The organism is Acinetobacter sp. AM (assembly GCF_003105055.1).
Taxonomy (GTDB): domain Bacteria; phylum Pseudomonadota; class Gammaproteobacteria; order Pseudomonadales; family Moraxellaceae; genus Acinetobacter; species Acinetobacter tibetensis.
On record NZ_QETG01000029.1, the window covers coordinates 1 to 44,302 of the forward strand.

General features: G+C 41.2%; 41 protein-coding genes. 22 read left to right on the plus strand and 19 right to left on the minus strand.

All coding sequences use genetic code 11. The annotated features are described in order from the left end of the window. Positions 1 to 326 precede the first annotated feature (326 nt). Positions 327 to 2,258: an ATP-binding cassette domain-containing protein gene (locus tag DCO44_RS13920; RefSeq protein ID WP_116762900.1), complete on the minus strand. Its 1,932-nt coding sequence runs from the start codon at positions 2,256 to 2,258 to the stop codon at positions 327 to 329. Between the two features lie 184 nt (positions 2,259 to 2,442). Here DCO44_RS13920 and DCO44_RS13925 point away from each other — a divergent pair, with 184 nt between their 5' ends. From DCO44_RS13925 to erpA, 4 genes are all read left to right on the plus strand, one after another. Next, complete coding sequence (locus DCO44_RS13925; protein ID WP_116762902.1) at positions 2,443 to 3,450, plus strand: putative solute-binding protein; 1,008 nt, start codon at positions 2,443 to 2,445, stop codon at positions 3,448 to 3,450. Positions 3,451 to 3,668: 218 nt separating this feature from the next. Beyond that, on the plus strand, positions 3,669 to 4,679 hold the full coding sequence (locus DCO44_RS13930; RefSeq protein WP_116762904.1) for a putative solute-binding protein: 1,011 nt from the start codon (positions 3,669 to 3,671) through the stop codon (positions 4,677 to 4,679). A 190-nt stretch (positions 4,680 to 4,869) separates the two neighbouring features. After that, positions 4,870 to 5,877, plus strand: a complete 1,008-nt coding sequence (locus DCO44_RS13935) for a putative solute-binding protein (RefSeq protein ID WP_116762970.1) — start codon at positions 4,870 to 4,872, stop codon at positions 5,875 to 5,877. 126 nt (positions 5,878 to 6,003) lie between these two features. Beyond that, positions 6,004 to 6,339, plus strand: a complete 336-nt coding sequence (erpA, locus tag DCO44_RS13940) for an iron-sulfur cluster insertion protein ErpA (RefSeq protein ID WP_116762906.1) — start codon at positions 6,004 to 6,006, stop codon at positions 6,337 to 6,339. A gap of 62 nt (positions 6,340 to 6,401) precedes the next feature. Here erpA and DCO44_RS13945 read toward each other — a convergent pair whose 3' ends face one another. Beyond that, positions 6,402 to 7,532 carry an anhydro-N-acetylmuramic acid kinase gene (locus DCO44_RS13945; RefSeq protein WP_116762908.1) on the minus strand — a complete coding sequence of 377 codons (1,131 nt, stop codon included), beginning with the start codon at positions 7,530 to 7,532 and terminating at the stop codon, positions 6,402 to 6,404. 63 nt (positions 7,533 to 7,595) lie between these two features. Between DCO44_RS13945 and tyrS the strand changes: the two genes are divergently transcribed. Continuing rightward, positions 7,596 to 8,828, plus strand: coding sequence for a tyrosine--tRNA ligase (gene tyrS / locus DCO44_RS13950; RefSeq protein ID WP_116762910.1), 1,233 nt, complete (start codon positions 7,596 to 7,598; stop codon positions 8,826 to 8,828). Positions 8,829 to 8,908: 80 nt separating this feature from the next. On the opposite strand, the gene DCO44_RS13955 is transcribed toward tyrS, so the two are convergent. The 5 genes from DCO44_RS13955 to dnaA all read right to left on the minus strand — a co-directional run bounded on the left by DCO44_RS13955 (position 8,909) and on the right by dnaA (position 15,626). Beyond that, a complete protein-coding gene (locus DCO44_RS13955; protein WP_116762912.1) occupies positions 8,909 to 9,262 on the minus strand; it encodes a hypothetical protein in 354 nt (117 codons plus the stop codon). A 122-nt stretch (positions 9,263 to 9,384) separates the two neighbouring features. Continuing rightward, entirely contained in the window at positions 9,385 to 11,853 is a 2,469-nt protein-coding gene (gene gyrB, locus DCO44_RS13960; protein WP_116762914.1) for a DNA topoisomerase (ATP-hydrolyzing) subunit B, read from the minus strand. Between the two features lie 43 nt (positions 11,854 to 11,896). Next, entirely contained in the window at positions 11,897 to 12,979 is a 1,083-nt protein-coding gene (gene recF, locus DCO44_RS13965; RefSeq protein WP_116762916.1) for a DNA replication/repair protein RecF, read from the minus strand. A gap of 14 nt (positions 12,980 to 12,993) precedes the next feature. Next, positions 12,994 to 14,142 (minus strand): DNA polymerase III subunit beta, encoded by a 1,149-nt coding sequence (dnaN, locus tag DCO44_RS13970; RefSeq protein WP_116762919.1) that lies wholly within the window; start codon positions 14,140 to 14,142, stop codon positions 12,994 to 12,996. A 110-nt stretch (positions 14,143 to 14,252) separates the two neighbouring features. Continuing rightward, the gene (gene dnaA, locus DCO44_RS13975) at positions 14,253 to 15,626 is read right to left on the minus strand and encodes a chromosomal replication initiator protein DnaA (protein ID WP_116762921.1); all 1,374 of its coding nucleotides are present in this window, start codon (positions 15,624 to 15,626) and stop codon (positions 14,253 to 14,255) included. A 649-nt stretch (positions 15,627 to 16,275) separates the two neighbouring features. Between dnaA and rpmH the strand changes: the two genes are divergently transcribed. The 5 genes from rpmH (at position 16,276) to mnmE (ending at position 20,377) form a co-directional block, all read left to right on the plus strand. Beyond that, positions 16,276 to 16,410: a 50S ribosomal protein L34 gene (rpmH, locus tag DCO44_RS13980; protein ID WP_000831329.1), complete on the plus strand. Its 135-nt coding sequence runs from the start codon at positions 16,276 to 16,278 to the stop codon at positions 16,408 to 16,410. A gap of 30 nt (positions 16,411 to 16,440) precedes the next feature. Beyond that, the gene (gene rnpA, locus DCO44_RS13985) at positions 16,441 to 16,830 is read left to right on the plus strand and encodes a ribonuclease P protein component (protein ID WP_116762923.1); all 390 of its coding nucleotides are present in this window, start codon (positions 16,441 to 16,443) and stop codon (positions 16,828 to 16,830) included. A gap of 9 nt (positions 16,831 to 16,839) precedes the next feature. Then, positions 16,840 to 17,160 carry a membrane protein insertion efficiency factor YidD gene (gene yidD, locus DCO44_RS13990; protein ID WP_116762925.1) on the plus strand — a complete coding sequence of 107 codons (321 nt, stop codon included), beginning with the start codon at positions 16,840 to 16,842 and terminating at the stop codon, positions 17,158 to 17,160. Positions 17,161 to 17,165: 5 nt separating this feature from the next. Beyond that, entirely contained in the window at positions 17,166 to 18,920 is a 1,755-nt protein-coding gene (gene yidC / locus DCO44_RS13995; protein WP_116762927.1) for a membrane protein insertase YidC, read from the plus strand. 101 nt (positions 18,921 to 19,021) lie between these two features. Next, entirely contained in the window at positions 19,022 to 20,377 is a 1,356-nt protein-coding gene (mnmE, locus tag DCO44_RS14000) for a tRNA uridine-5-carboxymethylaminomethyl(34) synthesis GTPase MnmE (RefSeq protein WP_116762929.1), read from the plus strand. A gap of 52 nt (positions 20,378 to 20,429) precedes the next feature. Here mnmE and DCO44_RS14005 read toward each other — a convergent pair whose 3' ends face one another. Both DCO44_RS14005 and DCO44_RS14010 read right to left on the minus strand, forming a co-directional pair. Further along, complete coding sequence (locus DCO44_RS14005; protein WP_416224531.1) at positions 20,430 to 21,614, minus strand: MFS transporter; 1,185 nt, start codon at positions 21,612 to 21,614, stop codon at positions 20,430 to 20,432. An 86-nt stretch (positions 21,615 to 21,700) separates the two neighbouring features. After that, positions 21,701 to 21,967 (minus strand): metal/formaldehyde-sensitive transcriptional repressor, encoded by a 267-nt coding sequence (locus tag DCO44_RS14010; RefSeq protein ID WP_116762931.1) that lies wholly within the window; start codon positions 21,965 to 21,967, stop codon positions 21,701 to 21,703. A 37-nt stretch (positions 21,968 to 22,004) separates the two neighbouring features. Between DCO44_RS14010 and dmeF the strand changes: the two genes are divergently transcribed. Together dmeF and DCO44_RS14020 are read left to right on the plus strand one after the other, a co-directional pair. Continuing rightward, the gene (dmeF, locus tag DCO44_RS14015; RefSeq protein ID WP_116762933.1) at positions 22,005 to 22,961 is read left to right on the plus strand and encodes a CDF family Co(II)/Ni(II) efflux transporter DmeF; all 957 of its coding nucleotides are present in this window, start codon (positions 22,005 to 22,007) and stop codon (positions 22,959 to 22,961) included. A gap of 125 nt (positions 22,962 to 23,086) precedes the next feature. Next, positions 23,087 to 23,788 carry a DsbC family protein gene (locus DCO44_RS14020; protein ID WP_116762935.1) on the plus strand — a complete coding sequence of 234 codons (702 nt, stop codon included), beginning with the start codon at positions 23,087 to 23,089 and terminating at the stop codon, positions 23,786 to 23,788. 70 nt (positions 23,789 to 23,858) lie between these two features. Here DCO44_RS14020 and DCO44_RS14025 read toward each other — a convergent pair whose 3' ends face one another. The 4 genes from DCO44_RS14025 to DCO44_RS14040 form a co-directional block, all read right to left on the minus strand. Continuing rightward, on the minus strand, positions 23,859 to 24,116 hold the full coding sequence (locus tag DCO44_RS14025; RefSeq protein ID WP_116762937.1) for a GlsB/YeaQ/YmgE family stress response membrane protein: 258 nt from the start codon (positions 24,114 to 24,116) through the stop codon (positions 23,859 to 23,861). Positions 24,117 to 24,326: 210 nt separating this feature from the next. Then, on the minus strand, positions 24,327 to 24,854 hold the full coding sequence (hpt, locus tag DCO44_RS14030; RefSeq protein ID WP_116762939.1) for a hypoxanthine phosphoribosyltransferase: 528 nt from the start codon (positions 24,852 to 24,854) through the stop codon (positions 24,327 to 24,329). A gap of 204 nt (positions 24,855 to 25,058) precedes the next feature. Continuing rightward, positions 25,059 to 26,378, minus strand: a complete 1,320-nt coding sequence (gene guaD, locus DCO44_RS14035; RefSeq protein ID WP_116762941.1) for a guanine deaminase — start codon at positions 26,376 to 26,378, stop codon at positions 25,059 to 25,061. Positions 26,379 to 26,603: 225 nt separating this feature from the next. Then, positions 26,604 to 27,566, minus strand: coding sequence for a TerC family protein (locus tag DCO44_RS14040; RefSeq protein ID WP_116762943.1), 963 nt, complete (start codon positions 27,564 to 27,566; stop codon positions 26,604 to 26,606). A gap of 645 nt (positions 27,567 to 28,211) precedes the next feature. Between DCO44_RS14040 and DCO44_RS14045 the strand changes: the two genes are divergently transcribed. Together DCO44_RS14045 and DCO44_RS16880 are read left to right on the plus strand one after the other, a co-directional pair. Continuing rightward, on the plus strand, positions 28,212 to 28,496 hold the full coding sequence (locus tag DCO44_RS14045) for a GNAT family N-acetyltransferase (RefSeq protein WP_116762945.1): 285 nt from the start codon (positions 28,212 to 28,214) through the stop codon (positions 28,494 to 28,496). 102 nt (positions 28,497 to 28,598) lie between these two features. Beyond that, entirely contained in the window at positions 28,599 to 28,742 is a 144-nt protein-coding gene (locus DCO44_RS16880; protein ID WP_228157560.1) for a hypothetical protein, read from the plus strand. A gap of 241 nt (positions 28,743 to 28,983) precedes the next feature. On the opposite strand, the gene mpl is transcribed toward DCO44_RS16880, so the two are convergent. Beyond that, on the minus strand, positions 28,984 to 30,348 hold the full coding sequence (gene mpl, locus DCO44_RS14055; protein WP_116762947.1) for a UDP-N-acetylmuramate:L-alanyl-gamma-D-glutamyl-meso-diaminopimelate ligase: 1,365 nt from the start codon (positions 30,346 to 30,348) through the stop codon (positions 28,984 to 28,986). A 254-nt stretch (positions 30,349 to 30,602) separates the two neighbouring features. On the opposite strand from mpl, the gene DCO44_RS14060 reads away from it, so the two are divergent. The 4 genes from DCO44_RS14060 (at position 30,603) to DCO44_RS14080 (ending at position 34,930) form a co-directional block, all read left to right on the plus strand. Continuing rightward, positions 30,603 to 30,941, plus strand: a complete 339-nt coding sequence (locus tag DCO44_RS14060; RefSeq protein WP_116762974.1) for a DMT family protein — start codon at positions 30,603 to 30,605, stop codon at positions 30,939 to 30,941. Between the two features lie 291 nt (positions 30,942 to 31,232). Then, positions 31,233 to 31,748 (plus strand): 5-(carboxyamino)imidazole ribonucleotide mutase, encoded by a 516-nt coding sequence (purE, locus tag DCO44_RS14065; RefSeq protein ID WP_026441188.1) that lies wholly within the window; start codon positions 31,233 to 31,235, stop codon positions 31,746 to 31,748. A 15-nt stretch (positions 31,749 to 31,763) separates the two neighbouring features. Continuing rightward, positions 31,764 to 32,885, plus strand: coding sequence for a 5-(carboxyamino)imidazole ribonucleotide synthase (locus tag DCO44_RS14070; protein ID WP_116762948.1), 1,122 nt, complete (start codon positions 31,764 to 31,766; stop codon positions 32,883 to 32,885). Positions 32,886 to 33,634: 749 nt separating this feature from the next. Continuing rightward, on the plus strand, positions 33,635 to 34,930 hold the full coding sequence (locus DCO44_RS14080) for a lytic murein transglycosylase (RefSeq protein WP_116762976.1): 1,296 nt from the start codon (positions 33,635 to 33,637) through the stop codon (positions 34,928 to 34,930). A 49-nt stretch (positions 34,931 to 34,979) separates the two neighbouring features. Here the strand turns inward: DCO44_RS14080 and DCO44_RS14085 are convergent, their stop codons facing one another. From DCO44_RS14085 to DCO44_RS14105, 5 genes are all read right to left on the minus strand, one after another. Next, positions 34,980 to 35,357: a hypothetical protein gene (locus tag DCO44_RS14085; RefSeq protein WP_116762952.1), complete on the minus strand. Its 378-nt coding sequence runs from the start codon at positions 35,355 to 35,357 to the stop codon at positions 34,980 to 34,982. 116 nt (positions 35,358 to 35,473) lie between these two features. Then, the gene (locus tag DCO44_RS14090; RefSeq protein WP_116762954.1) at positions 35,474 to 36,373 is read right to left on the minus strand and encodes a matrixin family metalloprotease; all 900 of its coding nucleotides are present in this window, start codon (positions 36,371 to 36,373) and stop codon (positions 35,474 to 35,476) included. Between the two features lie 111 nt (positions 36,374 to 36,484). Beyond that, complete coding sequence (gene dnaK, locus DCO44_RS14095; protein ID WP_116762956.1) at positions 36,485 to 38,425, minus strand: molecular chaperone DnaK; 1,941 nt, start codon at positions 38,423 to 38,425, stop codon at positions 36,485 to 36,487. Between the two features lie 121 nt (positions 38,426 to 38,546). After that, positions 38,547 to 39,095 carry a nucleotide exchange factor GrpE gene (grpE, locus tag DCO44_RS14100; protein ID WP_116762958.1) on the minus strand — a complete coding sequence of 183 codons (549 nt, stop codon included), beginning with the start codon at positions 39,093 to 39,095 and terminating at the stop codon, positions 38,547 to 38,549. Between the two features lie 174 nt (positions 39,096 to 39,269). Then, positions 39,270 to 40,148, minus strand: coding sequence for a LysR family transcriptional regulator (locus tag DCO44_RS14105; RefSeq protein WP_116762960.1), 879 nt, complete (start codon positions 40,146 to 40,148; stop codon positions 39,270 to 39,272). A gap of 108 nt (positions 40,149 to 40,256) precedes the next feature. On the opposite strand from DCO44_RS14105, the gene DCO44_RS14110 reads away from it, so the two are divergent. The 4 genes from DCO44_RS14110 (at position 40,257) to DCO44_RS14125 (ending at position 43,923) form a co-directional block, all read left to right on the plus strand. Then, on the plus strand, positions 40,257 to 41,111 hold the full coding sequence (locus DCO44_RS14110) for an MBL fold metallo-hydrolase (protein ID WP_116762962.1): 855 nt from the start codon (positions 40,257 to 40,259) through the stop codon (positions 41,109 to 41,111). A gap of 534 nt (positions 41,112 to 41,645) precedes the next feature. Then, positions 41,646 to 41,882, plus strand: a complete 237-nt coding sequence (locus DCO44_RS14115; protein WP_116762964.1) for a hypothetical protein — start codon at positions 41,646 to 41,648, stop codon at positions 41,880 to 41,882. Positions 41,883 to 42,151: 269 nt separating this feature from the next. Beyond that, a complete protein-coding gene (locus DCO44_RS14120; RefSeq protein WP_116762966.1) occupies positions 42,152 to 43,213 on the plus strand; it encodes an alpha/beta hydrolase in 1,062 nt (353 codons plus the stop codon). A 158-nt stretch (positions 43,214 to 43,371) separates the two neighbouring features. Next, positions 43,372 to 43,923: a peptidylprolyl isomerase gene (locus tag DCO44_RS14125; RefSeq protein ID WP_116762968.1), complete on the plus strand. Its 552-nt coding sequence runs from the start codon at positions 43,372 to 43,374 to the stop codon at positions 43,921 to 43,923. Positions 43,924 to 44,302 lie beyond the last annotated feature (379 nt).

Here is a 44,302-nt window from a genome sequence, read left to right on the forward strand (position 1 = left end):
AAACTCATTCAAGACTTTCAGATTCTACCCCTTGGGCTAAATCCTTGTTTCTCAACAAGTTTTAATCAACATCACCGCCGATGGATGTGCATTCTACAGCATTTCACATCCCTTGCAATACCCTTTTTAAATTATTTTGCACGTGTGTTGGTTTTTTCAACAAAACAATGCAAAAAACTAGTTTTTCATTCATTTTTTAATCATTTTCAAACGTAAATCGCATATTTATTTTCATTTAATGTGTTTTTTGCTTTTGCTGTTAGTACTTATATATAGAAAAAGCACAACATTAACGTTGTGCTTTTTCTATTTTGTCATTTAAAAAATTAAAATGCGCTTTCCAATGCTTCTAATTCCATCATCAAAGTCAGCATCTCTTCTTCAATTTGCTCTAATTTTGCTTTTAACTGATTTTGTTCATCCATCAATTTCAGCAAATCGTCCTTTCGGTTTGCTTCATATAGCGTAGGATCACCCAATAAAACTTCAATTTCCGCTAAGCGCGGCTGAACTTTGGCAATCTGAACTTCATTTTTTTCAATATTTTTACGAATTGGACGACTGAGTTCACGTTGACGAGCTGCTTCTTTACGTTGAGCTTCTTTGTCCAGTTTAGAAATAGTGGGTTTCACTTCAACTTGGGATTGAACTGGAGCAGACGGTTGTTGGCCATTCTTCATCATGTCGATACGTGCTTGACGTAACCATTCTGCATAAGCCGTCAAGTCACCATCAAATTCACGACTTTGACCTGCGTGAACCAAGATCAACTCATCACAAACGGAAGCAATGAGTTGGCGTTCATGCGAAACCAGAACCACCGCACCTTCAAAGTCTTGTAATGCCATTGTTAGTGCATGGCGCATATCTAAGTCTAAATGGTTGGTGGGTTCGTCTAGAATTAATACGTTTGGACGTTGCCATACAATGAGTGCTAAAGCCAAACGCGCCCGTTCACCGCCAGAGAAACTTTCACTTGGCGTATCCATACGTTCGCCACTAAAACCAAAGCTGCCTAAGAAAGAACGTAAACTGGCTTCACTAATTTTTTTGTCGGCAATACGCGCCAATTGCAACATTGGGCTGGCGTTACCATCCAAAGCATCCATTTGATGCTGAGCAAAATAACCAATATTCAGCAGTTCAGAATCTTTACGCGTTCCTTGTAATAGTTTTAGATCGCCAACCAGTGATTTAATCAAGGTTGATTTACCTGCGCCATTCATTCCCAATAAACCAATTCGACTGGTCGGGGTAATTTGCAAATTCACATTGGTCACAATCAGTTTTTCACCGTAACCAATATCGGCAGTTTCAAGTTCCAGTAAAGGTGAACTCATTTTACTTGGTTCACGGAAACTAAAGGTAAACGGCGTATCGACATGCGCAGCAGAAAGTTCCTGCATACGTTCCAATTGTTTAATTCGACTTTGCGCTTGTTTGGCTTTGGTGGCTTGCGCTTTAAAGCGGTCGATATATTTTTGCAAATGTGCACGTGTTTCTAATTGCTTTTCGTAGGCTTGTTGTTGTTGTGCCAAACGCTCACTACGAGTACGTTCGAAGGTCGAGTAGTTACCGGTATATAAAATCAGTTCTTGATTTTCGATATGTAAAATATGGTCGGTAATCGCATCCAAGAAATCACGGTCATGCGAAATGAGAACCAAAGTTCCTTCGTAGGCTTTCAACCAATCTTCTAACCAAAGAATAGCATCTAAGTCTAAATGATTGGTCGGTTCATCCAGTAATAGTAAATCTGAACGACTCATGAGGGTACGCGCAAGGTTCAGACGCATGCGCCAACCGCCCGAGAAACTTGAAACATCGAGTTGTGATTGATGTTCAAAGAAACCTAAACCAGCCATGAGTTGTGATGCTTTAGCCGCGGCTGAATAACCATGAATTTCATCAAAGCGACCATATAAATGAGCAAGTTCATCATCACTTAAGTTTTCAGGATGGTCGAGTTTGTTCTGAATTTCCCAATATTCTTCGTCGCCTGATAAAACAAAATCAATTGCTTTCATGTCTAAAGCTTTGATTTCTTGTGCCATATGGGCAACGGTCCACACCGCAGGACGGGTTAAAGATCCCCCATCGGACTCCATCCCCCCCAAGAGCGCAGAAAATAAGGTTGATTTACCAGCGCCATTTACGCCAGTTAAACCAATTTTCCAACCTGGATGTAATTGCATCGAGGCTTTTTGGAAGAGTACGCGTCCACCACGACGAATCGAAAGTTGGTCTAATTGGATCATCACAAACACTGGCAGATAAAAAGTTAGCGCTATTCTAAAGGAAGTCGCTTAGAAAAGAAAAAATACCAACCGCATATACACTAAAATGTTATCGGTCGGAAATAGAGTAAAAACTCTATTTTATTCAAAAAAAACATGGTTATATAAATTTGTTCCTGAAAAATCAAAAAAATGAGGTGAAATAATGAGAAAAGCCTTTTTTGTCTTGTCTACAGCAACACTATTCAATTTGTCCAATTTAGCGCATGCAAATATTAATGTTTGCGTTTTCGATTTGCTTGGCAAATCTGGAGACTCTTATAAGTTTCTTGAAGAATGGGCATTGGTCAGTAAAAACTGGGGCGCCAATATAGACCTAACGGCTTACAAAGATGAAGCCAAATTAGACCAAGACTTCAAAGCTGGAAAATGTGACGGTTTTTATATGACCTCCATGCGTGCCCGTAATTATAATAAATTTGCGGGTTCAATTGATGCCTTGGGTGGAGTACCCAATAACGCGATTGCGCAGAAAGCCATTATTTATGTTTTAGACAAACGAAATCAGAAACGCCTCATCACCAAATCAGGTAAAGAGACCTATGAAGTTGCAGGGATTGGTCAGATTGGCCCAGCCTACTTATTTGTAAGGGATAAATCAGTCAATACCATTGAAAAACTCAACGGTAAAAAAATTGCAGTGATGGAGTTTGATCAGGCACAAAAAATTATGGTGAAACGCATTAATGCTGTTCCTGTCATGTCTGAAATTTCCAATTTTGTGAAAAAATTTAATCAGAATGAAGTCGATGTCGTGCCCGCGCCTGCTTATGCCTTTAAACCCCTTGAGATTTATAAAGGTTTGGGCAATAACGGCGCAATGATCAATTTTCCGGTATTAAATGTCACGGCAGACCTGATTATTCGACCAGAACAATTTCCAGAGGGTTTTGCTGCCCAATCTCGGCAATGGTTTGTCCGCCAACTACCTAGAAATTTTGCTATGGTGCAGCGTGTAGAAACCACTATTCCGAGCAAATATCGTATGCAACTGAACAAAGATGACAAAGAAAAATATCAAAAATTGTTGCGTGATGCGCGGATGGATTTGACCCAACAAGGCATCTATGACCCCACCATGATGACTGTACTGAAAAAAGCCAGATGTACCGTTGAGCGCACCAATTTTGAATGCTCACTAGGCGGGGAATAATTTAATCATGATTTTTTTAAGCCCAAAATCCTTTTAATTCACTGATTTTAATTAAAACACAGCTTTGGATTGGACAATTTGACAGCAATTTTGCAGCGCGTGTCATTTTTTTATTTAAAAATGGAGTAAATACTCTATTTATAAATACAAAACTTGCTTAATATTGTTTGCGTGTAAGGACACTTAAAACAATAACCAATCTGAAAAGGATGAACACAATGAAAAAAGTCATGTTCGGTTTAGCTGCTTTGACTGCTGTGGGTCTTTCTACGACTGCGCAAGCCGCCAAAGTAGATATCTGTGTATTTGATTTGCTGGGTAAGTCAGGCGAATCTTATCGAATGGCGCAAGAATGGGCACTAGCAGCAAAAAGCTGGGGTGCAGAAGTCAACCTGATTCCACGACAAGATGAAGCCGTCGCGGACAACGATTTTAAAGCAGGTAAATGTGACGGCGTTTTTATGACCGCAATGCGCGCACGTCAATACAATAAATTTGCAGGTTCAATTGATGCCTTAGGTGGCGTACCCAGCAACGCCATTGCGCAAAAAGCCATTAGCTTTGCCCTAGACCAACGTAATGCCAGCAAAATGGTGACCACGTTGAGTGGCAAAAAATATGAAGTGGCTGGTATTGCACCCCTTGGCTCTGCTTTTATATTCGTCCGTGATAAAAACATCAATTCCATAGAAAAAGCGGCTGGGAAAAAATTCGCAGTCTTGGGCTATGACCAAGCACAAAAAATTATGGTGCAACGTGTTGGTGCTCAAGCGGTCATTTCGGATGTTTCAAATTTCGTAGCTAAATTTAATAATGGTCAAGTGGACATGGTGGGTGCCCCTGCCTATGCATACAAACCTCTCGAAATTTATAAGGGTTTAGGCAATAACGGCGCAATGTTTAACTTTCCTGTTCTACAAGTGACTGCCGACTTTGTGATTCGCCCTGAGCAATTCCCTGCTGGTTTTGGACAAAAATCTCGTGACTGGTTTGTCAAGAATTTACCAAAAAGCTTCTCGATGATTAATCGCCTTGAAGCGGGTATTCCTGCCAAATACCGCATGAATTTAAGTGCTGAAGATAAAATTAAATATCAAAAAATGCTACGTGATGGTCGTATCGATCTCACCAAACAAGGTATTTATGATACAGGCATGATGAGTGTCTTGAAAAAGGCACGTTGCTCTGTCGATAAAGCCAATTTTGAGTGTTCAATGGCAGGTGAATAAACCATAAATCAATAACTAAGGCCTAGATTATTCTAGGCTTTTTTATTTAAGTTTTGCTCTAAAGTGCCAATGTTCAAGGATAAAAACACGCTAATCTTGAACATAGATAAACGCTTTGCTTTAGCACTTAAAACGATGAAAAACATCATCCCAACAATACAAAAAGAATGGAATAAGGAAAATTCACATGATGAAACGATCATCAATACAACTTTTAATCGGACTCGGGCTATGCGCTGCAACCAGTCTTGTACAAGCTAAACAAGTGGTTTGCGTATTTGACTTGGTCGGTAAAAGTGGCGATGTTTACGCCCTAATGAAAGACTATCAATTGGCTGCCAAAAACTGGGGCGCAGATATTGAATTGCGAGTTGCTCAAAATGAAGCGGTCATTGCCGAAGATTTTAAGGCCGGGAAATGCGATGGCATTAGTGTGACTGGCATGCGAGGGCGTCAATTTAATGATTTTACTGGCTCACTCGATGCCATTGGGGCCATTCCCAACCTAAAATTAGCAGTTAAAGTCATGCAAGGTTTAGCCAATCCTACATTTAGCAAATATATGGTGAAAGGCAAATATGAAGTTGCAGGCGTCATTCCAGTGGGTGATGCCTATCTGTTGGTCAATGATCGTCGCATCAATACTGTCGCCAAAGCGGCAGGCAAAAAGATTGCCGTGCTGGATTATGATCAAGCGCAAAAAATCATGGTGCAACAAGTCGGTGCCCAAGCCGTCAGTTCTGATGTCACCAATTTTGGCAGTAAATTTAATAATGGTCAGGTCGATATTATTGGTGCCCCTGCAGCGGCCTTTAAACCACTTGAATTACACAAAGGTTTAGGCAGCAAGGGCGCAATTGTGAATTATCCCATCTTACAAGTCACAGGCAATATTATTATCCGCCCTGACCGTTTCCCCAAAGGCTATGGGCAGCAATCACGTGAATGGGTCAAATCACAACTTCCACGTGCTTTTGGCATTTTAGGTAAAATGAAAGCCGATATTCCAAGCAAATACTGGATGGACGTCCCTGCTCCCGATAAACCAGGCTATCAAAAAATGATGCGTGACGCGCGAATTAATTTGACTCAGCAAGGGGTATATGACAAACGCATGATGAAACTGCTGTGGCAGTTCCGCTGTAAAGAAGATGCCAAAAATTTTGAATGTGGTCTACAAGATGAAAACTACAAATAATCTTGATAAAATTACTCTGATTTAACTTTTAATCTTCGAATATTGACCATATATTGAGTATGCTATACTAGAGATATGGTCTTTTTCATTTTTAAAAGACCCATGAACCGAACAGAGGAATCTATCATGACTGCTCCAACGCTTGTGTTGACCGACAATGCTGCAAATAAAGTACGCCAATTGCGCGATAGTGAAGGCAACCAAGATTTAATGTTACGTGTCTATGTAACAGGCGGGGGCTGTTCTGGCTTTTCTTATGGCTTTAACTTTGCCGATAATATGAATGAAGATGATGCCGAATTCATCAATGGCGATGTGAAAATGCTGGTCGACTCTCTTAGCTATCAATATTTAATCGGTTCTGTGGTTGATTATATTGAAGGTCTTGAAGGTTCACGCTTTATTGTACAAAATCCCAATGCAACCACCACTTGTGGCTGTGGATCATCTTTCTCCATTTAAGTTGATCACAGACGTAAAAAACCTCCAATTCAGGAGGTTTTTTATTGATGTCTTCTCGACGTTTAAACTGCAGTTATGCTGCCTAAAATACGATAACCCTTAGCTCCAGTCACCGTAGGTAAATTACCGCTTAAATGCTCAACAAAACGCTTCGCTAACCACGCAAAAGCTGTGGCTTCAACCCAAGTCGGACTTAAACCTAAATCTGCGGTACTTTGTACCGTCCATTGGTGCTTGCGTAAACGCCAGCGTAATTGTTCCAAAAGTTGTGAATTATACGCACCACCACCACAGACATAGACCTCGCCCGTGTCCATACCTGAACGATAGATCGCTTTCTTAATAGCACGTGTAGTCAGTTTTAATAAGGTGGCTTGGATATTTTCAGGGTTATCTTCCAATTCATCATACGCCAGCTCATCATTGCGCCAGTCCATGATTTGGTCATCCAACCAATCCAAATTAAAATCTTCACGTCCCGTACTTTTAGGCGGCTCTTTGGCAAAAAAGTCATGTGCCTGTAAACGCTCTAACAAACTGCGAATTGGCTGACCATAGGCAGCCCAATTACCATTTTCATCATACGGTTGTCCGGTATAACGATGGCACCATGCATCCATCAGAATATTGGCTGGTCCAGTATCAAAACCCGAAACCAGCTCTGGTGCACCCGCAGGTAAAAGACTGACATTGGCAATGCCACCTAAATTCAGAATCACACGGTGAATGCTTTCATGCTGAAATAAAGCTTGATGAAAAGCAGGGACCAAAGGTGCACCCTGCCCACCCGCAGCCATGTCACGACGGCGGAAATCAGAGACCACAGGAATTTGAGTGATTTCAGTAATAATGTTGGGGTCGCCAATCTGTAAGGTAAAGCCATGCTCTGGGCGATGTCGAATGGTCTGCCCATGCGAACCAATGGCTTTTATTTGGCTACGGTCGAGTTGATGCTGTTCAATCAGTGTATTGATGCCTTCACCAATCATTTTTGCCAAAGCCACATCAGCCTTACCCATACGATCTATTTCGTTATCATCAGGCAACGTGAGTGCCATCAGTTCATTTCGTAAATCAGGGTCAAACGCTAAGGTGAGCGTGGCATGCAACTGCAATGGGTCGAATGAAGCGGCCACAATATCTACCCCATCCATGCTGGTGCCGGTCATTACCCCAATATAGATTGCTGTCATGATTATTCTAAAGCCTGCAATGTGCTGAAAAAGTGTTAGTATATCGCACAAATTGAATAACTGATGTGTTTGGGTTTTGTGATGTCAAATTTCCTGCCGGCTGAAGAACAACTTGCCCTCATTCAACGAGGCACTCATGAAATTATCTCTGAAGAGGATCTATTAAAGAAACTCAAAGAGAATCGTCCTCTAAAAATTAAAGCGGGCTTCGACCCGACTGCACCTGACTTACACTTAGGTCATACTGTGCTGATCAACAAATTAAAAACGTTCCAAGACCTCGGTCATGAAGTGTTTTTCTTGATTGGTGACTATACGGCAATGATCGGTGATCCAACAGGTAAAAGTGCCACACGCCCACCGTTGTCACGCGAACAAGTCTTAGAAAATGCCAAGACTTATCAAGAACAAGTGTTTAAAATTCTTGATCCGAACAAAACCAAAGTGGTGTTTAACTCGGAATGGTTTGCGACTAAAACTGCGGCTGATTTAATTCAGTTGGCATCACAGCAAACTGTGGCGCGTATGTTAGAACGTGATGACTTCACTAAGCGTTATAATAATCAACAACCGATTGCCATTCACGAATTCTTGTATCCACTGGTACAAGGCTATGACTCTGTTGCCTTACATGCCGATGTCGAACTTGGTGGGACAGATCAAACCTTTAACTTGCTGATGGGTCGTACCTTACAAGGTCGTTATGATCAAGAAGCACAAGTGTGTATTACCGTGCCGATCCTTGAAGGTTTAGATGGCGTCAACAAAATGTCTAAATCTTTAGGCAACTACATTGGGGTATTTGATACGCCTGGAGCAATGTACCAAAAAGTACTTTCCATGCCCGATGCTTTGATTGAACGTTATTTTGATCTTCTGAGTTTTAAATCAATTGAAGAAATCAAAGTCCTGCTCAAAGAAGTTGAAGATGGTCGTAATCCACAAGAAGTGAAGAAAATTCTGGCACTTGAATTGGTTGAGCGTTTCCACGGTGCGGAAGCTGCTGCCAATGCGCATAAAGGTGCAGGTAACATCATTACTGAAGGTGAATTACCGGAAGGAACACCAGAAATCACGATTTCACGCGCCGAATTTGGTGGTGAAATGTTTATTGCTTCGATTGTACGCGCTGCGGGTTTAACCAAAAATGCGGCTGCAGCCAAAGATGCTGTTTCACGTGGAGCCGTTAAAGTCGACTGGAATGTGGTGGATGCCAGCTTCTCTGTGAAAGAAAATATCACGGTGATTGTTCAAGCGGGTAAAAAAGCCATCGCGAAAGTGACTTTTACTGACTAAGACCAATCCCTAATCAATTAAAAGCAGGTCACTGGACCTGCTTTTTTTATGCTGAAAATTAAATTGCTTCAGCAACTCGATCATTTTGTTTTTACAAAGCGAAGCTCTGTGATTTGCCATGCATCAGACCGGTAGTGCCATGTTTCTTGAATCATTTGTTCGGGCTGCGCTAGATGGAGCAAGATTCGGCATTCAGTTTGTGTCGGATTAAACTCAAATATTTCGGTTTGAATTTCTAAATGCTGAGGTTTCCACACCCCATTTTGTACCGCATGCTGAATACTAGCATAACGACTTAAATTGCTTTCAACCTTCCTTTGAGCTTCATACACCACTTTAAACTCAGGATGCTCATATACCATCAGTTCCTGTACTTGTCCCGTATAAAAAGCATTCAGCCAATGATCTCGACACTGTTCCAAACTTAAATCCATATGCTTTCCGCTCAGTTATTTTTATTCAGCATGCCACAGCAATACGACAGTTTAATAACCATCAACAAAATAATCCCCAATAAAAAAGCAGCCCTTAGGCTGCTTTAGAACATCACAAACAGTTATGCATCAATATCTGCATTTAAGGCATTCTCTTCAATGAAGGCACGACGTGGTTCGACATCATCCCCCATTAAGCAAGAGAACATGCGGTCTGCTTCAATCGCATCATCAATGGTGACTTGCAACATATGACGGTTTTCAGGGTCCATCGTGGTTTCCCACAACTGCTCCGCATTCATCTCGCCCAAACCTTTATAGCGTTGGATCATCATGCCGCGGCGCGAGTCTTGTAAAATATGCTGCCACACTTGGTGGAAATTGTTGACCGCAATTTTACGCTCGCCTTTTTCTAAATATGCACCCTCTTCAAGCAGGCTAAACCAGCTCTTGGAATTTTTCAGCAAACGCACATACTCGCCCGAAGACAATAAACCCGCATCGAGTAAATAGCTGTGTGGGAGATTATGCACATAAATTGTGATGCGCGGGAAATACACTACCACTTTTTGACCATCTGCCAACTCTTTATCAAACGCTTCGAGCATCAACTCTGGGCGTAAGCTTGGCTGCGTTTTTTCCACAGCGGCACGCAATTGCTCACCCCACTGTTGTACATAAGCCAAATCTTGTGAATGATCAAACTTATAAGCATCCATCGAGATCAAACCATCCAACAAGCTTGCAGGATAACGCTGGGTTAAACGCTGTAAACTTTTCTGTGAGGTTTGATAATCAGCAATTACCTTGGCTAAAGCTTCACCACGAATCGCTGGAGCTTCAGCACTGATATGCAAAGCCAGATCATCAATTGCATTCGAGATCAGGAAGGTTTCGAGCGCTTCATTATCTTTCATGTATTGTTCATGCTTACCCTTTTTCAATTTATAAAGTGGTGGTTGCGCAATATAAATATGTCCACGTTCCACCAATTCTGGCATTTGACGGAAGAAAAAGGTTAATAATAAGGTACGAATATGCGAACCATCGACGTCGGCATCGGTCATGATAATGATTTTGTGATAACGCAACTTATCAGGATTGTATTCTTCACGACCAATACCGCAGCCCAAAGCCGTGATCAGCGTGCCGACTTCCTGAGAAGAAATCATCTTGTCAAAGCGCGCACGTTCCACATTTAGGATTTTACCTTTCAGCGGTAAAATCGCCTGCATTTTACGGTTACGACCTTGTTTCGCTGAACCACCCGCAGAATCACCCTCGACCAGATACAGTTCAGACAAAGCTGGATCTTTTTCCTGACAGTCTGCCAATTTACCTGGCAAACCCGCAATATCTAATGCACTTTTACGACGAGTCATTTCACGGGCTTTACGCGCAGCATCACGTGCACGTGCCGCATCAATAATTTTGCCTGCAATTGATTTTGCCGCAGCAGGGTTCTCAAGCAAGTATTCAGAGAATGCCTTGTTCATGGCTTGCTCTACCGCAGATTTCACTTCACTCGATACCAATTTTTCTTTGGTTTGTGAAGAAAACTTCGGATCTGGCACTTTAACCGAAATAATGGCGGTTAAACCTTCACGAGCATCATCCCCCGTGACTGCCACTTTTTCTTTTTTCAACAAACTCTCATTTTCCATATAGCTGTTTAAGCCACGGGTCAACGCTGCACGGAAGCCTGCTAAATGTGTACCACCATCTTTTTGCGGAATATTGTTGGTAAAGCAACGGACATTTTCTTGATAAGTGTCATTCCATTGCAACGCCACTTCCACCCCAATGCCATTTTCAGCTTGGGTCGTAAAGTGGAAAATGTCATTCAGATGGTTTTTGCCCTGATTAATATATTTAACAAACTCAGACAAACCACCTTCATAGTCATATACATGTTCTAAATTAATCCGCTCATCACGCAGAACAATACGTACACCTGCATTCAGGAAAGACAATTCACGTAAACGACGTGCCAAAATATCGACACTAAAAATCGTTTGGCTAAAGGTGTCCGAACTTGGCCAAAAACGTACAATCGTGCCTGTGGTTTCCGTATTACCAATCACTTTGAGTGGATACTGCGGATCACCATGACGATATTCTTGTTGATGAATATGCCCCGCACGATGAATGATTAATTCGAGTTTGCTCGACAAGGCATTTACAACGGAAACACCTACCCCGTGCAAACCGCCTGAGACTTTATAACTATTATCATCAAATTTACCGCCTGCATGCAGAATAGTTAGAATAACTTCTGCGGCAGAAACCCCTTCTTCAGGGTGAATATCGGTTGGAATACCACGACCGTTATCAGAAACACTGACTGACTCATCTTCATGAATCGTCACCAAGATTTCATCACAATGACCTGCTAAAGCTTCATCAATGGCGTTATCCACCACTTCGAATACCATGTGATGCAAACCTGAACCATCATCAGTATCACCAATATACATACCTGGGCGCTTACGAACGGCATCCAAACCACGCAACACTTTGATGCTAGAGGAATCATAAGCCTTTTCGTTGCTTTGTTCTGTTTGAGTGACAGTTTGGTCTTCTGAACTCATGGTTACTCCCTAGTGAAAAATCGGTCTATCCAAAGATGGGAAATCATTGCACAACACATACTACTCGACCATTTTCCACGTGGAACAATTGGTGGGAAATAGACAAGTCATGTAAATGTTTTTGCACAGATTCATGCTCTAAAGTGGTAATAAAAACTTGACTACCAAGTTGGCTTAATCGCTCAATTAAACGTTGTTGTGCGGCTAAATCTAATTCTGCTGTCAGATCATCTAATAATACCACAGTTTCCTTATTACAGGCATGTAGCATTGCAATCTGTGAGAGTTTTAGCGCAATAATCAACAGCTTTTTCTGTCCACGTGACAGTACAATATCCGCCTCCCCCATTGGGGTTTTCAGACGTAAATCGGCACGATGTGGACCATATTCAGTATATCTTCGATCCACATCTTTTTGGTGCTGACTGCACAGGTCATGCAGCAATCCCTGTTCGGTATGAAAGCCAGCGAGATATTCTAGTTCAACACTTAAATTGGGCAGCAGATGCTGCAAATCTTGCTGAAAAAATACATTCCACTGTTCCACAATCGCAACCCGCTGTGAATGTAAAATTTCACCATATTCACCCAACATTTTATTCCACGGTTCTAAGCTTTCTAGACTTAAATGACGCCGCGATTTTAATAGGCTATTGCGTTGTTTTAAGGCACGTGAATAAAACTGCCAAGCATGATAGAACTCAGGTTCCACGTGAAACATCAACCAATCGAGCAACTGTCGTCTTGGTTTAGCACCATGATCAATAATATCGGTACTTTGCGGATCAATATGCTGTAAAGGTAATAGTTTTGCTAACTGCCCTTGCGTGGCAATATGATCACCATTCACTTTCATGACTTGCTCACCGCTAACATGTTTTTGCATCCCAATTTTTTCACTGCAAGATTGGGCAAAAACGACAGCATTCTGAGCATCATGCAGAATATAGTGTTTAGGAATATGGGTACGAAAGGAACGACCTGTCGCCAGTAAATGAATCGCCTCCAAAATAGAGGTTTTCCCTGAACCATTCGCACCATAAAAGACGTTAAACGGCTGCAACTCTGAGAGTGCAACCGTTTTTAAATTACGAACACGTTCGATGTTTAAACGCGTAATCTGCATAATAAATCTAGCGATTACACACGCATTGGCATGACAACATAGGTCTGATCGGCATGTGCAGGATCATGCACCAACACCGATTGATTGGCTTCACTCATGGTCATCGAAACATCATCGCCATCCAAAACACCAAGCACATCAAGTAAATACTGCGCATTAAATGACATTTCTAATGGTGCATCATTGTACTGGATTGCCAAATCTTCAATCGCTTCATCTTGTTCAGGGTTATTGGCACGCAATTGCAAAGTATCTGCACTGAAATTCAAGAATACGCCACGCAGTTTTTCATTACTTAAAATAGAAACGCGCTGTAAAGACTGCTTAAACACATCATGTGCAATCAACACTTTTTTATCACCACCACGTGGAATCACACGGCGATAATCAGGGAATTTTCCATCAATCAGTTTCGTGGTAAAACGCACTTTAATGGTTCCCTGCTCTTTATCACGACTTGGCGTATTGATGGTCACATTCAGCAATTCACGACCAATCAATAACGACAATTGCTCATCTTCAATACTCAGCAAGCGCTGTAATTCACCGACAGCTTTACGCGGTACAATCGCTTGAATCAATTGTTGCGTATTTGAAGATGCCAATGTTTCACATAATGCCAAACGGTGACCATCTGTAGTTACTGCACGTAATTGATTTTCATCAATTTCTAACAAGGTGCCGGTTAAATAAAAACGCACATCCTGAACTGCCATAGCAAAGGCCGTTTTTTCAAATAAACGCTTCAATTCACGCTGCGTCACCGCAATCTGTGTACCTTGTGTATTTTCCGTATTTAATAAGGGGTAATCTTCGGCAGGCAAAGTACCCAATACAAATCGACTGTTGCCCGATTTAAGGATACAGCGCTGATCTTCGGTAATTTGAATATCAATTAATGCCGAACTAGGTAAAGATTTACAGATATCCATCAGTTTACGTGCAGGAACTGTAGTTTCACCTGCTTGTAAACAAGCACCTTCCATTAAATTGGTACTTGCAACCAATTCAACTTCTAAATCTGAACCTGTAATCGCCAAAGCATTTTGACTCACTTGTACTTTAACATTCGATAAAATGTTTAAGGTGTGGCGACGCTCCACGGCTCCTACCACATGTGAAAGAACATTAAGTAAACTTTCTTTGGCGATTTTTAAACGCACGATGCATTCCTCGAAAAAACTGAAGATGAAAAATAAATTAATTAATTTTTAGCAGTGTACTATGCGGCAGAATATACCGCATTGCAAGAATAGAATTTGACCAAGATCGATTAACTTTGCAGCAGGCGTTGCAAGTTTTTGTAATCCTCATTAAAGATAGGATCATCCTCTCTTAAGCTTTGCACTTTTTCACACGCATGCATGACCGTACTATGGTCACGACCACCAAACGCCATCCCAATTTCAGGAAAACTATCGCCTGTCAGTTCACGTGCCAAACCCATCGCCAATTGACGCGGACGTGCATAAATACGCGTTCGTTTAGGACCGATTAATTCTTTCAGTGGAATGCGGAAATATTCACTCACCACCCGTTGAATATTTTCCGTACTGATGGTTCGAGCACGAATTGCCAAAACATCTTTAAGCGATTCTCGAACCACATCAAGGTCAATCGAGGTCCCTTTAAAACGTGAAATAGCCACCACTTTATTCAGTGCACCTTCTAACTCACGGACATTCGCAACCACTTGTTGTGCAATAAATAATGCACAGTTGCGCGGCAAGTCTACACCACTACTTTGAGCTTTCTTTAATAAAATCTCAATTCGCGTTTCAATATCTGGTGGTTCGACCCCAACTGACAAGCCCCAAGAAAAACGTGACACTAAACGGGCATCTAATTCTGTCAATTCTTTAGGATAACGGTCCGAAGTTAAGATAATTTGCTTCGATTCATCCAATAAAGCGTTAAACGTATAAAAAAACTCAACCAAGCTCGCTTCTTTACCCGCCAATAAATGAATATCGTCCACCAGAAGTAAGTCTAGAGAGCGACAGTTTTTCTTAAATTCTTCCACCTTGCCTTGTTGTAAGGAGCTGACAAAATCCTGAACAAAGCTTTCAGCAGTCATATACATCACACGTGCATTAGGTTTGGCTTGTAATAAAGCATTTCCTACCGCTTGCATTAAGTGAGTTTTACCTAAACCTGTCGGACCATATAAAAACAAAGGGTTATGCTGAGAAGCTCCCAATTGAGTCAACACTTTACGGCAAGTTTCAGCAGCCATTTGGTTGGAACGGCCTTCAACAAATAGCGAAAAAGTAAATAAGGGATTTAGCAATCGCTTTTTATTTTTTAACGGCGAATCCTCTTTCTCTTTTTTTACCTTTACAACAGGTGCAGCAGTTTCTAATGCCGCAGTTGTAGTCGCAGGTTGTTCACTTGGAGATAAAATCGCACCTGGACGCGAATCCACCATAATTTCCACACGGCGTACCCGTCCTTCAGACAATTGCTCCGCCAAAATGGTAATCAGTTCTAAATGATGTTCCTGAATATAGCGCGTCCAATATGGATTAGGCGCATATAGTCGCAAGGTGTCTTCTAACTCTTCAGCAACTAAAGGGCGAATCCACATTGTAAAAACATTTCCAGATAGCTCTTGTCGCAAGCGAGTTAAGCAGTCTGTCCAAAGCATGTGAAACCCCTATTCATCCATTTTTAAATTTAAAAACACCATTGTCCGCCAAAGCGGGTCGCCATTCTAACCAAGTTATCCACATCTGTCATGAAGAATTCTGCAAAAGTTGCTCAAAAAAGAAATAAACAATCTAAATTTAAATTCAAAGCCGCATGTGGATAAAAACACCCACAGGCTGTGGATAAAAAAACACGCCAAGTTATCCACAACTCCTTAAACTCTTAAAAACACAGATATCCACAATGTTAACTCTTGTTTTTATATATTAAAAATGGGTTTTCCACAGAAAAACAGCTCCCTAATAATAATAAATTTAAATTTTAAAATTTGAATTTATTTATAAGGATTGCTTTTACTGTGGATAACTTGGACACCAGAATGAATTTAAATTTAAACCATTGTGTATTTATAGTGGTGTGGATAAAATTGTGAATAATATTGTTTATAACTTATTTCCCATTATTTAACAACTCATTATGATGTGAATAGTTTTTAAATCAGGGAAAGACTTAATTCAGACTTTCCAAGTTAAGTTTTATTGATTACAAGTTTATTTGGTTCGAATAGGTGTTTTTGATTGACAGCTCAAGCAATGAACACTAAAATCGCGGACCTTTATAGAAAGATCATTTTTTGGAGTTTCGATATGAAACGTACATTCCAACCATCTGAATTAAAGCGTAAGCGCGTTCATGGTTTCCGTGCTCGTATGGCTACTAAAGCTGGTCGTCAAGTATTAGCTCGCCGTCGTGCAAAAGGTCGTCACAGCTTAACTGTTTAATTTGTTAGCGCTTAGACGATTTTGGGTGTTATGACACTTTATGACTTCGGCACAGAGCGGCGTCTTCGTTGTGCTGCCGATTATAAAGTTGTGTTTGATGGTGCGCTTTTTAAAGTGCACCAACCCCATTTCTTATTTCTTGCGACACCTTCCAAACAGCCTAACAGTCGTTTGGGTATTGTTGTTGCTAAGAAAAAAGTGCGCCGTGCGCATGAAAGAAATCGAGTAAAACGACTTGCTCGCGAAAGTTTTCGCCTGCATCAAATGCAACTGGATGCCTTGGATATTGTTGTTATGCCTAAAGTTGGTATAGAAACAGTCGCGAATTCAGAATTGCATCAGCAATTACAATTTGCTTGGCAAAAGCTGCAACGCATTGCTAAAAAGCATTCAAAAATAGCTCCCTCCCCACAGAAGTAGAGAAGGCCAATGGTACGTGTGCTGCATTGGTTTATTCGATTCTATCAGATCGCAATTAGTCCTATGTTAGGACCACGTTGTCGGTATCTACCTACATGTTCTCAATATTCATTGGAAGCAATCCATACACATGGAGCTGTACGGGGTGTTTGGTTGGCTGCAAATCGTATTTGTCGATGTCATCCATGGGGCGGCTCGGGCTATGATCCTGTTCCTGCAAAAGCAATTCGTTTTATTTCATTTCAGCAAATCGATTCTCAAATGCATCTCGTTGCTGTACCCTTTCGTGGATGTTTATGGAATCAAAATCACTCTAACTTTTTGGGGTAATAGATATGCAACAATGGGCCAGGATTGCAATTCTAGGAGCCATGTTTGTCGTCGCATATTTGCTTATTTTGGCATGGCAAAAGGACTATGGGCATAATGAAGTACAACAGCAGCCACAAGCTGCTGCAGTAGTTTCACATGAAGTGTCTGCCGACTTGCCAAATGGACAGACAGCTACGGCTGCTCCTGATGTGCCACAAGCAAATAGTACTGCTCAGCAAACTACAGAATCGACTGCGGCAGCAAGTCAACAGCTTATTTCAGTTCAAACTGACCTTTATCATCTTTGGATTAATCCTAAAGGTGGTGATATTGTTCGTGTTGAATTACTCAATCATGATAAAAACAAAGATAGCGATGAACCGTTTGTTATGCTGGAAAGCGATGCCAAACGTACGTATGTTGCACAATCTGGTTTAATTGGTCTAAATGGACCTGACAGTGGTCGTAATGGTCGTCCTGTCTATGAAATTGAGAAATCTGCATATACTTTAGCTGATGCAAAAGCAGCGAAAGATAAAGACGGCAAGTCAGTTCAAGTACTTTCTGTTCCGATGGTCTTTAAAACGACTGATGGCGTAGAAATTATTAAAACTTTCACGTTCACTCAAGGCGAATATCCAGTTGTGGTCAATCACAAAGTGGTCAACCGCAGTGGTCAAAACTGGCAAGGCCAGATGTTTGGTCAGCTCAAACGTGATAATTCGGAAGATCCAGGTAAATCGGATCAGGGTATTTTCACCTTGGGCACCTTCTTGGGTGGTGCATGGGGTACGCCTGAAGAACATTACAACAAGCTTAAATTTGCCAACTTTAACGACGAAAAGTTAAATGTTGAAGCAAAAGGCGGCTGGGTTGCAATGGTTCAGCATTACTTCGTTAGTGCTTGGATTCCAGGCGAGTTGAAGTTGACTCAGGCGAATGGTCAAGCTTATAGCGCTAAATTAGAGTCGCGTAAATCGAGTGATGACATGAACATCCTCAGTTTTACTTCACCAACCATTAATGTACCTGCAGGTACAGTGGCAGAAGTTGACGCGACGTTCTATTCAGGTCCTAAAATTCAATCTGAATTGAAAGACTTGGCTGTAGGTTTAAATCAGACGGTTGATTATGGTTGGTTATGGCCAATCGCGAAATTATTGTTCCTTGGCTTACAATTCTTCCATAATTTGGTGGGGAACTGGGGCTGGTCAATTATTTTACTGACTGTATTGGTTAAACTCATTCTGTGGCCGTTGTCGTCTAAGAGCTATCGCTCAATGGCGAAAATGCGTGTAATTGCGCCAGAAATGCAGCGAATGAAAGAAGAATTCGGTGAAGACCGTATGCGCTTCTCTCAAGAAATGATGGCATTGTACAAGCGTGAGCAAGTCAACCCACTTTCAGGCTGTTTACCGTTATTACTCCAAATGCCAATCTTCTTGGCTTTGTATTGGGTATTGATGGAAAGTGTGGAATTGCGTCATGCGCCTTGGATGCTCTGGATTCAAGACTTATCAGCAATGGATCCTTGGTTTATCCTGCCATTATTGATGGGCGTGACCATGTTCATTCAGCAAATGTTGAACCCGCAACCTGCCGATCCAATGCAGGCGAAAGTGTTCCGCATTATGCCAATTATGTTCACGGTATTCATGTTGTTCTTCCCTGCAGGTTTAGTGCTGTACTGGATTGTGAACAATACGATTACGATTACACAGCAATGGTTTATTAATAAATCAGTAGAAAAAGCACGTAGCTCGAAAGAAGCCGCATAACGCAGCTTCTCACGGCAACTAGCTGATTAAATCCGCTTAAGATGGTAATCTTAGGCGGATTTTTATTTGGGTTCGATTGGGACTAACGTCAGGTGAATTGTATGCAGCATCAAACCACTATCGCAGCGATTGCTACTCCGCCAGGTCGTGGTGGTGTGGGGGTAATTCGTCTTTCTGGTCCGCAAGCTTATGCGATTGCAGAACAGTTATGCCAAAAAGCTTTACCCAAAGCACGGATGGCGGGTTTCCGTCAGTTTTTGGATGATGTGCAAGAAGTGTTGGATGAGGGTTTGGTGATTTGTTTTCCCAATCCAAACTCGTTCACGGGTGAGGATGTGGTTGAGTTACAGGGACATGGTGGACCTGTGATTCAAAATGCCTTGCTCGCTCGTTGTTTAGAATTGGGTGCAACCGCAGCCAAGGCAGGCGAGTTTTCCATGCGTGCTTTTGAAAATGGCAAACTGGATTTGGTACAAGCAGAAGCGATTGCCGATTTGATTGATGCGACTTCGCAGGCCGCGGCTCGTTCTGCAGTGCGTTCTTTGCAAGGGGCCTTTTCACATAAAGTGAATACTGTGCTAGAAAAGTTGATTCATTTGCGTTTGCACGTGGAAGCGGCAATCGACTTTCCTGAAGAAGAAATTGACTTCTTGGCTGACGGCAAGATTTTAACTTTATTGGAAGACGTACAGCATTCCGTGGCTGTGGTGCAGAAATCTGCCCGTCAAGGACAATTACTACGTGAAGGTTTACAGGTGGTGATTGCAGGTAAGCCGAATGCGGGTAAATCTTCTTTACTCAATGCCTTAGCGGGCATTGAGCGCGCGATTGTGACGGATATTGCAGGAACCACCCGCGATGTGTTGCATGAAAAGATCAGCCTCAATGGTTTGCCAATAACATTGACCGATACCGCAGGATTGCGTGAAACAGGCGATGTGGTGGAAAAAGAAGGTATTCGCCGCGCGATTAAAGAAATTGAGCAAGCTGATTTATTGTTATTGGTCTATGACTTGAGTCAAGGTGAAGACCCACTGCAATTGGCACGGGAATACTTTGAGCATCATCTTGAACCGAAACGCTTAATGTTGATTGGGAATAAATGTGATTTAACCGATGCAACAGCTCAAATTGGCGATTTTCAAGGTTTTCGCCATATTACGGTTTCAGCCAAACAGGAAACAGGCGTTCAATCACTCATAGAGGCGATTACAGTGCATGCTGGCTTTCAGCCAGAAGAAGATACCTTTATTGCGCGAACACGTCATTTAGACGCAATGAAGCGCACACAGCACTATCTTGCAGAAGCCCATGAGCAGTTGGTGGTGTTTCATGCAGGTGAATTGGTTGCCGAGTCGCTACGTCTTGCACAAAATGCTTTAAGTGAAATTACAGGTGAATTTAGTGCGGATGATTTGTTAGGGAAAATTTTCGGATCGTTCTGTATTGGAAAGTAATCTTTTGATCATAATTTAACTGGTTTTATTATAGTTTTGAGAAGGCTTTACTTTAGATTGGAAGTAAAGCCTTTTGTTTGCGGTGCCAAAGATACAGCGTTAAGCAGAGGATGCTCATGCCAATGCCAAAACCGATCACTGCGAGATTTAAGCCCCATAAATCTGCACTGTAACCTACCGAAATAATTGGCACGATCGTGCCTAGATATCCCATAAACAAATAGGTCGAGATCACTGCGGCACGATTGTGTGGATCTGTCATTTGATGAATCAGACCAAATGATCCCATAATACCTAGACCATGTCCCAAGCCCACGCCAATATCACTAATAAAAAACAATAGACTCAATTGGGTTTGCATACAGATGGCTAAGAGTAGACAACTGCCCATCAGTAAAATCAAACCATAATTTAAGCTACGTCCTGCGGGTAACGATTTGGCAAAAAACTGTATGATCGCTGAAATAAACAGAATGCTGGAAATCGCGACACCACTGACCAGAGGACCATGCCATGGAATCAGGTCTTTGACAAAGGACCCAGACAGCGAAGCAAACAGACTAAATATACCAAAAGCACAAAACGCAGTTAAACCTGCAATAAAAAAATGAGTTCGGGTCTGGGCGGCAGGAAGCTCTAAATGCGGTGCAATTGAAAAGGTTTGTGCTTGAAAAGTCGGTGATTTTAAGCGAAAGAGTCCAATTAAACAGAGGACTGCCCCTGCAATAATTGGCAGATAGGGCGTGAGCAATGGAAATGCAGAAAATTGAGCAATCACACCGCCAATCAATGGCCCTAAAGCAAAACCAATAACGGTAATAATTGAGCTTAACTGTGGGGCATGAGATTTATGACTGTCCGGAATGGTCAGCATGAGACCTAACATAGCGGAAGTACTGATCAGCCCTGAAGCAATCCCAATAATAAAACGTCCTAAACCGAGCCAAGCAGTGCTACTGGCAAAAGCAGAAAGCCCTAATCCTAGAATGACAAATCCTAAACCGACTTGTAGTGTGCGCAAAAAACCAAAGCTGTTGCTGGCGCGGCCGAAAAAGAGCAACATTGCTAAACAGCCAAACATATAAGCAACAAAAATATAGGTAATCTGACTGGGCAATAAATGCCACAGTTCTTGATAAATCGGATACAGCGGGCTGGCTAAAGCTGTACCGATAGTTCCCATAATCAAGGCAAGGCTGACCATGATAAATGGACGCCAAGGAGGTTGAACTGTCATAAAGCATCACAAAAACTGTCGGGAAAAGCTCAATAAAAAATAAAGAGTTTCGAAAGCTTAAGCTGAAACTGATGCTTAAACAATCACTAACCGTAGCGTTTTAATAACTTTAAAAATTCGGCAAGTTCAGCTTCATCAAATTCACTATGAGGTTTTAGAACATGATGGCGCAGATGGGCTTCAATCAGTTCATTCATCAGACCATTGACTGCCCCCTTTACCGCAGCCACTTGCTGTAATACCTCAATACAAGAGCTGTCTGGTTGCATGAGGGCTTGGTCGATTGCTTGAATTTGCCCTTGCAAACGCTTTACGCGATTCTTAATTTTTTGATCTTCATATAAATGGCCCACACTTTCCTCCAAAAATAAATATACTACTGGGGAGTATATTGGTGAGAACATTATGCAACATTCGATCATGCACAGAAGCCATAGTCATCAATTTGATGAAGGGAATCCTTTGGCACAAAAACGAATCCTAATTGCGACTATTTTAACGGCAGTCATGATGCTATTAGAAGTGATTGGCGGCTGGATTTTTAATTCTATGGCATTACTTGCCGATGGTTGGCACATGAGTTCGCATATGTTGGCATTGGGTTTGGCTTATTTTTCCTATCGCGCTGCACGTCATTATGCTCAGGATCACCGTTTTAGCTTTGGTACGTGGAAAATTGAAATTTTAGCGGGATACAGCAGCGCGATTTTACTGTTGGTGGTTGCAATTTTTATGGCATTTCAGTCGGTAGAACGCCTGATTCATCCTATTGATATTCAATATAATCAAGCGATCCCCATTGCGATTTTAGGCTTGGTGGTGAACTTGATTTGTGCATGGTTGTTACATGATGGTCACCATCACCATCACCATCACCATCACCATCACGAAGAATCGACTCATTCGCATCAGCATGAACACGATCTCAATCAAAAAGCCGCTTTTTTACATGTGGTTGCCGATGCAGTGACCTCGGTCTTTGCAATAGTTGCGTTGTTTGCCGGAAAATATATGGGATGGTCGTTTCTCGATGCTTTATTAGGGGTTTTAGGGGCAATTTTGGTCGCACGTTGGGCTGTAGGATTGATGCAGGACACGGCGAAAACCCTATTAGATGCAGAAATGAATCATCCTGTCGTGGAGGAAATCCGTGAGGTGATTCAGGATCTCCCTGTGGTTGTTGAAGTGACCGATTTACATGTCTGGAAAGTCGCCAAAGGGAAGTTTGCCTGTATTTTGGCACTCAGTAGTCACTCATCAATCAGTGCGGATGAAGTGCGTGAGGCATTGGCGATTCATGAAGAAATTGTGCATGTCTCGGTAGAAATTAATCCTTTATCGGTTTAAGGCGTAGTTCCACGTGAAACACTCAGGTATTTGTTTTACCAAATACCTGATAAAAATTATCAATCATCACAATCATTCGGATTAAACTGATTCACTTTTATAACTTACGTGAACGAGCAGAATTCATGTTGAAAAGAACAATGGTTGCGATGCTGGCGGGTTTCATTTCTTGGTCTAGTTTTGCGAGTGTCGAGACTGTAAAAACCAATCTAGCCAAACAACATCCAGATTTGAAAATTGAGAATATTCAAAGCACGGAAATGCCAGGTATCTATAGTGGCTCTATGGATGGTCAAGTGGTTTATGTTGGAGAAAATACCCAACATATTTTAGTGGGATCGATGATTCGGTTGAACGATCAGCGTAATTTGACCAAGGATTTGATTTTAAAGCAGAACTCAATTGACTGGAAAAAATTGCCATTACAAGATGCGGTGAAAACGGTGCGAGGTAATGGTAAACGCCAATTGGCGATCTTTTCTGACCCAAATTGCCCGTATTGCAAGCAACTTGAGGCTGAATTAAAAAAACTGGATAACGTGACCATTTATACTTTCATTTATCCAATCAAGCCGCAATCAGTTACGCCGTCTAAAGCGGTGTATTGTGAAAAAGATCAAAGTTATGCTTGGGAAAATCTGATTGCTAAAGGGATTGCTCCTGCGGGGAATAAAAGCTGTGCCAATCCAATTGAACGTAATTTGAAACTAGGTCAATCTCTTGGCGTAAATGGAACACCGACACTGATTTTCTCGAATGGTTTTAAAGCGGCGGGTGGCTTCCCTGCCGAGCAAATTGAACTCATTTGGAAAGAGTTAGGTTTGTAATGAGATAGAAATTAATTTTTAAAAAAGCCTTTTCATGGTTCACGTGAAAAGGCTTTTTTTATGCGAAAAATTAAGCGCGGGATTTTTTTATAATAAGATTATAGATAAACAAAATAATAATCGCGCCAATCACTGAGGCAATAAAGCCAGCGGCTACATTATTGGCATAAAGACCGAGCATGCGTCCACCATAAGTTGCCAGTAAAGAACCTGCAATCCCTAAGAGTGTTGTGAGCAAAAAGCCTGCCTTGTTATCGCCAGGATGCAGTGCACGGGCAATCAGACCCGCAATAAAACCGACCACAATTGCAACAATGAGTGACCACATAAGTATTCTCCTTGTTCTTGTTTTGAATCAATGATTTTGACGTACTGCTTATTATTTTGGAGAAAATGGTTTGAGTTAAACAGCAGATCTGCAAAGAAATGTGGTGTTTTTGTGTGAGGGATTGATAGTAAAAAAGACATAAAAAAACCTTCTAAATCCCGAGTAATTCGAGAGATAGAAGGCTAGAAAAAGTGTATTTAGACGTTAAGCTTAGAGACCAATTTCACCAATAAAAGGAATATGACGATATTTTTGATCATAGTCGAGACCATAGCCGACAATAAACTTATCTTCGACTTCAAAGCCCAAGAATTTGACGTCTAAATCAATTTCACGGCGTGAAGGTTTGCTCACGAGTGTGCACAATTCGATGGAGTTGGGTTCGCGTGTTTCCAAAATTTCAAGCACTTTGCTTAAAGTATGCCCAGAGTCAATAATGTCTTCAACAACTAGGACATCTTTACCACGAATTTCGCCGTCTAAGTCTTTTAGAATGCGTACATCACGGCTCGAAACGGTTGATTTTCCATAGCTCGAAACCGTCATAAAGTCGAGTTCATGAGGTTTTTCAATTGTTCGGCATAAATCAGCCATAAAAATAACGGAACCACGTAATAAGCCAATTAAGACAAGTTCTTTATCACTTTGGGCATAGTGGGCATTAATTTTAGCACCAAGCGCTTGTACTTTTGCTTGGATCTCTTCAGCTGAAATCATTACGCTCATTTGAACAGTCATGGGCAGATACCTAAAAATCAAAAATAAAAAAGGCGTTGACCTGCAACACCTCAAAATATGCGTTTATTTTAATACATCTTCTATCGAGATGCATCTTTTGTTGCTTGTTTTTTGTTCGCACCATGACTATCGTGTCGAAGTATGATCGTGCCTGCAAGCAGCAGCAGGCACAGTTTTAACTTGGGCATTGCGGGGGCAACGGACTTATTTAGGCTGGACATAGGCCGCTTGACCATACACATAAGTTGCGTGAATATTACGATCATCACCCATGGTCATGAGGGCAAATAAAGCATCTTCAATGCCTTTGGCCCGTTGTTGACGCAATGCCTGTAAGGCGGTTGCTTGTAGGTCGAGCACGATAAAATCAGCTTCTTTACCGATATCAAAATTACCTAATTGCTGTTCGAGGCTTAATGCTTTGGCACCCCCTAGCGTGGCATGATAAAGCGATTCAAAAGCAGACAGTTTGTCGCCTTGTAATTGTTGTACCTTATAGGCTTCATTTAGCGTCTGGAGTTGGTTGAAGGATGTTCCTGCGCCAATGTCTGTCCCTAAACCGACCTTGACTTGTTTTTCCCATGTCTTTTTCAAGGGGAACAAGCCACTACCGAGAAATAGGTTTGAAGTTGGACAAAAAGCAATGGCTGAATCCGTGGCATGCATGCAATCCCATTCATGGTCTTCTAAATGCACGCAGTGAGCAAAGACAGAACGCGATCCTGTCAGTCCATAATGATGATAAACATCGAGATAACCTTGCTGTGCAGGGAACAATTCTTTGACCCATGCAATTTCATGCTTATTTTCACTTAAATGGGTATGCACATAGACATCTGGATATTCAGCTTTAAGTTGCCCTGCCAGTTGTAATTGTTCAGGTGTGGAGGTTGGTGCAAAACGTGGCGTGATGGCATACAGCGCGCGCCCCTGCCCGTGCCATTTTTCAATCAATGCCTTAGAGTCTGTATACGCACGTTCAGGCGTGTCACATAAAGCTTCAGGTGCATGACGGTCCATCATCACTTTGCCTGCAATCAAACGCATCTGGTGGCGTTGAGCAGCTTCAAATAAAGCATCCACTGATTCTGGATGGACGGTACAAAAAACCAACGCTGTAGTTGTGCCATTTTTTAACAGTTCTTGCACAAAGAATTCGGCAATTTTTGCGGCATAAGCAGGGTCTTGAAACTGCATTTCGGTGGGAAACGTATAGGTATTCAGCCATTCCAACAGTTGTTCACCATAAGCACCGACCATTTCGGTTTGCGGGAAATGAATATGGGTGTCAATAAAACCAGGCACAATCAACTTTTCAGGATAATGTTGGATTGCAACGCCTTCTGGCAGATGTGCGGCTGCATCTTGCCAAGGACCAAACCATTTAATTTTTCCTGCTTCACTGATCAGCACGCCATCTTCTAGATAACGGACCTGCTCTGCGATGTCCGCAGCTTGAGCAACTAAATTTTGAATATCTAAAAAACGACCGCGAACGACAGTGGTCTGCAACAATGAAGACATGGAAAACCCTACAACTTTTACTTTTTTCGGTTGATTGTACCTGAAAATAATTGGCTAGACTGTATAACGTTGACTGAGTCCTCGTTCGGCTAAAATACGATGATCCAGTTTTTTTTGCAGCAGCGGTCCAAATGACCTTGGTCAGTTTCAATTTTGAGTGCCGCAGAAGTAGAAAAGACAGATTCAGCGGACTAAATCTGTCTTTCTAAGATCAATTCATCTGGTTTAAGCCGATGGATTCTCTTGTTTTTTATTGTGACGAATCGACAGCCACGCGGTAATGCTTAATACAATCACGATAAAGCCGAGTGAAATCCAAATTGGCATGTGGAATACATCTAGCATCAACATTTTAAAACCAATGAACAACAGGATAATTCCGAGACCATACGGTAGGTAATGCATCTTCGACGCAGCACCAGAGAGCAAGAAGAACATGGCACGCAGACCTAAAATGGCCATCAGGTTTGCTGTTAACACAATAAACGGATCACTGGTGACCGCAAAAATCGCAGGAATTGAGTCTACTGCAAAAATTACATCAGATGCTTCAACCAGTACCAGCACCAAGAATAATGGGGTAAACCACAACACACCATTTTGACGAACAAAGAATTTATCGCCTTGCAGTTGTGGCGTGATACGCAAATGTTTACGCAACCATTTCAATATAGCCATATTCTCGATGTCGGGTTCATCATCTTGTCCTTTTAAGAACTTGAAGCCCGTGTAAACCAAGAACGCACCGAACAGGTAGAGAATCCAAGAGAATTCTTGGACAAACCATGCACCAATAAAAATAAAGATCGTTCGCAGTACAATTGCACCGAGTACGCCGTAAAGCAAAATTTTACGTTGTAATGCAGGTGGAATCGCAAAGGCTGCAAAAATCATGAGCCAAACAAAGACATTGTCAATCGCAAGGGATTTTTCCAGTAAATAACCCGCGATATATTCCATGGTTTTTTGGTTGGCAATTGCAACCCCCACAGTTTGTTGTAAATACAGCCAGAGACCGCCTGCAAAGAGCATGGCCACACTAACCCAAGCAATACTCCAGTAGGCAGCCGTTTTAAGGGCAACTTGTTGCCCTTGTTTTTGTTTAAATCCGAGAAAGTCGATCAACAGCATGATAATGACAATGCCGAAGAAGACCAAATACAGCCATAAATTGCCGATAGATTCCATAAAAATCCTCCACATCTGGCAATTGGCCACAAAAAAACCTTGACCTGTTGCCAGATGATATAAACATCTGTGTCAACATGATCAAGGTCTTGCCTACATTACACGGGGTAATGCTCAGATACCGACTTTTTGCAAAGTGTAATGACGATATTCTGACACGTCATCACAATAAATTGTGGCTGACGTTTGGAGGAGGCTACTCCCCTTGTTCAAATTCTGTATTGGACTGAGTCCAAATGATGAGGCAAGAATCGCATATTTTGTACAAAAGTGCAAATATAAAGCAAATATGATCAACCTAAACCTGTTGATATTTGATCTATGCGTTTAATCAATGCCGAATAACAAAGACGTAAATTTTAAGGCTTAAATGGAACTGTGTTGTCGTATTGCACTAAAATTTTTGCCAATAATGAGCCACAGAGCATTAATACGAAATAAATTAACATGCCGCTACTCCTGTGCGTGCTATCTGTTTAGCATAGGAATAAATGGGCGTGAGCTTCATCCCTTGAACTAGGGATTTCCTGTTTAAGGTGTAACTAGATTTTAAACTTTGGTCGATGCTCTTTAACAAGGGGGTATTTTTTCTATAGGGCTTATGGCATGTTAACTGTAGTTCATCTGTATAGAGGAAAACCGAGTATGCAATTCCAACACCATAATAATGCTGAAAAAGGTGAGTTTTTTCTAAATGATGCTGAGGGGCAACGTATTGCTGAAATCACTTATATCTGGCGTGATGCATCTACCATTGTGGCCGACCATACTTGGGTAGATGATAGTTTACGTGGTCAAGGCGTGGCACGTCAGTTGTTGGATGTCTTGGTCGAATACGCACGCGAAAAACAGTTAAAAATTGTGCCTGTGTGTAGTTATGTTGATGTGATGTTTAAACGTGATCAAAGCCTATTGGATGTTGCGGCTTAATATAGTCATCGTATTTTATTATACTTTAAGGATTACAACTTAATGAGAACAACATGGTTGTGTTGCCTGAACAGTGTGTTTAAGACAGTTGAATTGACGTAAATGAAGAAGCTTTTATCTTTTGTCTTATGCAGTTTGCTTTCCCCTTTAGTATTTGCCGAAGATTGTGCAAAACTTGAGGAAAAGGCAGGACAAAAAGAAGTCCAGATGATTCCCCGTTGGGGCATGAAAGTGATTGCCCCATGACGTGTCTATTTTCACTCTGCACCCAGTGATGCCTGTAAAATCAAGGATCTATTCATTATAAAAAATGATTTTATTACCGCTTATAGCACTTATGATGATGGCAAAGAACAATGGGTTTCGATCATGTATATGAGCAAGCGTTTGGGTGACACAGTACAAGGTTGGGCAAAACGAAAAGACTCTGATTAATTGGGTAATTGTATAAAAAAACCCGCCGTAGCGGGCTTTTAAATGCACAAATTTAGGCGTTTAAAGCACGAATCAATTTTTGGTGTAAACCACCAAAACCACCGTTGGACATAATCACTACGGCATCACCCTCTCCTGCTTCGTTCACCACAGTTTGAATAATATCTTCAAGGGAACGCGCCACAATCGCTTTGTTAGATGCTGCATCAATCACCGGTTGTAAGTCCCAATCCAGACCTTCAGGTTGATACCAAATCACTTCATCTGCCAGACGTGCCGAATATGCCAGTCCATCTTTATGGCTACCCATACGCATGGTGTTTGAACGTGGTTCAATGATTGCCCAAAGTTTACGTTCACCTAAACGTTTACGTGCACCTTCAAGTGTGGTGTCAATTGCAGTTGGATGATGGGCAAAGTCATCATAGACTTCAACGCCACGTACAGTCCCTAAGAGTTCCATACGACGCTTTACACCACCGAAGTGAGACAGTGCTTCACAGGCAGTTTCAATGCTCACACCCACGTGTTCAGCCGCAGCAATAGTGGCTAAGGCATTCGCTACTGAATGCTGCCCTGTCATATTCCATTTGACTTCGCCTTTGACCACGCCGTGTTGTAATACTTTAAAGTGTGAACCATCTGCTGAAAGCTGTTCTGCATACAATTCCGCTTCTGGATGTGTATCTAATGAGGTACGTACCACAGGTGTCCAACAGCCCATTTCCAATACTTCATCAATGTTGCTTTCAGTAATTGGGGCAATAATGCGACCTTCACTTGGAATGGTACGCACTAAATGATGGAATTGTTTTTGAATGGCAGCCAAATCATCAAAAATGTCGGCATGGTCAAATTCAAGGTTATTTAAAATTGCAGTTTTTGGATGGTAATGCACAAACTTAGAACGTTTGTCGAAAAATGCCGAATCGTATTCATCTGCTTCAACACAGAAGTATTTTCCGCCGCCTAAGCGAGCACTTTCAGAGAAACCTAAAGGCACACCGCCAATTAAAAAACCAGGTTCTAAGCCAGCCTGATCCAACACCCACGCCAACATGGTGGTGGTGGTGGTTTTACCATGAGTCCCTGCAACCCCAAGGACATGTTTCCCTTGCAAGACATGATCTGCAAGGAATTGTGGCCCTGAAATGTAGGGTAAACCCTGATTGAGCATATATTCAACTGCGTCAATTCCGCGTTTCATGGCATTGCCGACAATGACTAAATCGGGGTGCGGTTGTAAATGGCTACGATCATAGCCTTGCATTAAAGTAATGCCTGCATTTTCCAGTTGAGTGGACATGGGCGGATAAACGTTCAAATCTGAACCTGTCACCTTATGTCCTAAATCTCGCGCTAATAATGCCAATGAACCCATAAAGGTGCCGCAAATACCCAAAATATGCAGATGCATTGATCTTTAACTCCACTGCTTTTTGACACAGCACTTCATGATTGGTGTTGTTGTCAGAATTGATTCGATTTGACAGCAACGATATCAAGGCTCTTAGGGAAAAGATAGTTTTTCTTGTATCAATTTAGACAGTTCACTCATGACAGATTGAGCCAAGATTAAAGTCGATAAAATTCCCTAAAGAAAGCACTTTGACTTATACTTTTGAGCCTATTTTAGGTCTTAGTTGTGAATGTGGTGTAATGATGAATACCATGCTGATTCCGTTTGCATTGTTAGTAATATCCAATTGTTTTATGACATTGGCTTGGTACGGTCATCTAAAATTTTTACATGGTGCACCCTTGTGGCAAGCAATTTTATTTGGCTGGTTAATTGCCCTATTCGAATATGCCTTTATGATCCCTGCCACTCGTCTCTTGGCACAGGATGGCTGGTCTGTAGGGCAAATGAAAATTACCCAAGAAGTCATGACCTTATTGGTTTTTGTGCCATTTATGATTTATCTGTTTAAACAGCCCTTTAAATTAGACTATCTCTGGGCAGGCCTTTGCTTATTGGGTTGTGTGTATTTTGTATTTAGAAGCCAATAACGGTTTTAGTAAGAATGGGGTTGTGGTGACTGGATTTTTGAGATGAGATAAAACTTGCTGCAACCTGTTCACTACAGAACGGCCAAAACAGCACTTATATCGGCTTATTTTTTAACCAAGGGAATCATTTCCTTATTTTTATCGAAAAAAAACTAAAAATATCTCGCTCTAGCCCAGCTTAAATTTTGGAGAGATGAAAAATCAGTCTATAATATTGGGCTTCTGAACCATTTAAAGCTTGGCTCTCGTCGAGATTTATCCTCTTTCACTCTAGTCTCTGGAACATTAGCAATGAATGCGGCCGCAGCACAAGACGCTCAACCCCTCGTAGGAATTATCATGGGTTCTCAATCTGATTGGGCGACTCTCGAACACACTGCCAATATGCTTAAGCAACTTGGTGTCCCATTTGAAGCTGAAGTGGTTTCTGCACACCGTACCCCAGATCGTCTATTTGAATATGCTGAAACTGCGCGTGATCGCGGTATTCAAGTAATTATTGCAGGCGCAGGCGGCGCAGCACATTTACCAGGTATGTGCGCGGCAAAAACTGACTTACCAGTCTTGGGTGTACCTGTAAAATCTTCTATTTTAAATGGTGTTGATTCCCTACTTTCGATTGTACAAATGCCAGCGGGTATTGCTGTAGGTACTTTGGCAATTGGTCCAGCAGGTGCAACCAATGCGGCCATTATGGCGGCGCAAATTCTTGGTTTGACACGTCCAGAGATTGCCGAAAATGTCGCAAACTTCCGTGCTGCTCAAACAGAAAAAGTGGCAAGCAACAATATTCCGGGTCAAGCTTAAAACGGGACACAGGTTATGAACAAAACCATCGGTATTTTTGGTGGTGGTCAATTGGGTCGCATGATGGCACAAGCCGCTTTGCCACTGAATATTCAATGTACCTTCTATGAAGCAGATACAGACTGCCCTTCCGCAGCTTTAGGTCAGGTGATTTCAAGCCAAGCCGAACAAGGACTGCAACAGTTTATTCAAAGCGCCGACGTTTTTAGTCTGGAATTTGAAAATACGCCACTGGCTGATGTCGATCTTTTGACGCAAAGCAAAGCCCTTCACCCGCCACGTCAAGCGTTAGCGACTGCACAAAACCGTTTAATGGAAAAAGCCTTATTCGATCAATTGCAGATTCCTGTTGCGCCGTATCAAGCGGTTGATTCTCTAGCGAGTTTACAACAAGCCGTTGCGACACTGGGCTTACCACTGGTACTGAAAACAGCCACTGGCGGTTATGATGGTAAAGGTCAGTTTGTATTGCGCAGTGAAGATCAAATTGAGCAAGCGTGGGCTGAATTGGGTCCCGCAAAAAGCTTGATTGCAGAAAGTTTTGTGACGTTCTCGCGTGAAGTTTCGATTATTGCGGTACGTGGTCAGGAGGGTGAAGTAAAAACTTGGCCTTTGGCTGAAAATCATCACCATCACGGGATTTTATCGCATTCGATTGTTCCTGCGCCAAACAGCGTGGATTTACAGCCAGCGGCACAAGATTACATTACGCGTTTGTTGAATCACTTGAATTATGTCGGTGTGTTAACACTGGAATTGTTCGTGACGGAGCAAGGTCTATTTGCCAATGAGATGGCACCGCGCGTGCACAACTCAGGTCATTGGTCAATTGAAGGTGCGGTTTGTTCGCAATTTGAAAATCATATTCGTGCGGTTGCAGGCTTACCTTTGGGTTCAACCGAAGTGGTGCGCCCTACTGTGATGATCAATATCATTGGTCAATATCCAAAATCTGAGCAGGTTTTGGCGTTAAATGGCGCACATCTGCATTTGTATAACAAAACAGAACGTGCGGGTCGTAAGATCGGTCACATCACTTTAATGCCGAATGACAGCACTCAATTGACCACGTTATGCCGTCAATTGGCGAAAATTTTGCCTGTACCTTTAGCATTAAGCGAAGATATGACCATTTAAATCCTAAACTGTTTAGCAAAAAAGCGATCACTCTGTGGATCGCTTTTTTTATGTCTAGAACTCAGGCATGCTACGCGACCTTGCATTTAGGCAGTGCCTTTTATCGTAAATTTTAGCTTTTTGTTGTGTATTGAATGAATGAAAAATAAGCTCTAAATGGTGCATTTGGATTATTGAAGAATAAGAAAATAGAAAAATATTTTGAATTTAAAACTTGGGTTTTGTGAAAAGTTTGAATTTAAATAAAGAATAAAGCATCAACTGTGGATAAATTATTTGAATTTAAAACGGATTTTTGGTTTTCAATTTAATTTTTAGAATTTGTTTTTGAAATTAAATAGTAGATTGAGGACAAATAATATGAATTTAAAAGTCAGTTGAATGTTTAAATTCATTTTTTTAAAGTTAAAAGCATGTGCATATGAATTTAAATCGGGACTTTTGAATTCAAAACGCTGTATTGGGTCTAATAATTTGGTTGAGTTGGTTTGAATTGTGGTTTTGAATTTAAAAAATGCCATTGTGGATAACCTGTTTTAAATTCAAATCCTGAGTTTTAAATTTAAAACAGTGGTTTTGAATTTAAATTAAGCTTTGGTGTGGGTTGCGGATAACTATTTTTAAATTTAAAAGTGAAAAATGAATTTAAAATTAATAAAAATGAATTCAAATTTTACGTTTCTTATCTGTCAATTTTGTACTGGAATGTTAAGGTAAGCGCATAATTTGAATTTAAAACGAAAGTGATGATGAAACGAATTAATTATTTTATTTTTGGATCCATTTTTTGGGTCGCAACACCATCCCATGCAGAACTGATTATTAATGGTCAACCAACCTCTGCTTCGACTTATAACAATAACTTAACAAACCAAAATGGTTACGGCGCCGAGAATAATTTCCAAGGTTGTTTGTCAAATTTACGTAGTCAAGCCCTGAATGCGGGTGTTAGCGCTTCAACTTATGATCGTTATACCCAAAATTTAACGCCTGATTATAGCGTGATTGATAAGTTGAATTATCAACCTGAATTTTCGACTCCAATTTGGGACTATTTGTCGGGTTTGGTCGATAATGAACGGGTGGAAATGGGGCGACAAAAATTAGCTCAGCATCGTGAGGTACTGAATCGCGTTGCCCTGACTTATGGTGTACCAGTTGAAACGGTTGTGGCAGTCTGGGGCGTTGAGAGTAATTTTGGCAATATTTCAGGTAGTTATCCTTTATTACAGGCTCTCGGTACTTTAAGTTGTGAAGGCCGCCGCCAAAATTATTTCCGTGGTGAGTTTTTTGCCACTATGCGTATTTTACAGCGTGGTGATTTAAGAGAAGAGCAGTTAAGAGGCTCTTGGGCAGGTGCATTTGGTCATACGCAGTTTATGCCATCGACCTATGAAGAGTTAGCGGTCGATTTTGATGGTGATGGTCGCCGTGATTTGGTATCAAGCACTTCCGATGCATTGGCTTCGACCGCCAATTTCCTGACCAAGCGGGGTTGGCAAACAGGCATGCCTTGGGGCTTTGAGGTAACTACGCCCGCAAGCCTGTCTATTTCAGGAGGGCGGCGTAATAAGAAAAGTTTATCTTACTGGATGAATCAAGGAGTGACGCGTGCAGATGGTGGTGCTTTAATTCAAGGCAATTTATCTGCCAGTACGCCCGCAGGATTAATGGCACCCGCAGGTGAAAATGGACCTAAATTCCTAGTTTTTAAGAACTTTGATGCCATTTATAGTTATAACGCGGCTGAAAGTTATGCCTTAGCGATTGCGCATTTATCGGATCGTTTACAAGGCAAAGGTGAGTTTCAACAAAGTTGGCCCACCAACGATGCAGGCACGTCGCGTGCAGAGCGTCGTGAAATTCAGCAATATTTACTGAACCGTGGTTATGACATTGGTCAAGTGGATGGTTTGATTGGTGATAAAACCCGACAAGCCATTCGTGATGAGCAAATTCGTCTTGGTTTAAATCCGACTGGGCGCGCAGGACAACAGACTTTAGCTGTATTTCGCAACGAAAATGCCAAATTGATGATGAAGTAAACATTGAAAGATGACGGTGCAGGTGTACCGTCATCGCATTTCAGGTGCTTTATTCGACTTCGATTGGATCTAATTTGACCGCTTCTAAAATATCAAAAATAACGGTGGTCACATCCTGACTTAAATCTCGATTATTAAAGATTTCATGTGCAGTGATAGTGACATCTGTATCACTTGGTAAAAGTCGTTGTTCTTCTTCAATCAAGTGCTCAATTGGCAGTAATGTCTGCTTGATTTCTAAATGCAAAATATCCTGATATTCAATATTTTCATCTTCCAGTTCAATTTCTTGCTCATTGAAATAGGGCAGGATAATAGAGTGGAGATAAGGCTGAATTTCAATAATATCAAACAATTCCAGATCGCGTGTCTGTTCAAGTGTACTGATATGATCATTCACTTCAATGAGAATATGGTAGTAACTCACATTGTTCTCCGCTCAGTTTGCTGTGTGGATGGTTCTATCACAATAACATGAAATTCGATTTTGTGTTGAGCAAATCGAAGTAAAAGCCTTATAAAATTTAAGGAATTTTTTCAAAGTTATTCTCGAGAAGCCAATAACTGTAAATCCGCAGCTTTGAGTTTAAAATGCTGTAATTCTTGTTCTCCTAAAATGGGATACATCAGGGCTTGTGGGTCATTATGATGCGCCAATCCTAGCGCATGCCCTAATTCATGTGCGATGGTGAGCCTGAGATCATCATTTCCATCAAATTGGTAGATTTCAATTTTATTTCCCATAAACACGCCTTTATGGAATTCGCGTGCAGGGAAGCGTTGTTGGGCTTGTAAAATTTGTTGATTCAGTTGTGCGATACCCACGTTGTGTTGATCAACTTGTTGATTAAATGAATGATTCTGTTGTTGAAAATAAGCCGCTTCTTGTTCGAACTGGGCAATTCTGTATTGTAGTTGGATGAGTTGGTCACGTAAATTTTGTTGCTGTTGTGCAGACTGCACCTGAGCTTGTTGGCTGAGTAAATAGCGATATTCAGCTTCCAATTGTTGTTTTTGTTGTTCTAAACGATGTTGAGTTAAATCCAGTTGAGTTCTGGCGCGTTCAATATTATCTGAAGAGCGATTGTTTTGATTCTTGCCATGATCTAGTTTTTGTTGGGTTTGTTTTAAGGCATCGGCATCTTGCTGACGTTGATCATAGATTAACTCTATACTGAGTTTGGCATTTGGATCATAAACAAACAGCGTTTGTTGTGTACCTTGGTGCCAGATTTCTAGGGCTTCCTGACTCAGTTGCATGACCTGAGCTTGAGTGAGACCAAAACGCGGATCAACATTACCAATTCTAAAGCGTAACCGTTGGTCAAAAGGATGGAATACTCGATCTGACCAGGCGTTATAACGTAATTGATAGTGTGCATGGCTTTGGTAGCTGAGCCAAAGTAGAGCCAAGAAGAGTAGCGTTAAACCAAGTCGATGCATAAATCATTTTTCTTTTTCATTTGTGCTTAATGTAGCGAAAAGTAAGGGTTGTGGAAATATTTTTCAATCAAAAAAAACCGCGCCTAAGCGCGGTTTTTTTAAAGAGACAAATTATTTTTTGTCATCTTTAACTTCTGTGAACTCAGCATCTACAACGCCATCGTCCGCTTTTTGTTGACCAGCAGCATCACCTTGGAATGCATTTGGATCAAAACCTTCAGCGCCGCCAGCACCTTGCGCTTGTTCATAAGCACGTTGGGTGATTGGCATTAAGATGTTTTGTAAAGCTTCTGTTTTCGCTTTGATATCTTCAACATCATTTTCTTTCGTTGAAGCTTCAAGTTCAGAAACCGCAGTACTGATTGCAGTTTTTTCATCTTCAGTGACTTTATCACCAAGATCTTTAACTGCTTTATTCGAGCTTGAAATTAATGCATCAGCTTCGTTACGCGCTTTTGCAAGTTCTTCAAACTTACGGTCTTCTTCAGCATTCGCTTCAGCATCTTTAATCATTGCTTCGATTTCAGCATCAGACAAACCTGAGTTTGCTTTAATCTGGATCGATTGCTCTTTACCTGTGCTCTTATCTTTCGCAGATACTTTCAAGATACCATCCGCGTTGATATCGAACGATACTTCAATTTGTGGCACACCACGTGGAGCAGGTGGGATATCGCCTAATTGGAAGTTACCCAACAATTTGTTTTGTTGAGCCATTTTACGTTCACCTTGGAACACTGAAATGTCTACCGCAGGTTGGTTGTCAGCAGCAGTAGAGAACACTTGTGATTTTTTCGCAGGAATCGTGGTGTTTTTCTCAATAATCGCTGTTAACACGCCACCCATGGTTTCGATACCAAGTGTAAGCGGAGTAACGTCAAGAAGAAGTACGTCAGTTTTGTCACCAGACAATACCGCACCTTGAATCGCAGCACCAATTGCAACTGCTTCGTCAGGGTTTACGTCTTTACGTGGCTCTTTGCCAAAGAACTCTTGAACTTTCTGTTGAACCATTGGCATACGTGATTGACCACCGACCAAGATCACGTCAGAGATGTCAGAAGTCGAAAGACCAGCATCTTTAAGCGCGATACGGCAAGGCTCAATGGTACGAGCAACCAAATCAGCAACCAAACCTTCAAGTTTCGCACGTGTTACATTGATCACTAAGTGTTTAGGACCAGTCGCATCAGCCGTGATGTATGGAAGGTTAATTTCCGTTGCAGTTGATGAAGAAAGCTCGATTTTTGCTTTTTCAGCCGCTTCTTTCAAACGTTGTAACGCAAGTGGATCATTTTTCAAGTTCACACTTTGTTCTTTCTTAAATTCTTCAACCAAGAATTCAATTAACGCGTTATCAAAGTCTTCACCGCCAAGGAAAGTATCACCATTTGTTGATAACACTTCGATTTGCTGGTCGCCATCAAGGTCTGCGATTTCAATGATTGATACGTCAAAAGTACCACCACCTAAGTCGTAAACCGCAATTTTACGATCGCCTTCTTTTTTGTCCATACCGAACGCAAGTGCCGCAGCAGTTGGTTCGTTAATGATACGTTTAACGTCTAAACCAGCGATTTTACCCGCATCTTTAGTTGCTTGACGTTGCGCATCATTAAAGTAAGCAGGCACCGTAATCACGGCTTCAGTTACTGTTTCACCCAAATAGTCTTCTGCAGTTTTCTTCATCTTTTTCAAGATTTCAGCAGAGATCTGTTGTGGCGCAAGTTTCTTATCGTTTACTTCAACCCAAGCATCGCCATTGTCTGCTTTGATGATTTTGTAAGGGACAAGACCGATGTCTTTTTGTACCGCTTGGTCTTCATAACGACGACCGATCAAACGCTTAATCGCGAATAATGTGTTTTTTGGGTTAGTCACTGCCTGACGTTTAGCAGATTGACCCACCAAGATTTCACCATCTTTATACGCAATGATCGATGGAGTTGTACGAGCACCTTCAGCGTTCTCGATTACTTTAACTTTGTCGCCTTCAAGTACAGCAACGCATGAGTTTGTTGTACCTAAGTCAATACCAATGATTTTAGCCATTAGATCTGTTCCTCAAAAATTTTTGTGCAATGTTTTTGCTTGTTATCCGATATGAGAGCCGTTCAAAATTTTTCAAGTTATTTTTCTGAAAATTTTTCACAAACTCCCGTATTTATAGGGTTTATGCGCCTACCATCACCATAGCAGGGCGAAGTAAACGACCATTTAAGGTGTAACCTTTCTGTAAAACGGTACCAATTTCGTTCGCTTTGGCATTTGGATCAATCCCGACTGCTTGGTGCAAATCTGCATTGAAACCGTTTTGTGTATCTGCTTCGACCACACCAAATTTTTCAAGTGTCGTGAGTAAAGATTTCAAGGTGAGTTTTACGCCTTCAAGTACAGGAGTTTCTTCTTCACCTGCGGCTTGAATGGCACGTTCTAAATTGTCGACAGAGTCGAGTAGTTCTTTGGCGAACTTCTCTAAAACCGTATCTTTGTGTTTGTCAGATTCACGTTGAATGCGCTCAACACTTTTTTGTGCTTCATAAACGGCATTTGCTGTACGGGCTTTTTCTAATTTCAAGCTTTCTTCAAGTTTGCCGATTTGCGCTTGTAAATCTTCAACTGAAACGTCTGTTTGCTCGGTTTCAGCTTGAGTTTGCGCTGTTTGTGACTCAGCTTGCTCTTGTTGAAGGTCTTGAGCTTGTTCGTTTTGCTCAGTTGTCATTGATTTACTCCGTTTAAAAGGGTTCTTAAACATGTACAGTCCTTTGGCGTCAGTGTTCACTGGTTAATTCTGAACTGTCATGAGTTATGAAATTCATGATTATTAAAAGAGGTCGGGGCAGGAAAGCAAAATTCAAGTTGCATGCTTGATTAAATTTGCACTATTTCTGTTTTTTTAAGGCAAATTGAAGTGCTGAATTACAAATGCAATGAATTCTTGTGTTTTTTTACTTAAATGCCGCCGCGATGAATACACCACAGACAGTTGCATTTTAGGTAAGTCATAGTCTGGAAGAATGGGGCATAAGGTCCGTTGGTTCAATTCGGCTTGTACCAGTGGACAGGGGAGCATGGCAATCCCTTGTGCTTGTTTGCACATTTCTAATAATGCATAGGCATCATTGCTTTGGATCACACTATGTAAGCTATAGTTTTTTGGGGGGTGATTTGGAGCGTTCAGCGTCCAAGCTGAATGCATGCTGTGATGGGTTAGGCAGGTATGTTGTAACAGTTGTTCAGGATGTTGAATCTCAGGCGCTTGTGCCAAATAATCAGGATGTGCACATAAAACAGAGTCAATCGGCAAGAGCGGACGGGCAATTAAACCTTCAGCTACTTTAGGGCTAATCCGAAAGGCTAAATCGATCTGGGCATCAATTAAATCGAGCGTGTCCTCTGTAATCACAATATCGAATTGTACAAATGGAAGCTGCTGTCTGAATTGTTTAATACATTCTGCTAAGCCATTTTGCAGTAAAAAAAGCCCTGTAGTCAGTCGAATGGTACCAATCTGTTGTTGATCATGGGTCATTTCTAAGAGGAGCTGCTGCTGTTGCAAAATATTTTCGCAGTAATGCAGGGCTTGTTCTCCTGTCGATGTCAGGGAAATTTTACGGGTATTGCGATGAAATAATCGGGTCGAAAAATGATTTTCCAGATGTTCAAGGTAGCGCGACACCATGGCGCGTGAAACATTAAGCTGGTCTGCGGCTTTGGTCAAACTGCCTTGTTGGGCAATACAGACAAAGACTTGAATGGCTTTTAGGGTATCCATATTTATGTTTATTGTTGCGTATATTGCAACAGTTTATCTTAAGTTAAGCTGTTTATTTGTCAGAAACTGAAATTTAAAGTATTCAAAATCAAATAAGAGATGAATACCATGCAAACCAAGTTTTATGCCTTTGCCTTAACTGCTTTAGCGCTTAGCTCCACTGCCTATGCGCAAGACCTAAAAATTCACACGTATTTAGCGAAACCTGAACATTTCGGCGTGACGTCTACTCTTATTGAAGGAGATCAAGAAGTCATGTTGGTGAATGCACAATTTTCTAAATCTGAGGCATTACGAATCGCCGCAGATATTTTAGATCGCGGTAAAACCTTAACGACTATTTTTGTGAGCTATGGAGATCCAGATTTTTATTTTGGTTTAGATGTTTTTAAGCACTATTTCCCAAATGTTAAAATCATTGCTACCCCTGAAACGGTCAAACATATTCAAGATACCCAAGCATTGAAAGTTCAGTATTGGGGACCAAAAATGGGAGCCAATGCACCAAGCAAAATTATTGTTCCGCAAGCATATACAGCTCAAGTTTTAAAGCTTGAAAATGAAGAGATTGACATTAAAGGTCAAAAAGAACTGACCTATTTATGGATTCCAAGTGCTAAAGCGGTAGTCGGTGGGATTCCTGTTTCATCGGGTATTCACTTGTGGATGGCAGATACACCAAGCTCGAAAGATCGTGCAGAAGTAGTTAAGACCTTAGAATCAATCAAAGCACTTCAACCTGAAGTTGTGGTTCCTGCACATATGAAAGCTGGTGCGGCTGAAGGTCTCGCTGCTGTGAATTTCTCCATAGACTATTTAAAGCAATATGAGAAAGCGGTGAAAGCCAGCAAAAACTCAGCCGAGCTAATCGGAATCATGCAAACACAGTATCCTACTTTAGGTGAGTCAAGCAGCTTGGAGTTGGGCGCCAAAGTGGTCAAAGGCGAGATGAAGTGGCCTTAATGATCATTTGCATAAAACGATCATGATGAGCGGAGTTCAATCTTTCACAATTTGGGCAAATGTTTGGAGGATGGATCACCACAATCATGGTCATCGTAGTTTATAGATATTTTAAAAATCTGTTTTTAAAGCTTATTCAACCGCCGAATAAGCTTTTTTTTGAATGAAATTGCTGAGAATTGCTACATTGTATAGGTTAAGCACAGCAGAAATGTGATGAGTTGATGGTTCTGTAGAGACTTGGCAACAACAATAAGTAGTTTCATTTTGATATCTTTTAAGAAAATCTGCTTTCTGAGGGGTGTTGAGCTGCAACGATGTAATTTATACGATTAAAAATAATCACTTAATTCACTTTTTTGCTCTCATCGTAAAAATGATGCTTCAAAATAAGCTTAATAAAAGATTGCAGAATGCAACCAACCGATAAAAAACGCTCACCATACATGTGCGCAAAGCATTGAAAAAACATGAATGATGACTTCGCAAAACTAAAGATTGGTTTTGTATTTTTTATTTGAAAAGGAACAAGGTATGAAAAAAGTCGGACTATTTACGATTTCTATGTTAGTTATTTCAGTGCTTGCAGTGGGTTGTGCATCGAAAGACCCTGTACAAGCGACTGAAACAGCTCAAATCTCGACTGGAGCAGAAGTGGGTGCACAAGGACAAGTTGGGATTGCTGCGCAAGCAGATGGGTCTTCAAACATGAATGCTCCACAGGCTCAAATGAATGATATGCAGGGTCAACCACAATCGATTCAACAATAATGCTTATATTGTTGAGTTGAAAACGGCATATAGAGTAAAGACAGTACTTGAATGAGGTGTACTGTCTGAATCAATTGATGCTCTTATTAATTAAGGATGTGTTAAAGAACTAAACTTTTGTATTGATGATTTTGACTTGAACTTGCAGTAATAGTGTTAATGACAATATGCTTAAAGCAGATTAGTTTTGTTGCAAAAGCCTTAATTTAAGGTTGAACTTGTTCCGTAAAGTTTGACCGAAAGATAAAATAACAAGGAATAAGTCGTTTATGGGCGTATCAATACAAAAAATGATGGAACAAAATCAAGGTACAGCAGCGCGATTACTCGATAAGTTGCCTAATTTTGTACAGGAGAATATCGTCAAGGCTTTGGCCTATCCTTATCACTACCCTGAATTAGACTCTTTTCTTAAATGTCTGGTTGCCGTTCAGTATAAACAGAACAAAGCAGGCTTTATTTCTGCAGATGCACAGCACTCTCGTAAAGTCTTTGAATTACAGAGCCAACTCATTACAGGAAAATCGACCGCCATTAAACAGGTCGAAGATTTACGTTTACCTTTGCAAAGTGGAACTATTTTTGCGCGTCACTATCATCCTGCGCCAAATAAAAAACTTCCGATGCTCGTGTTCTATCATGGAGGAGGCTTTGTGGTGGGCAGTATCGATAGTTATGATGAAGTGTGTCGTTTATTGGCTGTACATGCGCATGTCCAAGTGCTCAGTATTGATTATCCTTTGGCACCAGAAGCCTCGCCTTATCAAATTGTACAAACTTGTGAAGATGCCTTGGCATGGGTGTATCAAAATCGAAAACAACTCAAAATCTTAAAAAATCGTATAGCCGTTGCAGGTGACAGTGCAGGCGGCAATTTAAGTGCGGTGGTTGCGCAACGTAGTATAGGTAAAGCCTATGCACCGCAAGTCCAGTTTCTAATTTATCCAGCATTAGACTTTAAAAGTCGTCATCCTTCCTTTTTTGCTTATAAAGATGGTCTAGTCTTAACGGGAGATGATGTTGATACTGTGACCGCACATTATGCGACGCAACATCAGGTTGCTTTGGATGATCCAATTATTTCCCCAACTTATGGTAGTTTAAAAAAATTAGCATCCGCCTTTGTTGTTACGGCAGGGCATGATGTACTGCACGATGAAGCCGAGATCTATGCGCATAAGCTACGACATCATGGTGTTTCCGTGGCTTATCATGATTATCCAAGTATGACCCATGGTTTCATTAACATGGCAGGCTTATCGCGGACTGCAAAGAAAAACTACATCGAAATGAGTAAAAAATTCCGAAAATTTTGGGATAAACACAGTTAAAGTAGGATGCAAATAAAGTGTTTTAAATATTTGAAGATCCATGTATAAATTTAAAACAATGATTTAGATATTATAAATAAAAAGTTTAAAAGTATCTGAATTTTAAGAGTTGTGTTAAATATAGCCAAATATAAAACAGCATTACAGGAACCCCCAACATGTTAAAACAGAGCCTCGCGTTATTGACTGCTGCTACATTCAGTGTGTGTACCTATGCAGCCAATACTCTGGTGGAAATGAAAACATCAATGGGAAATATTGAAATTGAGCTATTTAATGATAAAGCACCAGTTTCAGCCAAAAACTTTGAAGACTACGCAAAAGCCAATTTCTATAACGGAACTATTTTTCACCGTGTCATTCCTGGTTTCATGATTCAGGGTGGAGGAATGGATGCCAACATGGTCGAAAAGCCAACCAAGGCACCTATCAAGAACGAATCTTCAAATGGTTTAAAGAATACGCGTGGCACTCTAGCAATGGCACGCACGAACAACCCAAACTCAGCCACCAGCCAATTCTTTATTAATGTTGTTGACAATGACTTTTTAAATAAAGGATCTATGAATGCAGGTTATGCGGTCTTTGGTAAGGTGACGAAGGGAATGGATGTGGTCGATAAAATTATCAAAGTACCGACTGTTAGCTATGGTATGCACCAAGATGTACCAAAGCAACCAGTGAAAATTCTCAGTGTGAACATTAAGTAAGCAAGCGCTACTAAACCATTAAAAAAACCAGCAGAAATATTTTATTCATATTTCTGCTTTATAATTAATAGTTTACCTTATTTCTTGTGTAACAATGAGCCAAAAAAGTGCATAAAAATACAACACCTGATAAAACAGCCAGTTAAAAGTGCTTGCACTCATACCAAAACTCTATAGAATGCACCCCATGCCGACGAGATAGACGGAAACGAACAAAGCGCGAAGCGCTGAGTTGTTAAGTTTATCGAAGTCCAGCTTCTAGCACTGACGAGGTGTTAGAAAGATCATTAAGAGATTATGAAGAACAACTTGTGTGGATTTTTACTGATTGATTGATCGAAATTATTTTCATTGATTGATGGTAGAAATTACTCGAAGT

Coding starts and splice junctions, on each gene's coding strand:
- DCO44_RS13920 (WP_116762900.1), bottom strand. CDS start 2,258: ATGATCCAATTAGACCAACTTTCGATTCGTCGTGGTGGACGCGTACTC.
- DCO44_RS13925 (WP_116762902.1), top strand. CDS start 2,443: ATGAGAAAAGCCTTTTTTGTCTTGTCTACAGCAACACTATTCAATTTG.
- DCO44_RS13930 (WP_116762904.1), top strand. CDS start 3,669: ATGAAAAAAGTCATGTTCGGTTTAGCTGCTTTGACTGCTGTGGGTCTT.
- DCO44_RS13935 (WP_116762970.1), top strand. CDS start 4,870: ATGAAACGATCATCAATACAACTTTTAATCGGACTCGGGCTATGCGCT.
- erpA (WP_116762906.1), top strand. CDS start 6,004: ATGACTGCTCCAACGCTTGTGTTGACCGACAATGCTGCAAATAAAGTA.
- DCO44_RS13945 (WP_116762908.1), bottom strand. CDS start 7,532: ATGACAGCAATCTATATTGGGGTAATGACCGGCACCAGCATGGATGGG.
- tyrS (WP_116762910.1), top strand. CDS start 7,596: ATGTGTTTGGGTTTTGTGATGTCAAATTTCCTGCCGGCTGAAGAACAA.
- DCO44_RS13955 (WP_116762912.1), bottom strand. CDS start 9,262: ATGGATTTAAGTTTGGAACAGTGTCGAGATCATTGGCTGAATGCTTTT.
- gyrB (WP_116762914.1), bottom strand. CDS start 11,853: ATGAGTTCAGAAGACCAAACTGTCACTCAAACAGAACAAAGCAACGAA.
- recF (WP_116762916.1), bottom strand. CDS start 12,979: ATGCAGATTACGCGTTTAAACATCGAACGTGTTCGTAATTTAAAAACG.
- dnaA (WP_116762921.1), bottom strand. CDS start 15,626: ATGCTTTGGACAGACTGCTTAACTCGCTTGCGACAAGAGCTATCTGGA.
- rpmH (WP_000831329.1), top strand. CDS start 16,276: ATGAAACGTACATTCCAACCATCTGAATTAAAGCGTAAGCGCGTTCAT.
- rnpA (WP_116762923.1), top strand. CDS start 16,441: ATGACACTTTATGACTTCGGCACAGAGCGGCGTCTTCGTTGTGCTGCC.
- yidD (WP_116762925.1), top strand. CDS start 16,840: ATGGTACGTGTGCTGCATTGGTTTATTCGATTCTATCAGATCGCAATT.
- yidC (WP_116762927.1), top strand. CDS start 17,166: ATGCAACAATGGGCCAGGATTGCAATTCTAGGAGCCATGTTTGTCGTC.
- mnmE (WP_116762929.1), top strand. CDS start 19,022: ATGCAGCATCAAACCACTATCGCAGCGATTGCTACTCCGCCAGGTCGT.
- DCO44_RS14005 (WP_416224531.1), bottom strand. CDS start 21,614: ATGACAGTTCAACCTCCTTGGCGTCCATTTATCATGGTCAGCCTTGCC.
- DCO44_RS14020 (WP_116762935.1), top strand. CDS start 23,087: ATGTTGAAAAGAACAATGGTTGCGATGCTGGCGGGTTTCATTTCTTGG.
- DCO44_RS14025 (WP_116762937.1), bottom strand. CDS start 24,116: ATGTGGTCACTCATTGTTGCAATTGTGGTCGGTTTTATTGCGGGTCTG.
- hpt (WP_116762939.1), bottom strand. CDS start 24,854: ATGACTGTTCAAATGAGCGTAATGATTTCAGCTGAAGAGATCCAAGCA.
- guaD (WP_116762941.1), bottom strand. CDS start 26,378: ATGTCTTCATTGTTGCAGACCACTGTCGTTCGCGGTCGTTTTTTAGAT.
- DCO44_RS14040 (WP_116762943.1), bottom strand. CDS start 27,566: ATGGAATCTATCGGCAATTTATGGCTGTATTTGGTCTTCTTCGGCATT.
- DCO44_RS14045 (WP_116762945.1), top strand. CDS start 28,212: ATGCAATTCCAACACCATAATAATGCTGAAAAAGGTGAGTTTTTTCTA.
- DCO44_RS16880 (WP_228157560.1), top strand. CDS start 28,599: ATGAAGAAGCTTTTATCTTTTGTCTTATGCAGTTTGCTTTCCCCTTTA.
- mpl (WP_116762947.1), bottom strand. CDS start 30,348: ATGCATCTGCATATTTTGGGTATTTGCGGCACCTTTATGGGTTCATTG.
- DCO44_RS14060 (WP_116762974.1), top strand. CDS start 30,603: ATGCTGATTCCGTTTGCATTGTTAGTAATATCCAATTGTTTTATGACA.
- purE (WP_026441188.1), top strand. CDS start 31,233: ATGAATGCGGCCGCAGCACAAGACGCTCAACCCCTCGTAGGAATTATC.
- DCO44_RS14070 (WP_116762948.1), top strand. CDS start 31,764: ATGAACAAAACCATCGGTATTTTTGGTGGTGGTCAATTGGGTCGCATG.
- DCO44_RS14080 (WP_116762976.1), top strand. CDS start 33,635: ATGAAACGAATTAATTATTTTATTTTTGGATCCATTTTTTGGGTCGCA.
- DCO44_RS14090 (WP_116762954.1), bottom strand. CDS start 36,373: ATGCATCGACTTGGTTTAACGCTACTCTTCTTGGCTCTACTTTGGCTC.
- dnaK (WP_116762956.1), bottom strand. CDS start 38,425: ATGGCTAAAATCATTGGTATTGACTTAGGTACAACAAACTCATGCGTT.
- grpE (WP_116762958.1), bottom strand. CDS start 39,095: ATGACAACTGAGCAAAACGAACAAGCTCAAGACCTTCAACAAGAGCAA.
- DCO44_RS14105 (WP_116762960.1), bottom strand. CDS start 40,148: ATGGATACCCTAAAAGCCATTCAAGTCTTTGTCTGTATTGCCCAACAA.
- DCO44_RS14110 (WP_116762962.1), top strand. CDS start 40,257: ATGCAAACCAAGTTTTATGCCTTTGCCTTAACTGCTTTAGCGCTTAGC.
- DCO44_RS14115 (WP_116762964.1), top strand. CDS start 41,646: ATGAAAAAAGTCGGACTATTTACGATTTCTATGTTAGTTATTTCAGTG.
- DCO44_RS14120 (WP_116762966.1), top strand. CDS start 42,152: ATGGGCGTATCAATACAAAAAATGATGGAACAAAATCAAGGTACAGCA.
- DCO44_RS14125 (WP_116762968.1), top strand. CDS start 43,372: ATGTTAAAACAGAGCCTCGCGTTATTGACTGCTGCTACATTCAGTGTG.